At 59.7% G+C, this 57,671-nt stretch carries 50 protein-coding genes and 1 tRNA gene (2 of these 51 cut by a window edge); 23 read left to right on the top strand and 28 right to left on the bottom strand.

Features of this window, described 5'->3' with window-relative positions; all coding sequences use genetic code 11:
• From QNI81_RS02125 to QNI81_RS02085, 9 genes are all read right to left on the bottom strand, one after another.
• Positions 1-616, bottom strand: the 5' portion of a protein-coding gene (locus tag QNI81_RS02125; RefSeq protein WP_009176468.1) for an amino acid ABC transporter permease. 191 nt of this gene lie to the left of the window's left edge; the window shows 616 of its 807 coding nt (coding positions 1-616); its start codon is at positions 614-616; its stop codon lies beyond the left edge, outside the window.
• Positions 617-690: 74 nt separating this feature from the next.
• Positions 691-1,482 carry a transporter substrate-binding domain-containing protein gene (locus QNI81_RS02120; protein WP_283967207.1) on the bottom strand — a complete coding sequence of 264 codons (792 nt, stop codon included), beginning with the start codon at positions 1,480-1,482 and terminating at the stop codon, positions 691-693.
• 2 nt (positions 1,483-1,484) lie between these two features.
• Positions 1,485-2,561, bottom strand: coding sequence for a HesA/MoeB/ThiF family protein (locus QNI81_RS02115; protein WP_283967206.1), 1,077 nt, complete (start codon positions 2,559-2,561; stop codon positions 1,485-1,487).
• Positions 2,558-3,049 (bottom strand): dUTP diphosphatase, encoded by a 492-nt coding sequence (dut, locus tag QNI81_RS02110; RefSeq protein ID WP_065324781.1) that lies wholly within the window; start codon positions 3,047-3,049, stop codon positions 2,558-2,560. The genes QNI81_RS02115 and dut overlap by 4 nt, the downstream gene beginning before the upstream one ends.
• A gap of 144 nt (positions 3,050-3,193) precedes the next feature.
• Entirely contained in the window at positions 3,194-5,704 is a 2,511-nt protein-coding gene (locus tag QNI81_RS02105; RefSeq protein ID WP_283967205.1) for a CheR family methyltransferase, read from the bottom strand.
• A 195-nt stretch (positions 5,705-5,899) separates the two neighbouring features.
• Complete coding sequence (locus QNI81_RS02100; protein ID WP_009176474.1) at positions 5,900-6,274, bottom strand: hypothetical protein; 375 nt, start codon at positions 6,272-6,274, stop codon at positions 5,900-5,902.
• A 238-nt stretch (positions 6,275-6,512) separates the two neighbouring features.
• Entirely contained in the window at positions 6,513-7,724 is a 1,212-nt protein-coding gene (gene coaBC / locus QNI81_RS02095; RefSeq protein ID WP_283967204.1) for a bifunctional phosphopantothenoylcysteine decarboxylase/phosphopantothenate--cysteine ligase CoaBC, read from the bottom strand.
• Between the two features lie 104 nt (positions 7,725-7,828).
• Entirely contained in the window at positions 7,829-8,695 is an 867-nt protein-coding gene (locus QNI81_RS02090; protein ID WP_283967203.1) for a ChaN family lipoprotein, read from the bottom strand.
• The gene (locus tag QNI81_RS02085) at positions 8,692-9,570 is read right to left on the bottom strand and encodes an RNA polymerase factor sigma-32 (RefSeq protein ID WP_005623195.1); all 879 of its coding nucleotides are present in this window, start codon (positions 9,568-9,570) and stop codon (positions 8,692-8,694) included. The genes QNI81_RS02090 and QNI81_RS02085 overlap by 4 nt, the downstream gene beginning before the upstream one ends.
• Positions 9,571-9,757: 187 nt before the next feature.
• Between QNI81_RS02085 and cobU the strand changes: the two genes are divergently transcribed.
• From cobU to QNI81_RS02065, 4 genes are all read left to right on the top strand, one after another.
• Positions 9,758-10,276, top strand: coding sequence for a bifunctional adenosylcobinamide kinase/adenosylcobinamide-phosphate guanylyltransferase (gene cobU, locus QNI81_RS02080; protein ID WP_283967202.1), 519 nt, complete (start codon positions 9,758-9,760; stop codon positions 10,274-10,276).
• Entirely contained in the window at positions 10,273-10,854 is a 582-nt protein-coding gene (locus tag QNI81_RS02075; protein WP_283967201.1) for a histidine phosphatase family protein, read from the top strand. Before cobU ends, QNI81_RS02075 begins: the two co-directional genes overlap by 4 nt.
• A gap of 58 nt (positions 10,855-10,912) precedes the next feature.
• Positions 10,913-11,593 carry a glutathione S-transferase gene (locus QNI81_RS02070; protein ID WP_283967200.1) on the top strand — a complete coding sequence of 227 codons (681 nt, stop codon included), beginning with the start codon at positions 10,913-10,915 and terminating at the stop codon, positions 11,591-11,593.
• A gap of 113 nt (positions 11,594-11,706) precedes the next feature.
• On the top strand, positions 11,707-13,209 hold the full coding sequence (locus QNI81_RS02065) for a YifB family Mg chelatase-like AAA ATPase (RefSeq protein ID WP_283967199.1): 1,503 nt from the start codon (positions 11,707-11,709) through the stop codon (positions 13,207-13,209).
• Positions 13,210-13,218: 9 nt separating this feature from the next.
• On the opposite strand, the gene QNI81_RS02060 is transcribed toward QNI81_RS02065, so the two are convergent.
• The 4 genes from QNI81_RS02060 to rsmI are packed head-to-tail and all read right to left on the bottom strand — an operon-like array spanning position 13,219 to position 16,342.
• A complete protein-coding gene (locus QNI81_RS02060) occupies positions 13,219-14,106 on the bottom strand; it encodes an alpha/beta hydrolase fold domain-containing protein (protein ID WP_283967198.1) in 888 nt (295 codons plus the stop codon).
• On the bottom strand, positions 14,103-15,038 hold the full coding sequence (gene gshB / locus QNI81_RS02055; RefSeq protein WP_283967197.1) for a glutathione synthase: 936 nt from the start codon (positions 15,036-15,038) through the stop codon (positions 14,103-14,105). Before gshB ends, QNI81_RS02060 begins: the two co-directional genes overlap by 4 nt.
• Positions 15,039-15,098: 60 nt before the next feature.
• Entirely contained in the window at positions 15,099-15,473 is a 375-nt protein-coding gene (locus QNI81_RS02050) for a YraN family protein (RefSeq protein WP_065322319.1), read from the bottom strand.
• Between the two features lie 11 nt (positions 15,474-15,484).
• Positions 15,485-16,342, bottom strand: a complete 858-nt coding sequence (gene rsmI / locus QNI81_RS02045; RefSeq protein WP_283967196.1) for a 16S rRNA (cytidine(1402)-2'-O)-methyltransferase — start codon at positions 16,340-16,342, stop codon at positions 15,485-15,487.
• 88 nt (positions 16,343-16,430) lie between these two features.
• Between rsmI and QNI81_RS02040 the strand changes: the two genes are divergently transcribed.
• Genes QNI81_RS02040 through murJ form a run of 3 tightly spaced genes read left to right on the top strand, consistent with a single transcriptional unit; the run spans position 16,431 to position 21,947 of the window.
• A complete protein-coding gene (locus tag QNI81_RS02040; RefSeq protein ID WP_009176270.1) occupies positions 16,431-17,615 on the top strand; it encodes a penicillin-binding protein activator in 1,185 nt (394 codons plus the stop codon).
• A complete protein-coding gene (locus QNI81_RS02035) occupies positions 17,575-20,403 on the top strand; it encodes a [protein-PII] uridylyltransferase (protein WP_502999383.1) in 2,829 nt (942 codons plus the stop codon). The genes QNI81_RS02040 and QNI81_RS02035 overlap by 41 nt, the downstream gene beginning before the upstream one ends.
• Entirely contained in the window at positions 20,400-21,947 is a 1,548-nt protein-coding gene (murJ, locus tag QNI81_RS02030) for a murein biosynthesis integral membrane protein MurJ (RefSeq protein WP_283967195.1), read from the top strand. The genes QNI81_RS02035 and murJ overlap by 4 nt, the downstream gene beginning before the upstream one ends.
• Before the next feature lie 18 nt (positions 21,948-21,965).
• Here murJ and QNI81_RS02025 read toward each other — a convergent pair whose 3' ends face one another.
• Positions 21,966-22,652, bottom strand: a complete 687-nt coding sequence (locus tag QNI81_RS02025; RefSeq protein WP_283967194.1) for a rhomboid family intramembrane serine protease — start codon at positions 22,650-22,652, stop codon at positions 21,966-21,968.
• 114 nt (positions 22,653-22,766) lie between these two features.
• Here QNI81_RS02025 and trpS point away from each other — a divergent pair, with 114 nt between their 5' ends.
• Positions 22,767-23,795: a tryptophan--tRNA ligase gene (trpS, locus tag QNI81_RS02020; protein WP_009176926.1), complete on the top strand. Its 1,029-nt coding sequence runs from the start codon at positions 22,767-22,769 to the stop codon at positions 23,793-23,795.
• Positions 23,796-23,928: 133 nt separating this feature from the next.
• On the top strand, positions 23,929-25,833 hold the full coding sequence (locus tag QNI81_RS02015; protein ID WP_283967193.1) for an OmpA family protein: 1,905 nt from the start codon (positions 23,929-23,931) through the stop codon (positions 25,831-25,833).
• Between the two features lie 94 nt (positions 25,834-25,927).
• Here QNI81_RS02015 and QNI81_RS02010 read toward each other — a convergent pair whose 3' ends face one another.
• The 5 genes from QNI81_RS02010 to paaG form a co-directional block, all read right to left on the bottom strand.
• Positions 25,928-26,191, bottom strand: coding sequence for a YMGG-like glycine zipper-containing protein (locus QNI81_RS02010; RefSeq protein ID WP_005670053.1), 264 nt, complete (start codon positions 26,189-26,191; stop codon positions 25,928-25,930).
• A 280-nt stretch (positions 26,192-26,471) separates the two neighbouring features.
• Complete coding sequence (locus tag QNI81_RS02005) at positions 26,472-27,068, bottom strand: TetR/AcrR family transcriptional regulator (protein WP_114961687.1); 597 nt, start codon at positions 27,066-27,068, stop codon at positions 26,472-26,474.
• A 6-nt stretch (positions 27,069-27,074) separates the two neighbouring features.
• On the bottom strand, positions 27,075-28,385 hold the full coding sequence (paaK, locus tag QNI81_RS02000) for a phenylacetate--CoA ligase PaaK (protein WP_283967192.1): 1,311 nt from the start codon (positions 28,383-28,385) through the stop codon (positions 27,075-27,077).
• A gap of 35 nt (positions 28,386-28,420) precedes the next feature.
• Positions 28,421-28,870 (bottom strand): hydroxyphenylacetyl-CoA thioesterase PaaI, encoded by a 450-nt coding sequence (gene paaI, locus QNI81_RS01995; RefSeq protein ID WP_110364613.1) that lies wholly within the window; start codon positions 28,868-28,870, stop codon positions 28,421-28,423.
• A 9-nt stretch (positions 28,871-28,879) separates the two neighbouring features.
• Positions 28,880-29,665 (bottom strand): 2-(1,2-epoxy-1,2-dihydrophenyl)acetyl-CoA isomerase PaaG, encoded by a 786-nt coding sequence (gene paaG, locus QNI81_RS01990; RefSeq protein ID WP_283967191.1) that lies wholly within the window; start codon positions 29,663-29,665, stop codon positions 28,880-28,882.
• Between the two features lie 158 nt (positions 29,666-29,823).
• Here paaG and paaZ point away from each other — a divergent pair, with 158 nt between their 5' ends.
• From paaZ to QNI81_RS01935, 11 genes are all read left to right on the top strand, one after another.
• Positions 29,824-31,854 (top strand): phenylacetic acid degradation bifunctional protein PaaZ, encoded by a 2,031-nt coding sequence (gene paaZ / locus QNI81_RS01985; RefSeq protein ID WP_283967190.1) that lies wholly within the window; start codon positions 29,824-29,826, stop codon positions 31,852-31,854.
• 78 nt (positions 31,855-31,932) lie between these two features.
• Entirely contained in the window at positions 31,933-32,790 is an 858-nt protein-coding gene (locus tag QNI81_RS01980) for a PaaX family transcriptional regulator C-terminal domain-containing protein (RefSeq protein WP_283967189.1), read from the top strand.
• Between the two features lie 114 nt (positions 32,791-32,904).
• A tRNA-Met gene (locus QNI81_RS01975) sits at positions 32,905-32,981 on the top strand.
• A 139-nt stretch (positions 32,982-33,120) separates the two neighbouring features.
• Positions 33,121-35,895, top strand: coding sequence for a PAS domain-containing hybrid sensor histidine kinase/response regulator (locus QNI81_RS01970; RefSeq protein WP_283967188.1), 2,775 nt, complete (start codon positions 33,121-33,123; stop codon positions 35,893-35,895).
• Positions 35,896-36,005: 110 nt separating this feature from the next.
• A complete protein-coding gene (locus QNI81_RS01965; RefSeq protein WP_283967187.1) occupies positions 36,006-38,282 on the top strand; it encodes a methyl-accepting chemotaxis protein in 2,277 nt (758 codons plus the stop codon).
• 202 nt (positions 38,283-38,484) lie between these two features.
• Positions 38,485-39,516 carry a LacI family DNA-binding transcriptional regulator gene (locus QNI81_RS01960; RefSeq protein WP_126136320.1) on the top strand — a complete coding sequence of 344 codons (1,032 nt, stop codon included), beginning with the start codon at positions 38,485-38,487 and terminating at the stop codon, positions 39,514-39,516.
• A gap of 130 nt (positions 39,517-39,646) precedes the next feature.
• On the top strand, positions 39,647-40,957 hold the full coding sequence (locus tag QNI81_RS01955; protein WP_283967186.1) for an ABC transporter substrate-binding protein: 1,311 nt from the start codon (positions 39,647-39,649) through the stop codon (positions 40,955-40,957).
• 104 nt (positions 40,958-41,061) lie between these two features.
• Complete coding sequence (locus QNI81_RS01950; protein ID WP_110364526.1) at positions 41,062-41,928, top strand: carbohydrate ABC transporter permease; 867 nt, start codon at positions 41,062-41,064, stop codon at positions 41,926-41,928.
• Between the two features lie 15 nt (positions 41,929-41,943).
• Positions 41,944-42,774, top strand: a complete 831-nt coding sequence (locus QNI81_RS01945) for a carbohydrate ABC transporter permease (RefSeq protein ID WP_009176252.1) — start codon at positions 41,944-41,946, stop codon at positions 42,772-42,774.
• 12 nt (positions 42,775-42,786) lie between these two features.
• Complete coding sequence (locus tag QNI81_RS01940) at positions 42,787-43,794, top strand: ABC transporter ATP-binding protein (RefSeq protein WP_283967185.1); 1,008 nt, start codon at positions 42,787-42,789, stop codon at positions 43,792-43,794.
• 25 nt (positions 43,795-43,819) lie between these two features.
• On the top strand, positions 43,820-45,295 hold the full coding sequence (locus QNI81_RS01935) for a mannitol dehydrogenase family protein (RefSeq protein WP_283967184.1): 1,476 nt from the start codon (positions 43,820-43,822) through the stop codon (positions 45,293-45,295).
• A gap of 37 nt (positions 45,296-45,332) precedes the next feature.
• Here the strand turns inward: QNI81_RS01935 and QNI81_RS01930 are convergent, their stop codons facing one another.
• The 4 genes from QNI81_RS01930 to QNI81_RS01915 form a co-directional block, all read right to left on the bottom strand.
• Complete coding sequence (locus tag QNI81_RS01930; protein WP_283967183.1) at positions 45,333-45,728, bottom strand: hypothetical protein; 396 nt, start codon at positions 45,726-45,728, stop codon at positions 45,333-45,335.
• 212 nt (positions 45,729-45,940) lie between these two features.
• The gene (locus tag QNI81_RS01925; RefSeq protein WP_283967182.1) at positions 45,941-47,362 is read right to left on the bottom strand and encodes an alkaline phosphatase D family protein; all 1,422 of its coding nucleotides are present in this window, start codon (positions 47,360-47,362) and stop codon (positions 45,941-45,943) included.
• A gap of 312 nt (positions 47,363-47,674) precedes the next feature.
• Entirely contained in the window at positions 47,675-48,373 is a 699-nt protein-coding gene (locus QNI81_RS01920) for a fumarylacetoacetate hydrolase family protein (protein WP_283967181.1), read from the bottom strand.
• Positions 48,374-48,638: 265 nt separating this feature from the next.
• Positions 48,639-50,306, bottom strand: a complete 1,668-nt coding sequence (locus QNI81_RS01915) for a BCCT family transporter (RefSeq protein ID WP_283967180.1) — start codon at positions 50,304-50,306, stop codon at positions 48,639-48,641.
• Positions 50,307-50,725: 419 nt separating this feature from the next.
• Between QNI81_RS01915 and QNI81_RS01910 the strand changes: the two genes are divergently transcribed.
• Positions 50,726-51,505 (top strand): HAD-IIB family hydrolase, encoded by a 780-nt coding sequence (locus tag QNI81_RS01910; RefSeq protein WP_283967179.1) that lies wholly within the window; start codon positions 50,726-50,728, stop codon positions 51,503-51,505.
• Positions 51,498-52,724, top strand: a complete 1,227-nt coding sequence (locus QNI81_RS01905) for a glycosyltransferase family protein (RefSeq protein ID WP_283967178.1) — start codon at positions 51,498-51,500, stop codon at positions 52,722-52,724. Before QNI81_RS01910 ends, QNI81_RS01905 begins: the two co-directional genes overlap by 8 nt.
• Before the next feature lie 26 nt (positions 52,725-52,750).
• On the opposite strand, the gene QNI81_RS01900 is transcribed toward QNI81_RS01905, so the two are convergent.
• The 3 genes from QNI81_RS01900 to QNI81_RS01890 form a co-directional block, all read right to left on the bottom strand.
• Positions 52,751-53,242, bottom strand: coding sequence for a GNAT family N-acetyltransferase (locus tag QNI81_RS01900; RefSeq protein WP_283967177.1), 492 nt, complete (start codon positions 53,240-53,242; stop codon positions 52,751-52,753).
• Positions 53,243-53,350: 108 nt separating this feature from the next.
• On the bottom strand, positions 53,351-53,608 hold the full coding sequence (locus QNI81_RS01895) for a YjhX family toxin (protein ID WP_005614342.1): 258 nt from the start codon (positions 53,606-53,608) through the stop codon (positions 53,351-53,353).
• A gap of 184 nt (positions 53,609-53,792) precedes the next feature.
• Positions 53,793-55,526, bottom strand: a complete 1,734-nt coding sequence (locus QNI81_RS01890) for an alpha-amylase family glycosyl hydrolase (RefSeq protein ID WP_283967846.1) — start codon at positions 55,524-55,526, stop codon at positions 53,793-53,795.
• Positions 55,527-55,856: 330 nt separating this feature from the next.
• Between QNI81_RS01890 and gap the strand changes: the two genes are divergently transcribed.
• Positions 55,857-56,861 carry a type I glyceraldehyde-3-phosphate dehydrogenase gene (gene gap / locus QNI81_RS01885; protein ID WP_283967176.1) on the top strand — a complete coding sequence of 335 codons (1,005 nt, stop codon included), beginning with the start codon at positions 55,857-55,859 and terminating at the stop codon, positions 56,859-56,861.
• 136 nt (positions 56,862-56,997) lie between these two features.
• Here the strand turns inward: gap and QNI81_RS01880 are convergent, their stop codons facing one another.
• Together QNI81_RS01880 and QNI81_RS01875 are read right to left on the bottom strand one after the other, a co-directional pair.
• Positions 56,998-57,633, bottom strand: a complete 636-nt coding sequence (locus QNI81_RS01880; protein ID WP_126136308.1) for a ChrR family anti-sigma-E factor — start codon at positions 57,631-57,633, stop codon at positions 56,998-57,000.
• Positions 57,630-57,671, bottom strand: partial view of a sigma-70 family RNA polymerase sigma factor gene (locus QNI81_RS01875; protein WP_502999384.1) — the end only. It continues 516 nt past the right edge of the window; the window shows 42 of its 558 coding nt (coding positions 517-558); the start codon falls outside the window, past its right edge — the gene reads right to left on this strand; its stop codon occupies positions 57,630-57,632. The genes QNI81_RS01880 and QNI81_RS01875 overlap by 4 nt, the downstream gene beginning before the upstream one ends.

Here is a 57,671-nt window from a genome sequence, read left to right as displayed (position 1 = left end):
CCTTGACCAGCGCCACAAAATCATTGCCAAGCGGCGGCAGGATCGTGCGGATCGCCTGCGGAAATACAATGAACCGGAACCGCTGCCAGCAGTTGAGACCCAGCGCCTTTGCAGCCTCGACCTGACCTTCGGGTACCGATTGCAGGCCCGCGCGAAACACCTCAGCGATAAAGGCGGAATAGGCGATCATCAGCGCCACAATAGCGCGCCACAACAGCGGGAAGTTTCGCGTGCGGATCTCTTCCAGCCCGATGAAACTGCCCAGCCAGTTGCGCAGATCCACCAGGGCCGGTGCCAGCACAAAGGCCACATAAAGCAACAGCACGATGATCGGCACGCCGCGCACCACTTCGACGTAGAACCGGCAAATCTGACGCAGCACAAGCCAGCGTGAATCTGCGCCCAGCGCCAGCGCCATACCCAGAACTGAGGCCGAAAAGAAGCTCACAACCGTCACAAAGACGGTGATCCCCACACCACGCCAGAGCGTGTTCATGATCTGGGCGTAGACATCGCTGCGCGCAACCTCAATGCCCAGATAGAGCGCCGTCAGCCCGACGGCCACCAGCCACCACGGGAAATCTTCTTTGTCTTCGCGCTTGTGGCGATTGGTCATGTGCTTGCCCTGTCACGACAAACCCCGGCCTACTGTCTGGCCGGGGCGGTATTAAAATTCAAAAAGAGAGGCTCTTATTGGCCCATCTTGTAGTCGAGGAACCATTTCTTGTTGAGCGCATCAAGCGTGCCGTCCGCTTTCATTTCTGCCAGCGCCGCATTCACGGGTTCGACCAGATCGCTGCCTTTGGGGAAAATAAAACCGAAATCTTCGGTGCCGAGCGGTTCACCCACGATTTTGAACGCCCCATCAGAGGCGGCGACCACCCCGGCAGCAGCAGTGCTGTCCGAGAGCGCCAGATCAACATCACCAGCGCGCAAGGCCTGCAGCGAGGCGCCGAAAGTCTCAAACAACTTGATACGCGGATTGGCCTCATCGCCATCCAACACATCATAGACGGTCACATAAAAGGGCGTGGTGCCGGGCTGGGCCGCGGCCAGCAGGTCCTCGTCGGCTGCAAAACTCGCAGCATCGGCGAACCGATCCTCATCACCTGCCACGATCATACGCATCTGCGAGGTCAGGTAACTGTCGGAAAAATCCACCTTTTCCTTACGGTCGTCGCGAATGGTGATGCCATTCATGGCGATGTCGTATTGGCTCGCGGTGATCGCCGGGATCATCGCATCCCAGCTGGTGTTTTCATAGACCACGGTCATGTTCAGCCGCTGAGCGATCTCAGCGACGGCGTCATATTCCCAGCCGATGGCCTCACCGCTGTTTGGGTCAATGAACTGCAACGGCGGATAGGTGTTTTCGGTCGCGAATACGACCTCACGCCCCTCAAGATCCGGCAGATCAGCGGCAAAAGCGCCAGTGGCAAAGATCGCCGTCGCAAGGGCGCTCAGGGCAAGGGTGCGGGTCATAATCAGTTTTCTCCTGTCGGGGCCGGGTTGCCATTATGGGGTCCACAAATCGGACAATCGGCACGCGCTTTCAGCGCTATCCGGCGGGTTTCACCATAGAGACCATCATAGATCAACATCTGTGAGCGCAAGACCTCTCCGGCGCCAGTGATCTGTTTCACGGCCTCCACAGCCATCATTGCGCCCAATACGCCGGGCAAAGGTCCAATCACGCCTGCTTCGGCGCAGCTCGGTGCGAGACCTTCTGCGGGGCTTTCAGGGAAGACGCATTGATAGCAAGGGCCACCTATGACAGGATCAAAGACGGAAATCTGACCCTCCCATTGCGACAGCGCGCCCGAAATCAGCGGTTTTTTCTGAGCAACCGCCGTGCGGTTGGCGAGATATCTGGTGGCGAAATTGTCTGTCCCGTCGAGGATCAGATCATAGTCAGCAAAAAGTTCCGCCGCCAGTTCGTCGCTGAGGCGGCGATGATAGGGACGCACCTCAACAAAGGGGTTCTGCGCCTCCATCGCAGCCTGCGCGGAAAAGACCTTTGGCATACCGATGTCTTGGTCGCGATGAATAATCTGTCGCTGCAGATTGGCGTTTTCCACCACATCGTCGTCGATCACCCCGATGGTGCCGACACCCGCTGCCGCGAGATACTGAAGCGCCGGTGCGCCCAGCCCCCCGGCTCCGATCACCAGAACCTTTGCATCCTTCAGACGTTTTTGCCCCAGACCGCCCACTTCGCGCAGCACAATATGGCGCGCATAACGGTCCAGTTCTACATCACGAAAAGGAGCCTCGGATTTGTCCGTCTCCGGGGTGTTGTCATTGGCTTCGACACGTTGGCGCAGGCGCTTCAACACCGCAGTATAAAGCGCCACGATAACACCAACCCCACCCAAGATCAGCCACAGACTGGCAGAACCGCCGGTCGCTTCACGCAGCGGACTGCCCTCAGGCAAGGTGAGCTGAATAAGCAAGACCGCCACATAAAGCAGCGCCAGCAGCGCCATGCGCATTGGGCGGGAGAAACCGACCAGACGACCGCCCCACCAGATCAGCCCAGCAAGCCCGAGGACCAGAATCATACCGGCTTGGCTCCGGCACCGGTGGAACCAAAGCCCCCGGCCCCACGCTCGGTGCTGTCAGAGAAGTCTTCAACCTCATTCAAGGTTGCACGCAGAACTGGCACAAACATCAGCTGCGCGATGCGTTCGCCCGGCTCAATACGGATGGCATCGGTGCCCGGTGGGTTCCGGTTCCATGCGCTGATAAACACTTGTCCGGTGTAGTCGGCGTCAATCAACCCGACGTTATTGCCCATCACCAGACCCTTCTTGTGACCAAGACCCGAACGCGGCATCACAAGGGCTGCGCAGGCATTGTCGCCCATGTAAAACGCTAGCCCAGACGGGATCAGAACAGCGGGCGCTTGTGCGGCGATCTCCATTGGGGCGTCGATACAGGCAAAGAGATCAATCGCCGCAGAGCCTTCGGTCTGATAGCTGGGCATTCCCCAGTCCCGAATACGCGGGTCGATGATTTTCACTTCTACCGCAAAGGGCGCTGCAGTCATGGGGCTATCCTTCTTACGCTTGCGTCATATGGGCCTGTCTCGCCCACCTGTGCGCAGCGTTTATGCCCCGGAACGGCAGGCAATTGCCACATGGTTCTTAAAGCTGCCGCACATCCTCGCACGCGACAGCTTTCACGCGCGACCTCAGACGATAGTAACGGCGACACCAATCAGTTCTCGGCCGTCCTTTTGGCGGAACGGCGTAAAGGTCATCTCGTGGTTTTCCCCACCAAATTCAGCGTTTTCGACCAGCGGTGCGCTGGAGCGAAACACCTGCGAAATCCGGGATGTCAGATCTGGCAGCCCCTCCACCGGCGCACATTGGCTGATGTGAATGCCGGATTTTGGCAACGAATCCAGTTCAAACATGGTCATGGCCTGCCTTGATGCATGCCGAACCTGCAACGCCTGATCCACCACGATCATGACAAAGGGATTGGCGCGCAACACAGCGGTCAATTCCGCACTCACATGCTGGATTTCGGTTGAGTTGACCTGAATTTCCTCGTTGACGGTGATCAGTTCCTCGTTGGTGGACTGCAATTCCTCATTCGAGGTCTCAAGCTCCTCGTTGGTGGATTGCAATTCCTCATTCGCAGCCTGCATTTCCTCGTTGACGGACTGCAGTTCCTCATTTGCGGTCTGTAACTCTTCGATGGTTTGCTGCAACGCTTCGCGGGTCGAAATCACCTCATCCTCTATCTGACGGATGTAGCGGTCCTGCTCTTGCGGGTCGAGATGTTCGGGGCTTGCGGTTTGCTCTTCCTTGATCCGGGTCTCCACCGCGATCAGCACGACGCTGGCCCCATCGCCGTCACCATCACTGGGCGCGGCAATCGGATAGCAGGTCAGGCGCACCTGTTCATGATCGGACCGAGGCAACGGGTGCCATTGCCCACTGCGCACACCACGAGACCGCAGCGCGACGTTGATGAGGCTAGAGGCTTCGCTGCGCAGGGACGGAATCAGGATCTTCAGATCGACTTGCAGCCCCGAGCTTTCCGTAAGCGCCGTCACATAAGAAATATCGCCAATAATCCGCAGGATCGCCCCCGTCGAACTCGCAAGGAACCCGTTGGGTGCAAGCACCCGGATCAGGCTATCAAACTGGCGGGTCGAGCCGTGATGCCGGTTCTTATCCGACAAGAAACGAACCGAAGTCTGCTCTTGCGCAGGGCGCGGAGAAGTCTCTTCCAGAAAAGACTGCAACGCCGGTTTGCGCGTCATTGCACGCTTGCGGTAAATCCGGTCGGAGGGGGTGGTGGGCTCAAAGATGTTTTCCATCGACCCCACGGTCTCGGCGGCGCCCAAAAACAACAGACCATCTGGAACCAGAGCATATCCAACCCGCGCCAGCACCTTATCCTGAAGGGTGCCATTGAAATAGATCAACAGGTTGCGCAGGCTGATGCAGTCAAGATTGGTAAACGGCGGATCCTGAATGACATTGTGGCGTGAAAACAGAACAAATGCCCGCAGCGCCTTTTTGACCTCAATGGTTTCGGTACGCTCAACAAAGTAGCGATCCACCAGTTCGTCCGGGATGTCGCTGACCGCAGAGATCGGATACTCCCCCCGCCGCGCCACATCCAATGCCTGCTGGTCGATATCGGTGGCAAACACCTGCAGGCGGCGTTGCGCCACTTTTTCCAGCCCCCCCATCGCCTCCAAAAAGAGGATTGCAACCGAATAGGCCTCTTCACCGGTGGCGCAGCCCGACACCCAGACGCGCACGGTGCGCTGGTCAGAAGCGTCCATTTTCGAGACCATAGCCTCGATATTGGACTTGAGGGCCTCAAACTGCTGCGGGTCGCGAAAGAACCGCGTCACCGAAATCATCAGATCTTTGTAGAGCGCATCGACCTCCGCCAGATCACGGCGGCAGAAATCCACATAGGCGTTATATTCGGAAAAACCCAATGCAAGCATGCGCCGCGCGATACGGCGATTGATGGTGGAGGCCTTATACTCCCGAAAATCCACCCCGGTGCGCGCCGTCAGGATCTGAAACAAGTCAGAGAGTTTGTGCGGTTTGTGGTGCAATTCCTGCAGTTCGGTAAAATCACGCGGACGCGAGAGAATCTTGCCCAGATGTTCGCCAATTTCGCTCGGCAAGAGCGTGAGATCGACGCATCCGGTTTGCAGGGCCGACGACGGCATGCCGGAATATTTGGAACTGTCTGGATCCTGCGCAATGGTGATCCCACCCACCTCACGAATGGCACGCACCCCGTAGCTGCCATCGCTGCCAGTACCCGACAGGACAATGGCGGCACAGTTTTCGCCGTATTCCTCCGCCATGGTTTTAAACAGACGGTCGGCCAGCGGTTTGGGACGTCCACGCTGGGCATCTGGTTCCCGCAATCCCAGCTTGCCCCCTTTGGCGATCACCACATCCTGACCGGGCATCACCACATAGATGGTATTCACCTCCGGCCAGATGTCCTCTTCGGCGGTCAGTTCCTTCACTGGCAGCCGGGTTTCGCGCGCGATCAATGCGCTCAGCATGCTTTTATGTGTCGGGGACATGTGCTGGGCAATGACATAAGAGGCCGAATTCTGCTCTCCCAACTCCTGCACCAGCTCTGAAAGAGCCTCCAAACCGCCAGCCGAGGCGGCAATGCCGACCATAAAGGGAATAGTGTGATCGCTCATTTGCGGGTCCTCATGGACGAAACCTTGTTTTCTAGCCTGTCGTGCGCAAGCCTTGAAAAGGCCTCGGTATTTCTCGGGCGCTACAATAACAACTTTGGAAAAATTACGACTGCCACTTCTCAACCACGCTAGCACGCTGGGTGGCGAGTGAAAATCATTTGTGGTTCAAAAATCTACCTCAAAGAGCTCAATGCGTCAGCGCACTGCTTCTTGCATCAGGAGCGCCGCGGCCGCATCGCGGATCATCTCTTCGCTGGCGGGTTTTTGAACTACCAAGCCCCGTTGCGGTTGGATGGAGAGCGGCTCAAGACCTTCTGCATCCGCCATCAGCAAAGTGGGAATTCTCTTGGCGTTGGCCAGTGCCACAGCACGTTCGCACACGCCCGTCCGAAGCCGAAGCCCTAAGAAGCAAATGTGAAAATCACGCTCACGCATCATCTGGCAGGCATCAACCTCACTGAGCGACAGATGCGGCAGACCAATGCGGTACATGCGTATCATGTTACACAATAGCTGGCCGAGCAGTATGTCATCTTCCAACACTAGAATGTCACGATCTGCCAGTGCCATCAGTTTGCGCCCCAAATGGGGGTCAGCCCGCTTGGGTAGAGGGATTTAACTTTGCTGCTCATCACCTGCGAAACCTCCGATATGATCTTTTCTGATCATCTGGAGGTTGTTTTACCTCTTAATCGCTTAATTCCCTATCGCTCGAGCGTAAAAAGCGAAGGCACAAGTTTCACGCACAAACCATGCCTAAAGGGTATATCCGGCAATTCCGATTGAAGGCTTTGCAATTTTAATGTTGTCAATTCCCCGAGATTGGCGAGGACAGCGCATTGCAGATTTTTTCGGCCAGACGCGCTGCCACCTGCTCTTTTGGCATCCGCGGCCAATGCTGCGCCCCATCAGCAGTGATCAGAACCACTGCATTTTCCGCCCCCCCCATGATTCCCGTCGCAGGAGATACATCATTGGCGACGATCCAATCGCAGCCTTTACGAAGCCTTTTTGCCGTGGCGTGCTCCACCACATCGTTGGTTTCCGCTGCAAATCCAACCACCAGACCGGGCCGCCCTTCGGCACGGGTCGAGACATCGCGCAGGATGTCTGGGTTTTCGGCAAATTCCAGACGCGGCATCCCGTCCTTGGTTTTCTTGAGCTTGCGATCCGACGCAGATGCCACGCGCCAATCCGCTACCGCAGCGGCAAAAACGCCCGCATCCGCAGGCAATGCCGCATCCACAGCGGCCTGCATCTCACGCGCGGTTTCGACAGGCACCACCTGGACCCCCTCAGGAGGGCGCACCGTTGCCGGGCCCGTGATAAACACCACTTCCGCACCCAATGCCTGCAGAGCACGGGCCACCGCTGTCCCTTGCGCCCCAGAGGATCGGTTGGCGATGTAGCGCACTGGATCAATCGGCTCATGGGTCGGGCCGGATGTGACGATAATACGCTTCCCCTTAAGCGGCCCGGCCTGAAGCTGCGCAGCGATGGTGCGGACGATTTCATCCGGCTCCGCAAGCCTGCCGGGGCCGTATTCACCACAGGCCATGCCCCCGTCATTGGGGCCGACAACCTGAACCCCATCGGCCCGGAGCTGCGCCAGATTGCGTTGGGTTGCCGGATGCTCCCACATGCGCACATTCATTGCAGGCGCCAGCAGCACCGGCGTGTCGGTCGCCAGCAGCAGCGTCGAGGCCAGATCGTTCGCATGCCCCTGTGCCATCTTTGCCATCAGATCCGCAGTCGCCGGGGCCACCACCAATAGATCCGCGCTGCGCGACAGTTGGATGTGCCCCATCTCCGCTTCTGCAGTCAGGTCAAACAGATCCCGGTGCACCGCAGACCCCGCAAGCGCCGAGACCGACAAAGGTGTTACAAACTCCTCGCCAGCGCGGGTCAGAACAGGCGTCACACGCGCGCCCTGTTCTTGCAGCCGCCGGATCAACTCCAGCGATTTATAGGCCGCGATCCCGCCGCCAATAATCAGCAGAATGTGTTTTCCTGACAGCATGATACGCCCTCGGTGTTTGGATTTTCCGGGCAAAACAAACGCCCTCGCCCACCCTAGTTAATCGGATGTGCAAGGGCAAACACTGCCTCACATGCCTCTGTGCATCAGTTGAAGGCCGCGCAAGGGTCCGGGCGCGCCACCGGATCGGATGGGATCACCACATCAAAGGTTCCATCGACCTGTCCATCCTCCGCCTGGCCGAGGGAGAACACCGAAAGCTCCGGCACTGCATAGCGCAGATAGACCGCCGCGCCGCGATCCAGTCTTGCATGACCATTTCCCGTCACGATCACCACTGGCCCCGCTTTGGCATTGTCCGCACCCTCATGTGCCCGGAGCGCGGCCCGCGCCAGTGATGCATCCCGAAGCCGCTGAACCTCGACCATACCGGGCAAGAGATCATGCGGCAGCGCATTACAATGCGCGGCTTGTTGGTCGGCCTCACGTTCGGATTGCTCGTCTTCTGACAAGGCCATGTCTAGCCCAAAGCGGGCTGCGTCTTCTTGGCCAAAATAGGCCACACCGCCCTTTGCCACCGCAGCGCGCGCCTCTGATCGTGGCACCGCCGCCCCCCAATGTTGCGCTGCGGGAGAGGCGACAAAGATCGGCTGATACATAGAAAACTCTGGCCAGCCACTTTCAGCCCACCCCAGCACCTCGCCCAGTTGCGCCGGTTGAGCGAGCACCTCTGGGTTCAACAGCTCCGCCTGTTCCTGCGTCAGCATCTCCCAGACCACAGCAACCGGATTGATCGCGGCAATGACCTCAGCCTGCACCAGATGATGCGCCGGATTGTCATGAACTTCGCCAAGCAGGACGATATCGGCTTGCTTGGCCTTCTCTATAACGGCTGCCAAATCAGGGTTTTGCCCGGCGTTTGCAGCGAATGTATAGGGCAGAAGAGCAATTGCGACTGCTGCCAGACTAAATTGCAGACCCTGGGGTCCGCCCTTAAAATTCGGTATTCTCATGCGAGAAAGTTCTGCACCTCACGCGACTGACCTTCAAGGCTCTTTCTCATCTTGAGGAATGCCGCCGCCTCCAGTTGGCGGACGCGCTCTTTGGACAGGCCAAGCTCATTCCCGAGACTTTCGAGCGTGCGGGACTCCTCGCGCAGCTTACGCTCGCGCACGATGAAGCGTTCACGTTCATTCAGCCCGTTGAGCGCCGTCACCAGCCACTCACGCAGCTGTCTGCGATCATGATCTGCCGCGACGCGCTCGGCCGCCTGCTCGCTGTCATCTTCCAGCGCGTCGATCCATTCGCGCCCGTCCTCATCTGCTGATTGCACAGCGTTCAGCGAAAAATCCGCACCCGCAAGGCGACCATCCATCATCTCGACATCGCGCAGGGGCACGCCGATTTCTTCGGCAACCATCTGGTGCAGCTTGTGGCGATCCAATTCCACGCCATCACTCTCCGCTTCGCGTTCGAGCTGCGCTTGCACGCGGCGCATGTTGAAAAACAGTGACTTCTGCGATGATGTCGACCCTGTGCGCACCATCGACCAGTTCCGCATCACATAGTCCTGAATCGATGCTTTGATCCACCAGACCGCATATGTCGAGAAGCGCACCCCACGGTCGGGATCGAATTTCTCCGCAGCCTTCATCAGGCCCAGCCCCGCCTCTTGGATCAGATCGTTCATCGGCGCACCGTAACGACGGAACTTTGAGGCCATCGAGACCGCAAGCCGCATGTAAGCCGTGATCAGGCGATGCAGCGCCTGCACATCCTGATGATCCCGCCAGGCGTAGGCCAAGGCCAACTCTGTCTCTGCATCCAGAAGCTCGGCTTTCATCGCCCGCTTCGGGAGGGGGTTTTCGGTGGTCTCGTCCAGTGCCATTTTAAACTCCCTGTTCTAAGAACTACGTTGACAACGTGTGAGGGCGGGCTTTGGTTCAAAAATAAATGTGCCGGATCTTTGAAAGATGCCCATCGCATCCCGGTGAACAGTAGGAATGCAAATTACCTGAGCGGCCGCATCTGTCGGCGCGACGCGCAGTATGCTTACAACTTTGAGGATAACCAACTTGGCCAGCAAAGTCACAATTATTCTCGGTGGTGCCGCCTCGGGAAAGTCCGCATTCGCCGAGCAAGCCTGTGTTAAAACAGGCAAAAACAAAATTTACTGGGCGACTTCACAAATATTTGACCTTGAAATGAAAGAGAAAGTCGCGCGCCACCTTACTCAACGCGGCCCCGACTGGACCACAATCGAAGACCCTTATACCGCAGCGACAGCCTTTGAGAATACTCAACCAAAGGATGTAGTCCTTATGGACTGTGCGACGATGTGGCTGACTAATCATTTGATAGCTGAGCATAAATTGGAAGAGGAAACAGACCGCCTTCTGTCTGCAATTGAGACATGCCCGGCAGAGGTGATTGTGGTAACAAATGAAACCGGTCTTGGGATCGTTCCCGAAAATGCCTTGGCGCGTCGTTTCCGTGAGGCGCAAGGACGTTTGAACATCGCGCTTGCTGCAAAAGCCGACTGCGTGGTGATGGTAGCGGCAGGCTTACCCATGGTGTTGAAAGGCGCGTTGTGATCACCCGTTTCCACATGATACGCCACGGCCCGACCCATGCAAAATGCATGGTGGGATGGTCTGATGTGCCCGCAGATTTGTCGGATACCGAGGCGCTCAGACGGCTGTCAGACAGCTTGCCAAGTGAGGCTTTGGTGATCTCTTCTGACCTCGACCGTGCGGTTGCCACCGCTGATGCGATTCAGGGCAAGCGTCACCGCCTTCCCCATGCACCCGATCTGCGCGAAATGCACTTTGGCGATTGGGAATTGCGCCGCTGGAAAGACATCGACGCCGAAAGCCCTGATCACATTCGCGCCTTTTGGGAACAGCCGGGTGACATAGCCCCCCCTAATGGCGAGAGCTGGAACGCGCTGATGCGGCGTGTATCACATCAGTTTGATACGCTTGCCCAACATCACAGAGGACAAGACATCATCGTCGTCGGACATTTCGGTCAGATCCTCTGTCAGGTGCAACGGGCCTCCCGTTTGACCGCGACCGAGGCCTTTGCGCAGAAAATCGACAACCTCTCCCTGAGTCAGATTTATCATAGCGTTGAGGGCTGGCGTGCAGGCGATATAAATCAAATTTTGTGATATATTGCGCAACAAACATTAGTTATTCTGATGGCGAACACACGGCTATCCTAGCTCCATGACATATACACTCTACATCGGTGATCGCATGTATTCCAGCTGGTCTTTGCGCGGCTGGCTCATGCTCGAGAAGTTCTCGCTGCCCTATGACGCGCAGCTTGTGGGGCTTTATTCTGGAACCATGGCGCAGGATCTCGCGGACCTCGCCCCGGCGCGCCTCGTGCCCACCCTGAAGTTGCCTGATGGCATGGTGGTTGGCGAAACGATGGCGATGGCCGAAACCCTCGCGGAGCGCCACCCGGACGCGGGCTTGTGGCCGCAAGATGCCACGAGCCGCGCCACCGCGCGCTGGCTTTGTGCTGAGATGGCCGCAGGGTTCAGCGCCCTGCGCAGTGCCTGCCCCATGCAACTCAGCCATATATGGCAAGGTTTTCAGCCGTCTGAGGCGGTTTTGGCAGACCTGCGGCGGATCGAGGCGCTTTTCGCACATGCGCGCAAGATATCTGGTCACGCAACCGGGCCGCTCTTTGGCGCATATAGCCTGTCAGAGGTGTTCTACACCCCTGTTGCGGCACGGATCATTGGCTATGATCTGCCAGTCTCTGACGCGACCCGCGCCTATTGCATCAACCTCCTGAGCGATCCAGCCGTGCTGTCGTGGCAAGAGGCCGCACGCGAGGTGCGGTATGATCCGGAGCCCTATCTGCTGGATCTGGACCGCAAGCCATGGGCGCTCTGACATTCACCCTGCACGATTTCGCGGAGACTTCACGCCACCCTTAACCAATCAGTAACCACGATTTCCAATGCTGTCCCTTGAGGATCTCATCCGAGATTTCTCCGGGGGCAGCTATGATTTCACGCGCACAAACTGTTGCATTTCAGGGTGTTGAGGCCTGCCCGGTGGAGGTGCAATGCGCTGTGGCACCGGGGCTTCCGGCCTTTTCCATCGTGGGGCTTCCGGACAAGGCAGTAAGCGAGGCGCGTGATCGTGTGCGTTCAGCACTGGCGGTGATGTCGATTGCCTTGCCGTCGAAGCGGATCACCATCAACCTATCCCCTGCGGATCTGCCCAAAGAGGGCAGCCATTTCGACCTACCCATTGCGGTCGCCCTGCTCGCAGCCCTTGAAATACTGCCCCCCGAGGCGGCCAATGAGACCCTCTCGCTTGGAGAGCTGTCGCTGGACGGAACGCTGGTTGCAATCACCGGCGCACTGCCCGCAGCCCTCGCCGCCGCGGAGCAGGACCGCACGCTCCTGTGCCCGAAAGGGTCGAGCGCGGAGGCCGCTTGGGTCGAGGCCGCAACAGTCATCGGCGCGGCCTCCCTGTCGGAATTGATCCGCCATTTCACCGGACAGGGCGTGATTACACCTGCACAGCCGGGCGAGGTCATTGATGGCCCACCCGACAAGGATCTGTCGGACGTCAAAGGGCAAGAGGTTGCACGGCGCGCACTGGAAATCGCCGCTGCAGGGCGCCACCATCTGCTGATGAGTGGTCCACCGGGGGCTGGGAAATCCATGATGGCCGCGCGCCTGCCATCGATCCTGCCACCGCTCACCCCGCAAGAGGCGCTGGAAACATCGATGATCCACTCCATTTGCGGTCTGATCGAGGCCGGAGGAGTCAGCCGCGCTCGCCCCTATCGGGCGCCGCATCATACGGCCTCTATGGCGGCCATCGTTGGCGGGGGGCGGCGGGCACAACCGGGCGAAATCAGCCTTGCGCACAATGGCGTCTTGTTTCTGGATGAGTTACCCGAATTTGCCCGCGCCGTTCTGGAAACCCTGCGCCAGCCTCTGGAAACAGGAGATGTGATGGTCGCGCGGGCCAATGCGCATGTGCGCTATCCGAGCCGTTTCATGCTGGTGGCCGCCGCCAATCCCTGTCGGTGTGGCTACATGACCGACCCTTCCCGCGCCTGCCCCCGCGCACCAAGCTGCGGAGCGGATTACATGGGGCGCATCTCCGGCCCGCTGATGGATAGGTTCGATCTTCGCATAGAGGTAGAGCCCGTGGCCTTTGCCGATCTGGAACGCAGCCGCCCCGGCGAAAGCTCGGCAACTGTCGCACAGCGGGTGGCACAGGCCCGCGCCATACAGGCAGAGCGATATGCGGCTTGTGACGGGACGAGTGTGAATGCCGACGCCGAAGGACGCGTTCTGGAAGATGCCGCTCAACTCCAAGACGACAGTCGCGCACTCATGATGCAGGCCTCCGAACATTTCGGTCTCAGCGCGCGGGGGTATCACCGGGTGCTGCGGGTCGCCCGTACCATCGCCGATCTTGACGGCGCGCCCCAGATCGCGCGTGATCACGTCGCCGAGGCCCTCTCGTATCGCTTGCCGCGCTGAGATCAGAGCCTAGAGGTTCATGCGGGCGAAATAGGCAATATCGCAAAGCGACCTGCGCGCCTCAGGAATCCAACCATCAAACAGATGCCAGACATGGGGCGCTGTGGGGTGCAGATACTCTGAGACATCTGCACCAGATCCGCGCAGATGCTCCGCCATGCGGCGACAATCATCAAACAGGATTTCGGTTTCCCCATACTGTAGCAGAACCGGCGGACAGTCGGGAAACGCGGCAAATAGGGGCGACACTCGCGGATCAGCAGGCTGCATGCCCGCTGGAACCACATAATCCACCAGCTCTCTGATGCGCGCGACCGGCAGAAAAGGATCACGGTCTGCATTGCGGGTCAGGCTCTCGCCACTCAGGGTCAGATCACACCACGGCGACATGGCAAACAGGGCCGCTGGCGGCGTGCCCGCGCGGCACAGATGCGACAGCAGCGCCAGTGCCAGCCCGCCCCCTGCGGAATCCCCGCCAATCACCACATCAGAGGGTGCATACCCCGATGCGATCAAATGCGCCAACGCCGCAACGGCTGCGTCAAAGGCCGCCGGGGCGGGGTGCTCTGGCGCGAGCGGATAATCCGGGGCGCAGACCTCTAGCCCAGAAAGCCGCGAGAGCCGGCCCAGCATCGCCGCGTGGCTTTTAGGGCTTCCGGCAATATAGCCACCGCCATGAAAGTAAAGGATGATTTTACCCGGCGTGCAGGGACCACACCGGATACGATCCAGCCCCGCGCGATCCGCGATATGGCACAGGTATGGCGGCGTTTGAAACACCAGACGTGCGGTGCGCTCAAACGATGCGCGCGCCTCTTCTGGCCCTTTGACACGCTGCAACCGGGGCCGCACCAGATGGCGCAGCCCTGCCACCAACAGGTTAAGTGCGCGGCTCACGCAACACGTGCCTCAATGGCCTCCCAGACCTTTTCAGCGATATTGATGCCGTTGAACCGCTCCAACTCCTGAATGCCAGTGGGCGAAGTCACGTTGATTTCGGTCAGGTAATCGCCAATGACGTCGATGCCCACAAACACTTGCCCCCGTTCCTTCAGGAGCGGGCCAATCGTGGCACAGATTTCAAGATCACGGTCGGTCAGGCCAATTTTCTCAGGCCGTCCGCCCACATGCATGTTGGAGCGTGTTTCACCCGCAGCGGGCACGCGGTTGATCGCCCCCACCGGCTCGCCATCCACGAGGATCACCCGCTTGTCGCCATTGGACACATCGGGCAGGAATTTCTGCACAATCAGCGGCTCGCGGCTGAAACCAGTGAACAGTTCATGCAGCGACGACAGGTTGCGATCATTGGCATCCAGCCGGAACACACCCGCCCCGCCGTTGCCGTAAAGCGGCTTCAGAATCACATCGCCATGTTTGGCCTTGAACGCCTTGATGGTGTCGAGATCGCGCGCGATCGTGGTTGGCGGTGTCAGCTCAGGGAAGTCCAGAACCAGCAGTTTTTCCGGGTAGTTGCGCACCCAGAAGGGATCGTTGACCACAAGCACGTCGTCCTTCAGCCGATCCAACAGATGCGTCGAGGTGATGTAATGCATGTCAAACGGCGGGTCCTGACGCAGCCAGACAACATCGAACTCCGCCAGATCGACCTCGCGGAGTTCACCTAGCTTAGCCGGGGTGCCAGCCACACGTTGTACGACCATGTCATGACCGCGCGCGGTGATGCGCCCTTCCTGATAGGCCAGCTGATCGGGGCCATAGTAAAACAGCTCGTGACCACGCTTTTGCGCTTCTTCGGCAAGGCGAAAGCTGCTGTCGGCGTTAATGTCGACGCCCATGATCGGGTCCATCTGAAAGGCAATTTTCATAACATGTGTCCCTTGTTTCACCACCGATACATGGCGCAGGCTTTAGCCATGTTCAATGGCTCAGCCATGGCCATAGGCATTTTCGATAATTTCCACGTCACCCGCCCCCCAGACCAACACCACATCAAGGCGCGTCTCAGTGAGCTGGCCCTTGGGTTCGCCATCCAGAAAAGCGGCCGCGCTTGCCATCACCCGCTGCATTTGCGCAGGCAAAATGCGGGCAGCAGCGCGATCACGGGTGGAGCTGGATTTCACCTCGGCAAAGATGACCTCTTCACCATTTCTAAAGATCAGGTCGATCTCGCCATGAGGGCCACGCCAGCGCGTTTCGGCCAAAGCATATCCACGGGCGAGATAGGCACGGGTGGCAATCTCCTCGGCAGCGGCACCCGCGATATGAGACCTCTGCCCTCGCGCCTGCCCGCCCTGTCCCATGATCTCCGCCCTCAGCTCTCGCGTGCGATCTGCAACGCTTGTTGATAGATCTTGCGGCGTGGCTCGCCATGCGCCTCGGCCACAATCGCGGCTGCATCCTTGACCGAATTATCACGCAGGGCCGCGCGCAGATCGGCCTCCAGATCAGCAGCGCTGGTTGCAGCTTCTCGCTGCCGGTCCACAAGGATTACGATTTCACCTTTCACCGGGGCTTCGGCAAGCCCTGTCGCGAGATCCGAGAGCGTTCCCCGGCGCACCTCTTCGAATTTTTTGGTAAGCTCACGGCACAGCGCCGCCTCACGCCCGCCAAGGACCTCCGCCATATCCAAAAGCGAGGCCGCAACGCGTTTGGGTGATTCGTAAAACACCAAGGTGCCGGGAATATTCGCCACCTCTTCCAGGCGCTTACGCCGCGCGCCGCTGGCATTGGGCAAAAAACCTGCAAAGAAAAACGCATCTGTTGGCAGGCCTGCCAGCGTCAGTGCGCAAAGTGCTGCAGACGCACCCGGTGCGGCCGTCACCAGATGGCCCGCCTGCGCGGCCTCGCGACTGAGGTCATAGCCCGGATCGGCGATCATCGGCATGCCCGCTTCAGATGCATAGGCCACCGATTTGCCCGCGGCGAGGTCCGCCATCAGGCGTGCACGCGCGGCAGCGCCAGAGTGATCGTGATAGGCAACCACTGGACGATCCCCGAGAGGCACCCCGTGGATTTCAAGGAGTTTACGCATCGAACGCGTATCCTCTGCCGCGATGACGTCGGCAGAGGCCAGCACGTCAAGGGCGCGCAGAGTAATGTCGCGTGCGGTGCCGATGGGAGTTGCGACAAAGTATAACCCCGGCGGCAAACTGACGATTTTGTGATTCACGCTGGACCCGCTTTTCTGGTCGTCTATGATCGCTCCGAACCAAAACGGGTACGCGAAGCATATCGTCGCGGCCCGGAACAGGGAGTTTATGCGCTTTATGTTTGCTGTTTTCAATCGGGCCCGCAAGGTTGTCCTGACCGCCACCGCAGTTGTTGCCACTGCACTCGTTGCCGCCTGTGATCCCGGTGCGATTTCCGGCGGTGGGCCCACCATCAATACTTCGAAACCCGTGCCGGTTGCTTTGCTGGTGCCGCGCGGCTCTGCCCAGCGCGGTGACGACGTACTGGCTAAGAGTTTAGAGAATGCCGCGCGTCTGGCGATTGCCGACCTGAACGGGGTGCAGGTGGACTTGCGGGTCTATGACACCGCGGGCAATCCACAAACTGCCGCTGCCGTCGCAACCCAAGCGGTGCAAGACGGCGCGCGCATCATCCTCGGCCCGGTTTACGCTGAGGCCGCCAATGCCGCAGGCATCGCTGCGGCCAAGCGTGGCGTGAACGTGCTGGCGTTTTCCAACAACACCTCCATCGCGGGCGGTAACGTCTTTGTGCTGGGATCTACCTTTGAAAACTCCGCCCGCCGCCTGACCCAATACGCAAAGCGCCAAGGCAAGAGCAATATGGTCGTGGTCTCCGGCAATAACGCCGCAGGCCAGACCGGACGTGCCGCGATTCAGCAGGCTGCGGTGCAGAGCGGGATGACCGTTGCGGGCAGTGTGAGCTATGATCTGTCCCAGCAGGGCGTGATCAATGCGATCCCGACCATCACCCAGAGCGTTCGCCAAAAGAACGCAGACGTGATGTTCCTGACCGCCACCACCGCAGGTGCGCTGCCGCTGTTGACCCAACTGCTGCCCGAAGCGGGTGTTGCAACCACAGATGTGCAGTACATGGGCCTGACCCGTTGGGACATTCCGGCACAAACGCTGGAGTTGTCCGGCGTGCAAAATGGCTGGTTTGCGATGCCTGACCCGCAAAAGTCTGGCTCTTTCCGTGCCCGCTACCAGTCCGCCTATGGCGCAGCGCCTCACCCGATTGGCGGGTTGGCCTATGACGGCATCGCCGCCATTGGTGCACTTGTCAGCTCTGGCAATTCCGGTGCGCTGACCGGTGCGGCACTGACACAATCCGCAGGGTTCCAAGGCACAGGAGGTATCTTCCGCCTGCGTCCTGATGGCACCAACGAACGTGGCCTCGCCATCGCAACGATCAAGGACAAGAAAGTCGTCATCATTGACCCAGCGCCCCGAAGCTTCCCAGGAGCCGGTTCCTGAACCGGCGGACGCCAACGACAAAACCCATCCCGAACCTCTGGGGTCGCTGATCTGCGACCCCAGTATGATTTTTGATACCGATGCGATCCGCTTGCGGGTGCAGGACTTGGCTCAAGAGGTCCAGGGCGCAGAGTTTCGCGCCGCTGTGGTGGCGCTATTGCGCGACGCCAATAAGGCCGGACGCAGCGCCATTGCCGAAGCCTTTGAATTGCAGCCCTTCGCGGCGCGGGAATTGGCCCGGTCTTATACCTATCTGACCGATGGGCTGGTCACCACGGCGCTCATGGCCGCCGTGGACGTGCTGCACCCGATCGCCACCCCCACCACCGGCGAACGGATTTCTGTCTTTGCGGTGGGTGGCTATGGCCGGGGTGAGATGGCGCCGTTTTCCGACGTCGACCTGCTGTTCCTGACGCCCTATAAGATCACCGCCTGGGCGGAGAGCGTGATTGAATCCATGCTCTACATCCTGTGGGATCTGCGGCTGAAGGTCGGCCATTCCAGCCGCACCATCAAGGACTGCATCCGCCTCGGCTCTGAGGATTTCACCATCCGGACCGCCATGCTGGAGCACCGATTTCTGGCAGGTCACGGCCCCCTCGCGGCAGAGTTGGAAGAGCGTTTGGCAAAGGATCTCTTTGCCAAGGACGCCGCCGAGTTCATCGACGCCAAACTGGCCGAACGCGACGCCCGCCACCTCAAGCAGGGCGAACGCTACATGGTGGAGCCCAACGTCAAGGAGGGCAAAGGCGGCTTGCGCGATCTGCAATCGCTGTTCTGGATCGCCAAATATCTCTACAAGGTGCAGGACGTGGCCGAACTGGTGCCCCTTGGCCTGTTTCGCCCCGAAGAATTTGATTTCTTTGCGAAGGCCGAAAACTTCCTCTGGGCCGTGCGGGCGCATCTGCATCTGAGTGCGGGGCGTGCCACCGAACAACTGACCTTTGACATGCAGGTGCAGGTCGCCGAACGCATGGGCTATCAGGACACATCCGGCCGGCGCGCGGTCGAGGTCTTCATGCAGGATTATTTCCGTCACGCCACACAAGTGGGCGATGTGACCCGTATCCTGCTCTCCAAACTCGAAGACAGCCAGCTCAAGAGCGAACCGCTGCTGGAACGTATCTTCCGGCGCAAACCCCGCATCAAACCCGGCTATAAGATCAATCACAACCGTCTGGAAATTGCCGACCCCGAGAGTTTTTTGCAGGACAAGCTAAACCTGTTGCGCATGTTCGAAGAAGCCCTGCGCACCGGCCTGCTCTTGCATCCTGACAGCATGCGACTGGCGCGCGGCAACCTGCATCTGATTGATGACGAAATGCGTAACAACCCGGATGCGCGGCGGATCTTCATCGACCTGCTGCTGAAACACGGCAACCCGGAGCGCGTGCTGCGGCGCATGAATGAACTGGGGGTTCTGTCGACCTTCATCCCGGAGTTCGAGCCGATCGTGGCGATGATGCAGTTCAACATGTATCACTCCTACACGGTGGATGAGCACACGATCCAGGTGATCTCCAACTTCTCTGCCATTGAGCGGGGCGAGCTGGAGGATGAGTTGCCGCTGTCGTCCTCGCTGATCAAACAGGGCGTCAATCGCAAGGTGCTGATCATCGCCATGCTGCTGCATGACATCGGCAAGGGACGTCCGCAGGACCACTCTATTCTTGGCGCGCAGATCGCCCGCAAGGTCGCGCCTCGGCTGGGGCTCAACAAATCCGAATCCGAGACGGTGGAATGGCTGGTGCGCTACCATCTGCTGATGTCGGACACCGCACAGAAACGCGACATTGCCGACCCGCGCACGGTGCGCGATTTTGCCAAGGCGGTGCAGACGGTCAAACGGCTGGATCTCTTGTTGCTGCTGACGGTCTGCGACATTCGCGGCGTTGGCCCCGATACGTGGAACAACTGGAAAGCGGTGCTCTTGCGCGCGCTTTACAACCAGACCCGCGATGCGATGGAGAACGGGCTCGAGGCCTTCAACCGCGAGCACCGCGGCACCGAGGCCAAGAAACGCCTGCGCAAGGCCCTGCCCGACTGGGAAAAATCCGCCGTCAAACGCGAAACCGCCCGCCATTATCCGCCCTATTGGCAGGGGCTGCATGTCACCGCGCATGTGGATTTTGCCGAGATGCTGCGCGAGATCGACAGGCTGGATGACCCTTCGGCCATGCTGGTGCGCCTGCATCCGGACGAGGACCGCGACGCCACCCGCGCCTGTTTCGTAATGCCGGACCATCCGGGCATTTTTGCCCGTATCGCAGGCGCGCTGGCGCTGGTGGGGGCAAATGTGGTTGATGCGCGCAGCTACACCACCAAGGACGGGTTTGTGACCGATGCCTTCTGGATTCAGGATGCCGACGGTCACCCGTTCGAGGCCTCCCGCCTGCCCCGCCTGCGCAGCATGATCGAGAAAACCCTGCATGGTGAGGTCATCGCCCGCGACGCGCTGAAATCGCGCGACAAGATTAAGAAGCGCGAGCGTGCGTTCCGGGTGCCGACCCATATCACCTTTGATAACGATGGCTCTGATATCTACACCATCATCGAGGTCGACACCCGCGACCGCCCCGGCCTGCTCTATGATCTGGCGCGCACCTTGGCGGCGGCGAATGTCTATATCGCCAATGCGGTCATCGCGACCTATGGCGAACAGGTTGTGGATAGTTTCTACGTGAAGGACATGTTCGGTTTGAAATACCACTCCGCAGCCAAGCAGCAGTCGCTTGAGAAAAAACTGCGCGAAGCCATCATCGACGGTGCAAAGCGGGCCGATACATGAAGCCGATCAAATTGATGTCCGGCTTTATGACAGTCGGATTCTGGACACTGGCGAGCCGGGTTCTGGGCTTCATGCGTGAAATCCTGATCGCCGCCTATATCGGCCCCGGTGTTCTGGGGGATGCGTTTTATGCCGCCTTCCGCCTGCCCAATATGTTCCGCCGTTTCTTTGCCGAGGGCGCGTTCAACGCGGCCTTCGTGCCGATGTTTGCCAAACGCTGGGAGGCGGACGAGAACCCGCAGGGCTTTGCACAAGATGCGTTCAACCTCCTTGCCGCTTCGGTTCTGTTGCTGACGGCACTCGGCATGGTGTTCATGCCAGCGCTGGTGCTGCTGACCGCCGGTGGCTTTGACGGCGACGCACGGTTTGACCTGACCGTGGGCTATGGCCGCATTGTGTTTCCCTACATCCTTTGCATGTCGCTGGCCGCACTGTTTTCCGGCGTTCTGAATGCCACCGGGCGCTTTGCTGCTGCTGCGGCAGCGCCGGTGCTGTTGAACATCCTCGCCTGCGCCGCAATGATCGCGGGCGCCTTGCTGGGACAAGAGGTGATCGACTGGCTGGTATGGGTGATCCCCTTTGCAGGCATCGCGCAACTGGCGCTGGTCTGGAGCGCCGCCGCACGTGCGGGCATCTCCCTGCGCCCCGGATTGCCCCGCCTCACCCCCGAGATGAAGCAACTGGTGCGTGTCGCCCTGCCCGCCGCCCTCGCGATGGGGGTGACACAAGTCAATCTGGTGGTGGGTCAGGCCGTTGCCTCCAGCTACGCCGGTGCGGTCTCCTGGCTATCGCTGGCGGATCGGCTCTATCAATTGCCGCTTGGTGTGGTGGGCATCGCGGTGGGCATCGTCTTGCTGCCCGACCTGTCGCGCCGCCTGCGGGCCGGAGACGATCAGGGCGCGCAGGATGCGCTGTCGCGCGCGGGCGAATTTTCCCTGCTGCTGACGATCCCGTCCGCCGTGGCCTTTATCGCCATTCCGGTGCCGCTGGTCTCTGTCCTGTATGAGCGTGGCGCAACGGGGCCGCAGGATACGGCAGCGATTGCCATGGCCGTGGCCATCTACGGCGCAGGGCTGCCAGCGTTTGTCCTGCAAAAGGTGCTGCAACCGCTTTATTTTGCGCGCGAAGACACCCGCAGCCCGTTTCACTACGCGCTTGTGGCAATGGTGGTGAACGCGGTTCTTGCGGTCGGCTTGCAACCTGTCTTTGGCTGGCTGGCCCCGGCCATTGCCGCCCCGGTCGCGGGCTGGGTGATGGTGTTGCAACTCTGGCTCGGCGCGCGGCGCATGGGGGCGGCGGCGCAGTTTGACGCGCGCTTTCAACGCCGGTCCTTGCGCATAGTGCTGGCATCAATTGCCATGGGCGGCGTCTTGTTTGCCGCCGCCGCGCTGCTCGGCCCGGCATTGGCGACGGCCTATTGGCGCTACCTCGCACTGTTGGCGCTGATTGTAATCGGTGCGGTCGCCTATTTCGCCATCGGCCAGATCATCGGGGCCTTCAGACTGTCGGAGTTCAGATCGGCCCTGCGGCGCGGCAAAGCCTGACCGCAGGGGCTCCTCCAATCACCGTTCCTGACGCAGTTTCTGCAAAATCCGCGCCCACCCGCCGGGCACCAGAAAGAACGACATCACAAAACCGGTACCAAAGCCCGCGAGGTCGGCCACCCATTCGGGGCTGCCGCCAAAGATCAGGCCAAAGAGCAGTTGAATGCCCATCAAGAAGGCAATCAGGGAGAACGCCCGATATTGCTGCGCCCCCACGGTCGCAAGCGACAGCCATAATAGATGCGTAAACCCACCAATCAGCCCGTAGACCGCCGGAAAGCCCCCGGTCAACGCCACATTTCCGCCCACCAAGAGCGCATAGGCCAGCGCCCCGCCGATGGCAGAGCCGAGAAAGATCAGGACCACGGCAATCTCTCCCATCGCCTCGCCTACCATCTTGCCCATGGCCAGCAGGAACACACAGACAAAGATCGTCTGGGTGAAGGCCCCATGCACAAAAGCGTAGGTGACAAAGCGTTTGAGGATGTCAAAGGGCCATGTGCCGCTCTCCCACATCCACCAGAAATAATGCGCGCCAAAACCGTACTCCTGCAGCGCGCTCAATCGCCAGCCAACCGCCTCTGGCCCGCCAATGAAGCCGCGCGCGCCGAGCGAAAATACAATCTCGATCCCGAGGATCACGATCACCAGAGCCACCACCACCGGTGGCAACGCGTTAAAGGGGGATTGGTTTTGATCTTGCATTGGTCCTGCTCTCCGGCGCTCTCTCGCGCTCTCTGCGGGTCTAGGCCTGTTGACGATACTCTGCGCCATGGGTAAGCGACGATGGTGCATAATTCCAGACGGGAGTTTTCGACGATGAGCGAAACCAGCTTCACCCCGCGTGTCTTTTCAGGCATCCAGCCTTCGGGCAATCTGCATCTGGGGAATTACCTCGGTGCATTGAAGCGGTTCGTCGACTGGCAATCGCGGGATGTGGAATCCATCTACTGTATGGTGGACCTGCATGCGATCACCGTCTGGCAAGACCCGGCTGATCTGAAAAAGGCCACCCGCGAGCTATGTGCGGGTTTTATCGCCGCCGGGCTTGATCCGGAAAAATCCATTCTGATCAACCAGAGCCAGGTGCCAGAGCACGCGCAACTGGCATGGATCTTCAACTGCGTCGCCCGTATGGGCTGGATGCAGCGGATGACCCAGTGGAAGGATAAGGCAGGTAAAAACCAGCAAAACGCCTCGCTGGGTCTGTTGGCCTATCCGTCCCTGATGGCCGCCGACATCCTGATCTACCACGCCACCCATGTGCCGGTGGGCGAGGACCAGAAACAGCACCTTGAGCTCACGCGCGACATCGCGACCAAGTTCAACCACGACTACGGCGTTGATTTCTTCCCGCTGACCGAACCGGTGATTGAGGGTGCGGCGACGCGGGTCATGAGCTTGCGCGATGGCTCCAAGAAAATGTCGAAGTCCGATCCTTCTGATGCAAGCCGTATCAACCTCACCGATGATGCGGACACCATTGCCAAGAAGATCCGCAAGGCCAAAACCGACCCCGAGGCCCTGCCTTCGGAAGCAAAAGGGCTGGAAGAACGCCCCGAGGCGCGCAATCTCGTGAATATCTATGCCGCGCTCTCGGGTCAGACTGTGGATCAGGTGCTGGCGGATGTGGGCGGCAAGCAGTTCTCGGAGTTCAAGCCGATGCTGGCCGATCTGGCGGTAGATAAAATGTCGCCGATCACCACCGAAATGGCCCGGTTGATGGAAAATCAGGACGAGATTGACAAGATCCTCGCTCGGGGCTCGGAACGCGCACGTGAGATCACCGCACCGATCCTGCGCAAGACCTACGACATCGTTGGCATGGTTGCCCCGGTCGAAATCTGACCTGCACAACACTGCTGTCCAAACACGCGAAGGGCCGCCCAAAGGGTGGCCCTTACGTTTATGTGATGCAACTTTCGTCCGACTTCTGCGTTCATGGGGCACAGTCATGTGCTGACACAGGAAAGGACTCGCAATGAAACCGGGATTTTTCAAATCGGCCACCGCATTGGCCGTCATCGCCTCGTTGGCAGCGCCGATGCCGGGGGTGGCCCAAACTGAAGGCGATGCAACATTCGACCTCAGCAAAATGAGCGAGACCGAAATCGCTGCACTTGTGGAGCGTTGCCGCGAAGGCGCTGAGGCGAACGCAGAGGCCGACGGAGCTGACCCCATTGCCGAGTTCTGCGCACAATATGGTGAAGGCACCTATGATGAGGCGCTGCCGGTTGAGTTGCAGTCTGGCTCAATTCTGTCGGCCTTGGCACCGGCCGCTGAGGAAGTGAGCGACCTCGAACAGAAGCTGGAAGAGGCGGCAGACGCTGAACCAGAACCCGCGCCAGAAGCGGACGCCGGGGAAGAGGTGCAAGAAGCGCCCGTCGATGAGGCCTCTGCTGCAGAGGCTGAAGAAACCACTCCCCCCGCCGAGACGACTGACAGCACCGCTGAAACAGAGCCTGCAGAGGCAGAACAATCTGCCGAGGTCGATCAAGCAGAAGGCGCTGCGGCTGACGCGGCAGTTGAAGCAGAACCAACCACCGATGAGAGCGCTGAAGCGCTAGCGGAGGAACTGGCGGCGGAAAACGCCGATGCCACCACCGAGGCTGAGGCTGAGGCTGAGGCTGAGACTGAGGCTGAGGCTGAGGCTGAGGCTGAGGCTGAGGCTGAGGCTGAGGCTGAGGCTGAGGCTGAGGCTGAGGCTGAGGCTGAGGCTGAGGTGGCCGAGAGTGCTCCTGTTGACAACCCCGAAGTCACCGAACGCAACAGTCAGGAACAAGCCGACGCATTGGCGGACACCCAGACCGAAACCACCGCAGCAGCGGCCGCAGGGGATGACGCGGAGGCCGAGGCTGGGGTGATTGAAGAGACCGTGACTGAGGACACCGCGCGCAGCTCTGCCGAGGAATTCGACACCAAGGTAAACGAGACCGCCGCGACCGAAGACGCCGCCCCTGCCGCGCCAAGCGCAGAAGCCGATAAAGACGATGGCCTGTCCAAACTGGAAAAAGCGGCCCTCCTCGGGCTTGGCGCTTTGGCAGTTGGGCAATTGCTAAAATCTGGCGAGACCGTGGTCTCTAACAGCGGTGACCGCGCGGTGGTTGAACAGGACGGCCAGTATCGCGTCATCAAAAATGACGACGCCCTGCTGCGCCAACCCGGCTCCAACGTGAAGACCTACCAGTTTAAGGACGGCTCCACCCGCACCGTGGTCACACGCGAGGACGGCATCGAGGTGGAAACCATCCGCGCCGCCGATGGCCGCGTGTTGCGCCGCAGCAAGACCCTGACCGATGGCCGCACAGTGGTGTTGTTCGACGACACGCAAGAGGCTGAAAAGGTGGTGGTAACAGAGCTGCCCAAAGCATCGCCAAACCGCAGGGCTTTCTCGACGGATGGCAGCATCTCCGCCGAGGATCTGGCCGCGGCACTCGCAGCCCAGCAACCCGAAGGGATCGACCGTCGATTCTCGCTGGCACAGGTGCGCAACATTGATGCGGTGCGCCGTTTGGTGCCGGAAATCAACGTCGACAAGGTGACCTTTGAAACCGGCTCCTCGGTGATCCGCCCGGAACAGGCCGAAGAGCTGACGGACCTTGGCAATGCGCTGCGCCAGATGGTCGAGCGGAACCCGACCGAGGTGTTCCTGATCGAGGGTCACACTGATGCGGTGGGCGCGGCGACCTATAACCTTGCGCTCTCTGACCGCCGGGCGGAAACCGTGGCGCTGGCGCTGACCGAGTATTTTGACGTGCCGCCGGAAAACATGGTGATCCAAGGCTATGGCGAAAGCGATCTGGCGGTGCCGGTGCTGGACGCCGAACGCGCCAACCGGCGTGTCACCGTGCGCCGCATTACACCGCTGCTGGCATCGCGACAGTAAGCGCGGTCAACAAAAACAAAAATGCCCCGGCACATCGCCGGGGCATTTTTTATCTTGCGAGCAGGCCGGCAAAGCCGACCTGCCGATACCGGGATCAGGACGGGCACGCGGCCTTATAGGTCGACCCGTTGGCGTTGCGATACGTGCACTGACGTGGTGCGTTTGCACCAAGCTGCGCGCCAACGGCACCGCCCACAAGCGTCGCTGCAGTTTTACCGCTACCAGACCCAACCTGATTGCCAACCGCCGCGCCAACGAGCGCACCAGATACGGCGTTGATGTCCTGATTGTCGGTACAGCCCGCCACGGCGAGTGCGGAAGCAAACAGTGCTGCGATCACACCTGAAGTCTTTGACATTTTCCCATCTCCTGAATGGTTCACGTTTCTTTGGTGTCGTCATCCCGCAAAGAGCGCATCAGCCGCGCAATACCTTCAGACCCATCACGGGACGGACGATAAGCCTCTGTTATACCTAGACCGTTCAACAGCCTTTCCAAGCGAAGAGATTTTGACACAGCAATAGATTGCCGATGACACCCCCCTAAATCGGCGGGTGTCCGAGCGCATCTTGTGGAAACTGTTGTACGGCTATGGATACAGCCGATTTATCAGGCGCAGCGATCACCCAAGACGGTGCTCACAGCCCCTGAACACCCTCAAGCGTCAGGCGCGCGACAAGGTCGGCATAGCCTTTGCGATCTTCGGTGTCGGCCCCGGCATTCCACATGTAATGCCAGTTCAACATGCCAAAGACAGACATGGTGACCGCGCGCAGCTTGCCTTTGTCCGCACCAAGCGTCTCGGGTGCGGCGTCGCGGATGGCGGCGCTCATGAATTTCACCATTTCACGCTGGTAGGCGCGCAGGTGCTCCTGTTGTGGGTCCGGCAGGGCCGAGATCGCGTTGAGCTGCACCTTGTGCTCGTGATCCGCGCCCTCATAGGCCAAGAGCACCTCTGTCAGGATACGTCTTAGCCGCGCCACCGGGTCCAGATCGCTCAGATCCATCTGACAGACCCGATCCCGCAGCCTGCGCAGGTAGCTGTCCAACAGGTCAAACAGCAGCGCGTCCTTGCCCTCGTAATAGTGGTAGATATTGGCCTTGGAGATCCCGCAGGCGCGCGCGATCTGGGTCATCGAGGCCCGGTCATAGCCTTCTTCGGCAAACAGCCGCGCCGAGGCCGACAGGATCAGCGCGCGCTTCTGGTCGTGGTCTTTGGCAATGGTCCGGGCCAAGGGCGCCTATCCTTTCTCGCGATTGTCGACGACGCGGCGCGCCTTGCCCTGCGAGCGTTCGACACTGCCGGGCTCGCCTACCGAAATCTCTGCCGAGATACCAACGATATCCTTGATCCGCTTGGCCAGTTGCTTGGTGCAGGCCTCGCGCTGTTCGGGTGCGGTGGCCGCTGGCAAGACCTCGACATGGATGCGCATCGCGTCCATTCGGCCCTTGCTGTAAAGCTCGATCTGGTAATAGGGCGCGAGCGCCTCCACCGTCAGCATCTGCTCTTCGATCTGGCTTGGAAACACATTGACGCCGCGCAGGATGATCATGTCATCCGACCGCCCGGTGATCTTGGCCATCCGCCGCATCGAACGCGCAGTGCCCGGCAGCAGGCGTGTCAGGTCGCGGGTGCGGTAGCGCACCATCGGCAGGCCTTCCTTGGTCAGCGTGGTAAAGACCAGCTCGCCCAGCTCACCATCCGGCACCACCGCGCCGGTTTCGGGATCAATGATTTCCGGCAGGAAATGATCCTCCCAGATGACCGGCCCGTCCTTGGTCTCCACACATTCATTTGCAACTCCCGGCCCCATGATTTCCGAGAGGCCGTAGATATCGACCGCATGCATATCAAAGGCCGCCTCGACCTCGCGGCGCATCGCATCGGTCCAGGGTTCCGCGCCAAAGACGCCAACCTTCAGCGAAGAGCTGCGCGGATCGATCCCCATGCGGTGATATTGCTCAAGGATGTTGAGCATATAAGAGGGTGTCACCATGATGCCGTCGGGGCGGAAATCTTCGATCAGCGTCACTTGCTTTTCGGTCTGGCCGCCCGACATCGGCACCACCGTCGCGCCGAGGCGCTCAATGCCGTAATGCGCGCCAAGCCCGCCAGTAAACAGCCCATAGCCATAGGCGTTATGCACCATATCGCCGCGCCGCAGACCGGACGCACGCAAGGACCGCGCCAGAAGGTCCGCCCAGGTGTCGATGTCCTTTTGCGTGTAACCCACCACCGTCGGCTTGCCCGTGGTGCCGGAGGACGCATGCACCCGAAGGATCTGCTCGCGCGGGACGGCAAACATGCCGAAAGGATAGGCATCGCGCAGATCGCCCTTGGTGGTGAAGGGAAACTTCGCCAGATCCGACAGCTCTTGCAAATCGTCCGGGTGAACCCCGGCCGCATCGAACCGCGCCTTATACATTGCCACATTGTCATAGGCGTGGCGCAGCGACCATTTCAGGCGCTCCAATTGCAGGCTGCGGATCTCGTCGATGGACGCGATCTCGATCGGGTCAAGGTCTGACCGGTTGGGTGTCAAATCTATCATTGGCGTCCTCCGTCGCGGGATAGTCCTGGTGCCGCTTAATCGCGGGGCATAGGCGCATCGGTTTCCTCAAACAGATGCCCTTTGATGGCGCGCGAGCAGCCGCGCATTTCTGCAATCAGCTGTCCGTCCTGATTTTTGACGCTCACGTCATAGAGACCGCTGCGCCCGGTGAGCGAGACCTCGCGGGCCTCGGCCAGCAGCCGGTCGCCTTTGCGCCCCGGCGCGATAAAGCTGATCATATTGTGCTGCGCTACCGTCGCCTGATTGCGGCTGTTGCAAGCAAAGGCAAAGGCGCTGTCGGCGAGCATGAAGATCACACCGCCATGGCAGATCCCATGGCCGTTGCAGTGATGCGCCTCGACGGTCAGGGCCAGCGCGGCACTGCCCTCGTCGACACGTTCGATGCCCATACCGGCCCATTTGGACGCCTGATCGTCGGCCCACATGGCGGCGGCGGATTTCTCTGCGCGGGTCTTTGCGGTCATGGTCATGGCTTACTCCCCCCGAAAAACCGGCTGGCGCTTTTCAAGAAATGCCCGCACGCCCTCGGCGTAGTCTGCGCTCTCGCCACAGGTTTTCATTGCATCCGCCTCGCGCTCCAGCTGCTCGGCCAGCGTATAGGCCCCCGAGGTCTGGATCAGCGATTTGGTCAGGCTCAGCCCCAGCGTCGGCCCATCCGCGAGCTTGGCCGTCAGGGCGCGCGCCTCGGTCATTAGCACGTCATCGGCGACGCATTTCCAGATCAGCCCCCAGTCGGCGGCCTGTTCGGCGCTCAGCGGCTCTCCGGTCAGTGCCAGGGCTTTGGCGCGGGCCTCGCCCAGCAGGCGCGGCAGGTGATAGCTGCCAGCGGTGTCGGGGATCAGTCCGACCTTGGCAAAGGACTGGATGAACTTCGCGCTCTGCGCTGCCAACACGATGTCTGCGGCCAGCGACAGGTTTGCCCCCGCCCCTGCCGCCACGCCGTTCACCGCGCAGACCACCGGAAACTCCAACGCACGGATCAGGTTCACCAGCGGCGCATAAAACGTGCGCACCGTATAGCCCAGATCCACCGGGCCACTCGCCGCATCCGGGTTACGCGCCGAAAGATCTTGCCCCGCGCAAAATCCCCGCCCCGCACCCGTCAGCAAGAGCGCCCGCTTGCCACTATCGCGCGCCTCTTCCAGTGCGGCACGTAAGGCCAGATGCATCTCGTCGGTAAACGCATTGAGCCGATCCGGGCGGTTCAGCGTGATCTCGCACCACGGCCCGTGATCCTTCGTCAGAATACTCTGTTCCATGATGCCTCCCCTCTCGCCCACGGCGGGCGATCCAGCGCCCGATTGGGAAAAGACTTGCATAAACCGACCGGACGGTCAATATATCTGATCAGGAAAATGGGCCGCCCCGAAACCGGGCGCAGGCACGTTGCACAACAGACTTCAGGGAGACCCGAGACATGTGCCCGAAAGATGTGGCGAGCTTTGCCGCCGGAGAATGGATCGCACCGGACAAGAGCGCACGCGAGATTGCCTCAGCCATCACCGGAGAGGTGATCGCCCGCGCAGGCAATGCCACGCTCGATGTGCAAGCGATGCTCGATTATGCCCGCGATACGGGCGGCCCCGCCCTGCGCGCCATGACGTTCCATGACCGCGCCCGCATGCTCAAGGCGCTGGCACAGCATTTGGACGCCCACAAACACGACCTGTATGACCTCAGCTTTGACACTGGCGCGACCCAAAAGGACCACCTGATCGACGTGGACGGCGGCATCGGCACGGTGTTTGTCTTTGCCTCCAAGGGGCGGCGCGAGATGCCCGACAGCACGGTCTATGCAGACGGCGCGGTCGAGCAACTGTCGCGCCACGGCAGCTTTATGGGCCAGCACATCTGCACCTCGCTGCCCGGTGTTGCAGTGCATATCAACGCGTTCAACTTCCCGGTCTGGGGCATGCTGGAAAAGCTCGCCCCCACCCTGCTCGCCGGTGTTCCGGCCATTGTAAAACCAGCCACCGCCACCTGCTACGTCACCGAAGCTGCGGTGCGCCTGATGCTGGACAGCGGCCTTCTGCCCGAGGGCGCGCTACAGTTGGTAAGCGGCGGAATTGGCGACATGCTGGACCGGCTGACCTGTCAGGATGTGGTGAGCTTTACCGGCTCTGCCGCAACCGCGCTGAAGCTGCGCCAAACGCCTGCAGTCGTTGAAAACTCCGTGCGGTTCGTGGCGGAACAAGACAGCCTCAATGCGTCGATCCTCGGCCCCGACGCAGCACCCGGCAGCGTGGAATTCGACCTATTCCTCAAGGAAGTGCAGCGCGAAATGACCACCAAGGCGGGGCAGAAATGTACCGCGATCCGCCGCATCATAGTGCCAGACACACAAGTCGACGCGGTCATCGACGGGCTGAGCACCGCGCTGGCAAAAATCACTATTGGCGACCCGCGCGCCGACAGCACCCGCATGGGCGCGCTGGTCTCGGCCGCGCAGAAACGTGATGTGCTGGAGCAAACCGCCAAGATCGCAACCGAAGCCACCCGCGTCTTTGGCGACCCCGACGACTTCACCGTTGAGGGCGCCGACAAGGACAAGGGTGCTTTTGTGCCGCCGATGCTGTTCCATTGCGCTGACCCGGACGCCGCCCAACATGTCCACGACACCGAAGCCTTTGGCCCCGTTTCCACCGTGATGGGTTATCGCGACCTTGCGCATGCCGCCGAACTGGCCAATCGCGGCCAAGGCTCCCTCGTGGCCTCGCTCATCACTGCCGACCCTGCGGTGGCGCGTGAGGTGACACTGAATATCGCGGCCTTCCATGGGCGGGTCTATATCAACAACGCCACCTCCATGAAGGAATCCACCGGCCACGGCTCTCCCCTGCCCCATATGGTGCACGGCGGCCCCGGTCGCGCGGGCGGCGGCGAGGAACTGGGCGGTGTGCGTGCGGTGAAACACTACATGCAACGCACCGCGGTGCAGGGCTCGCCCGAGATCCTGTCGGCCATTATCGGCAAATGGGTGCCCGGCAGCCCGGAGACCACCGGCCCGGCGCATCCCTTCACCCGGCGCTTTGGCGACTTGGCCATTGGCGAGACGCTTCACACCGCACCGCGCACCGTGACCAGCGACGACATCGCGCATTTTGCGCAGTTCACGGGTGATACCTTCTATGCCCACATGGATGACGCCGCCGCCGAACGGAACCCGTTCTTCCCGGGCCGCGTCGCACATGGCTATCTGCTGTTGTCCTTTGCTGCGGGCATGTTCGTGCAGCCGGACGAGGGTCCGGTTCTGGCCAACACCGGTCTCGACAACCTGCGGTTCATGAAACCGGTGGTGCCGGGCGACAGCATCAAGGTGCGCCTCACCGTCAAGGCCAAGACCCCGCGCAACGAGGAATATGGCGAAATACGCTGGCACGTGACGCTCACCAATCAGGACGACGAACTGGTGGCGGAGTATGAACTGCTGACGATGGTTGCATTCTGAACGCACCCACCTGGGATGTGATATCAGCATATTTTGATGGGGCTGGCGCTCAATCGCACCAGCCCCTATCGTGTTTTTATGACACTGGACACACATGACTGGTTTGCCACCGCGCTATCAGCGCTTGCAGAGCCGCAGGGCCAGCGGGTCTGGTCCATCATCATCTCTTTTCTCGGCGACATGGCGCAGGATGAGGGCGCAGGTATCAGCAGCGCCGCTCTGACCCGTGTGATTACACCCCTTGGGATCAAGCCCGAAGCCATTCGTGTTGCGCTGCACCGCCTGCGCAAGGACGGTTGGACCGAGAGCGAGCGTCGCGGTCGTGGCTCGCGTCATTTCCTGACACCCTATGGTCGCGCACAATCTGCGCTGGTTACGCCGCGGATATATGCCCGCACCGCTTGCCAAACGCGGGCGTGGCATCTGCTCATCGCGGGCACGCCCGAGGGTCTGGAAGCACTGGACGCACTCGGTGAACACAGACCGCAACGGGCGATCCGCATCAACCGTCATACTGGCCTTGCCACAGGACACGCCGAGCCTACCGCGACAGCTGCGCCAGACATGCTGGTCGCCAATATTGAGATTGCTCATGTCCCACAGTGGCTCCAAGAAGAACTGTTCCCGGAGCCATTGCGCCAAAGCTGCGCCGAACTGGATCGCGCCCTTGCTCCCCTTGGCCCACCCCCTGAACTAAACCCGCTGCAACGCGCCTGCCTGCGCACGCTGCTGGTCCATCGCTGGCGTCGCATTGCTCTGCGCCACCCGGATCTGCCGAATGCCTTTCACCCTGGCGACTGGGCCGGGGAATCCTGCCGTTCACGGGTCTTCGCCCTTCTCGATCAGCTGCCGCTGCCGAAACTGATCGAGCTTGAAGATGCCTCTCCCCTGCCGTCGGCACAAATATCGCCCCTCGCAGCAGAGGTAACTGACTGAGTTCAAACAAGATGCGTTAGAGCGTGGAAAAAACTTCCTGAAAATTCCGCATCTTTTTGTTTTCGCACTTGACCCTATCGGTGGCATTCCGTAAATCGCCTCCACACAGCGAGCGGCGGAGTAGCTCAGTTGGTTAGAGCAGCGGAATCATAATCCGCGTGTCGGGGGTTCAAGTCCCTCCTCCGCTACCACTGTTTTCAATCCCAACATTGAAACAGTTTGTGACCTTATTCTTTTGGCATTTGCGACCTTAAACTCCGTGCGGGTTTGCTGCAATTTGCTGGGAAAATTGCACCGATCCTTAAGGATACCCGGTCTACTCTCTCCCATATGAGCATCCGACCGGCCCCTTTATCCAAGGACGACGCCTCTGATCGTCTGACAGCGCCCGCGCCCCCGCGCGAGGGCGCGCTGCACGAGTTGCATGTCACCAACGCCATGCTGGACGGGATTGAGGCGATGACGAGCGCCGAGACCCAAGAAACAGTCCTGCAGGCGCTGAGCGAGACGCTCCAGTCCACCACCGGCGCGCAAGAGGTGTTGGTCTTTGGGGATGTGAGCGAACGCCACTTCGGCAGCCCAGAGAGCCAACCGACCGTGCTGTTTCCGCCAAAATACGGACGCGCGCTGGAGGTTGAACAAATAGAGTGGTTCGCGCGCCGTCGCCAGATCCGTGATCTCAGCCGTTGTCGCACCCCCGCCGCTGCCAGCCTATGCGGCCATAGCGAGGGCAGCCTGATCGCCACGCCCTGCCGCCGCAAGAACGGCCGGCTCATGGTTGTGCTGTGCTGGCATCAGGAACCCGGCTTTTTTGACGAGAGCAAAGCGCAGGTTCTATCCCGTCTCACCGCCATCACAAGTCATGCACTGCGCGGCATCCGCATGGACGACCGCCAATCGCTGCTCGCCTCGGTTCTTGAGAATGCCGAGGTTCCCGTGATGCTGGTCAACCCCGCCGATCAAGGCGGCGATGTGGTCTATGTGAACGCCGCGTATGAGGTGATGTCCGGGCGCACACTCTCTGAAATGCTGGGCATGATGTTTATCACCGAGCGGTTTCGCCCCGGCGCGGATCTGGACAACCTGTGCAACGCCTTTGCCGATGGCCAGCGGGGACGGTTCCGCATCCTGAACACCAAAAAGGACGGCGCCCCATTCCTCGATGAGATCAGTCTGACCCCGATCCGCAGCGATTCTGGAACGCTACGCTACCTTCTGGCCACCCACACGGATGTCACCGAACACGCGCAAACGCAGCTGGTGGTGCATCAGCTCGAACAACGTATCGAATCCGCAATGGAGGCTGTCACCAGCGCTATTCTGGCAACCGGCGCCGACGGAGAGGTGCTTTATACCAACACCGCCATGCGCAGCCTCCTGCACGAATTATACGGCACCGAGATGCGCCCACATCAGGCCATCGCCACCTTTATCAAAAGCGTCGAAGACAGTGATCAGCGGGTCGAGGTCACCTGCAGCGACGGAACCATCTTCCTTGTGCGCAGCTTTGACAGCAGCGAAGGCGGTCGCGTCATCACCGGCACCGATATCACGGACATCAAGCGCACAAAACGTGTGCTGCAGCAGCGCGCCGCCGCCATGGACAGCACCGCTGAGGGCATCGCCATTGTCGAGCGCACCGCCCGCATCAATTATGCCAACCCGGCATTTGCCCGCATCTTTGGTACAGAAAACCCCGACGACATCATTGGGGAAAGCTGGTGCAAAGCCTTTCGTGACGAAGACGTCGCCCGCCTCTCCTCCGAGGTTCGCCCAAAGGTCGCAACCGAAGGCTGCGCGCAGATCGAAATGCGGGCCAACTTGGCGGATGGGGAGCGCACGTTTGAGGTCTGCGTCACCCGCATTGACGAAAAAATGCGCATCGTGGTGGCGCGCGACATCACCCGCCGAATTGAGTATGAAAGAGCCCGCACCAGCTTTGAACAAAAGCTGCATGACTTCGAGAAAAACGAAAGCATAGGCCGTCTGGCCGCTGGCGTTGCACATGATTTCAATAACTTGCTGGCGGTGATCAACGGGCACTCCGCTTTGCTGAATGATCGCACGCCGCCGGATAAGGTCCAACTTTATTCCAACCGCATCAGCGAGGCATCTTCGCGCGCGGCAAAGATGATCAACCGCTTCCTTGATCTTGGCATGTCCACCGATCAGCAAAGCATGATCGACCTGCGCAATCTGTTGACGGAATCTCAGGATCTGCTGCACAGCGCACTGTCTGCCGACACACGCTTTACGCTGGATCTGGACGAAGACGAGATGGAGATGCTCTGCTCGCCGTCCGATCTGCTGCGTGTGGCGCTGAACCTCGTGCAAAACGCTCAGGACGCATTGGGGAACACGCCTGGTCGCATCCACCAATGCCTCAAACGCCTGCCCGGCGTTGATCTGATGGATCTGCGACTTGATGTGGGACAGATCGACCCGGACCAGATCTATGCGCGCTACGCCGTCGAAGACAGCGGCAGCGGCATTCCCAGCGACGTGCGGGAGCGTCTGTTTAATGAACATTGCTCCACCAAAGGCCAGCGCGGCAGTGGCATTGGCATGATGGCAATCGCTGAAATCATACGGAACCACGACGGTGCCATTCGCCTTTTGACCGAAGAAGGCAAAGGCACGCGGGTGGAAATCTTCCTGCCGCTCTCAGATTACTCTCTCACCCGGATCAGCGAACAGGACATCGGTTCGGTGCGGCTCGACGGGCAGTTGGTGTTGCTGGTGGATGATGATGCGCAGGTCGCTGAATCGATTGCCGCCTTTCTGGAGCGCCTCGGGGCTGAGGTCAGCATCTGCCTGCACCCCGATGAGGCTCTCGAAGCCATTGAAGAAGATCCGGGCCTGTGGTCCTTCCTTGTGACCGACTACAATATGCCGGGGCAAAACGGCGGCCAACTGGCGCGGGCGGCAAAAACTGCGGATGGGGATTTGCCGATCGTCATCGTCACAGCACTCGCACGCAAGCTCTCTGATCCCAACCTGACCGAAGATGTGATCAGCGCCTTGCTTGGGAAACCCGTTGATCTCAACACGCTCGCCCATTTGATCGCGCAACACGGCCGCATCAACAGCGCCGAGTCCACATAGCAGCCCCTTCGCCGCCCGCAGAACGCCAGCGAAGACCGCAAAACAGAATATTAGGAAACATATGCGACCCTTTGGGGATGCGCACTGCCCTGCCGTAAGGAGAACTCCCTGTGTTGCTGAAACCTTCGAGTGTTTCACTCAAGCTCAAACTACCCGTTCTGATGGTCGCCCTGACGGTGGCATTTGTGGTGACGGTGTCGTTCCTGATCTATACGATGGCAGAACGCAGCATCCGGGAGAATGTCGCCTCCGCCAAAGCCTCCAAGGCACAAGCCGGGGCGCAGGCGCTCAGTTTCAGCATTGGCGCAGCACAGCGCGATGTGGCAAATCTCGCCGCCCTGCCCACCACGTTTCGCGCGATCAACAACTTTGAGCGCGTGATCGGCATGGTGGAGGCGGATGATAAGATCGGCTACCTCAAAAAACACTTCATCACCGACAATCCCAACGCCGAAGACCAGCGCGCAGAACTTGTGGACCCGGGTGATGGCTCTTATTACAGCCAATCCCATGTCACCTATCACCCGACATTCGTACAAACCGCCACGCTCAACCGCTATTCCGATATCTACCTGATCACCCCGGCAGGGCTTGTCGCCTACACGGTTCAAAAGAATGGAGATTTCGCCGAAGACATCACCGGCGACCTGCTCGCGGACAGCGCGCTAGCCCGCGTGGCGCAGGCGGCGCTGAATGCAGAACCCGGCAGCGTCGTGGTGGAGGATTTCTCCGCCTACAGCCCTGCTGACAGCGTCGGCGCCTTCCTTGCTTCCCCCATCCTGAACAAACGCGGCCAGCCTGTCGGCGCAATCGCGGTGCGTATTGGCACCGATTTTGTGCAATCCGCCCTCAGCGCCAATCTTGAGGCAGACGGGCATGAGAACATTTACTTGATTGGCCCCGATGGCGCCGCAAAAAGCCCCGGCATGATCCCCGGTGCCTTTGAAATGCTAAGCAAACTTCCAGACGCTCCGCATATCACCGCCGCCCGTCAGGGCGAGGCCGGTCAGTTCGCGCAAACGCAGACCGCATCTGGCGAACCCGCTGCCGCCGTCGTTATTCCATTGGCACTCAACGGGTTTAACTGGTCGGTTGTCATGGAAACCGATGATGCCGAAGCCTTTGCGATGATTTACCGTATTCGATGGATGGTCCTGTCGCTGATTGGCGCGTCCGTTGTGGTATCCATCGGCGTCTCCTGGGCCGCGGCAAACCGTGTGACCCGGCCGATCCACCACCTGCGCGACGCCACCAATGCCTTGGCGCAGGAGGACTACGACATCGCCATCTCCGGGCTGGACCGAGGCGACGAATTTGGCGACCTGGCCCGCAGCCTCGACACGTTTCGCGACAAACTGAAGCTCGCGGATGAGGCCGCGGCCAGAGAAGAAGAAGCCAAGCGCGAGACCGACTATGTGGTCGAGGAAATGAGCCACGCGCTGTCGCAGCTTCAGGATGGGAACCTGATCTGTGAGATCGACGGCCCCTTCTCGCCCGACTATGAGACCTTGCGGGAAAACTACAATCACAGCCTGCAAAACCTGCGCACCTCCCTGCGCGAGGTGGTCGAAGCCGCCCGGCATGTGGACCGCTTCTCGCAAGAGCAGCGCGCCTCTGCCAACGAAATGGCTGAACGCACCGAAAGCCAGGGCTCCACGTTGGAGAAGACCGCGACCGCGATGCAGGATCTGACCCAGCGTTTGCGCGACACCGCAGAAAAGGCGACCGAGGTCGACAGCACCATGCGCGGCACGCGCCGCGAAGCCGAACAAAGCAATGAAGTGGTGCGCTCTGCCGTTGCTGCGATGGATCAGATCCAGCAGGCGTCTTCTGAGATCTCAAAGATCATCAATATGATCGACGACATCGCGTTTCAGACCAACCTCCTCGCTCTCAATGCCGGGGTTGAGGCTGCCCGCGCAGGCGAGGCAGGCGCCGGATTTGCTGTTGTCGCCTCAGAAGTCCGCAACCTTGCGCGCCGCGCATCCGAAGCCGCAGGTGAGATCAAAACCCTCACCTCCACCAGCGAAGAGCATGTGGCAAACGGGGTTTCCATGGTGGACAAAGCCGGCAATGCACTCACCAGCATTATTGAACAAGTCACATCCGTGAGTGACCTGATTTCGGAAATCGCGGGTGGGGTGCAGCACCAATCGCAAGGGCTTGAGGATATCAATGCGGCCATTCGTGAATTGGATTCCGTAACCCAGCAGAACACCGCAATGGCCGAAGAAGCCTCCGCCTCCAGCCAGTTGTTGCAAAGCGAGGCCCGCACGCTTTCGCGCGTAACCGGGCGCTTTCAGATCGACACCCCGATGAGCGCAGATGCCCCTTCCTCGTGGGACAGTGACGCACATGATGCGCCCACAACTGCCCGTTCAGCCTGACTTCAGCGGAGACATCAGACAGGCAAACGCAAGGCTCCCGTGCATGTGATGTCGGGGCCTTGCGTTTTTTGTTAAAACAAGGGATCAGCCTTCAACGTGCCTTGCAAAAAGTTTGCGCCCGCAAAGATTTGAGCGCACTATTGGCGCGAAAGCGAAGAGAGCGCCGCACGCATTTCGGGTGGCGTCGTGATCAGGAGGGGCCATGTCAGAGTCAAAAATCCGCAATATGGAAGAGCTGGCCAGCGTCAGCGGCATCTCCCGACCCACGCTTTCGAAATACTTCAACGACCCCGAAAGTGTCCGCGCCTCGACCCGCAAAAAGGTTGAGGCAGCCCTAGAGACCTATGACTATCAGCCCAACATCTACGCGATGAACCAGAACCGGCGGCTGACCAAGAATATCGGCATCGTTGTCCCCTACCTCGCCGACCCGTTCTTTGCCGAGATCGCGCGCGTGATCGAAAATCTGGTCATTCAAGGCGGCTTTCGCCCGATCCTCCTCAGCTCTCATGGCGGCACCGGGCAAGAGATCGAAAACCTCGACTCACTGCGCTCGATCCGACCGGCCGGGGTTTTGCTGGCCCCGCTGGGTCGCAACTCTGACGTGGCCGCGATCGAACGCTTCTGTGCTGATGTGCCAACCGTTTTATTTGACAACAGCATTGGCGATCTCGGCGAAGCCTTCTTTGGTCTCGACAATCCTCAAAGCATTAAAATGATGGTGAATTACCTCTTTGAGACAGGCGAGCCGCCGATTTTCTTTGAGATGCGGACACCCACCAACCCCAATGCCTATAAACGCCGCAATGCCTATATTGAGTCGATGGAAGCCTTGGATCTAGAGCCCAAGCTGATCCAGATCGAAGGCGATACATGGGACTTTGAAGAAATCGGTTACCGGGGCGGATTGGAGGCCATACGCACGCGCCAACTGACCACTGACACTGTGTTATGTTCAAATGACCGTCTGGCGATTGGGTTCCTGGCCGCCGCCTACGAATGCGGGCTGCGGGTCGGGTCAGGGACGGGCTGCGCCCTGCGTGTCGCGGGCCACGACGACCACCCTTATGCGCGCTTCACCTGCCCGCCGCTCACCACCGTGGCACAGGATTATTCCGCCATCGCGACCCGCAGCGTTGAGGCGATTCTCAAGCTGATCGAATCGGGCGAGCGCGCCGAGCAACGCGACACCACCCTGTTTGAAGGCACATTGATCAAACGCGCCTCCGCCTGAGCGACACCCTAAGTGCTTGAGTTCACGTCACTCATCATCATAATTTTACGCGCGTAAATATTTTATTGACGATAACCCCTCCCGCGCCCTACCGTGATTGCATCACATCCAGACACTAGGGAGGAAACGGATGTACCTGAGAAACGCACTTTGTGCGGCATCTGCACTTGCAGTCATGGCGGCTGGCGCCGTTCAGGCCGAAACCACGGTGACCATTGCCACCGTCAACAACGGCGACATGATCCGCATGCAGGGTCTGGCTGACGATTTCACCGCACAACACCCCGACATTAAACTGGAATGGGTCACGCTTGAGGAAAACGTGCTCCGTCAACGTGTCACGCAGGACATCGCCTCTAAGGGCGGTCAGTTCGATGTGATGACCATTGGCACCTATGAGGTCCCGATCTGGGCCAAGAACAACTGGCTGGTCTCGCTCAACGACATGCCTGCGGAATGGGACGCCGACGACATCCTGCCCGCGATCCGTGGTGGTCTGACCGTTGACGGCGAGCTGTATGCCGCACCGTTCTACGGCGAAAGCTCCATGGTGATGTACCGCACCGACCTGATGGAAAAAGCGGGCCTCGAGATGCCCGACGCCCCCACATGGGAGTTCATCAAGGAAGCCGCCGCAGGCATGAGCGACAAGGACAACGAAGTCTACGGCATCTGCCTGCGCGGCAAGGCGGGCTGGGGCGAGAACATGGCCTTCCTGACCGCCATGTCCAACTCCTTTGGCGCCAAGTGGTTCGATGAGAACTGGACCGCGCAATTTGACTCCGAGGCATGGAAAACCACCCTCACCTTCTACATGGACCTGATGACGAACTACGGCCCTCCGGGTGCTTCTACCAACGGGTTCAATGAAAACCTGTCGCTGTTCCAGCAGGGCAAATGCGGCATGTGGATCGACGCCACCGTTGCGGCATCCTTTGTGACCAATCCTGACGACTCCACCGTGGCCGATAAGGTCGGCTTTGCACTGGCGCCGGACAATGGCCTCGGCAAACGCGGCAACTGGCTCTGGGCCTGGACACTGGCGGTTCCGGCTGGGTCCGACGCCACCGATGAGGCCAAGACCTTTATCGAATGGGCCACCTCCAAGGGTTACACCGAGCTGGTCGCCTCCAAGGAAGGCTGGGCCAATGTGCCTCCGGGCACCCGCACCTCGCTCTATGAGAACCAGAACTATCTCGACGCAGCACCGTTTGCGGAGATGACCCTGAACTCGATCAACGCCGCCGACCCGACCAACCCCTCTGTGGACCCGGTTCCCTATACCGGCGTGCAATTTGTGGCGATCCCGGAATTTGCGGGCATCGGCACGCAGGTCGGTCAGGAATTCTCGGCAGCACTGGCCGGTCAGCAATCCGTGGATGAGGCGCTTAAAAAAGCACAGGCCCTCACCACCGACGAAATGGAAGCCGCAGGCTACTAACGTCACTCCTCCTCGGCCAGGGCTTTCGCATCTCGCGAACCCTGGCCCTTTTTCTCTCTGTCGCAGTCTTGGATGGGCCTGACCCATCTGACGAGGAGTCCCCCATGGCAACCCAGCATTCCCGCTCTGCCGCGCGCATCATGATGGCCCCGGCTGTCATCCTGCTGCTCGGTTGGATGCTCGTTCCGCTGACAATGACCCTTCTTTTTTCGTTCAAGAAGTATCTCCCCCTGCGGGGCGGCGATCTGGGTTGGGTCGGCTTTGACAACTACCTTCGATTTGTTTCGTCCTCTGCCTTCTGGCCCAGCGTGCAGGCGACGCTTGTGATCGTCGGCGGTGTTCTGGCCATCACCGTCATCTTTGGCGTGTTGCTGGCGCTGCTTTTGGATCAGCCGATGTGGGGACAGGGGATCGTGCGGATCCTTGTAATTGCACCCTTTTTCGTGATGCCAACCGTGTCCGCGCTGGTCTGGAAGAACATGTTCATGGACCCCGTGAACGGGCTCTTTGCGCATCTTTGGAAAGCCTTCGGCGCGGAGCCGATCTCTTGGCTCTCTGAGGCGTCGATGCAGTCGATCATCCTGATCGTCAGCTGGCAGTGGCTGCCCTTTGCGACGCTGATCCTGCTGACCGCGATCCAGTCGCTCGACAGTGAGCAGCTTGAGGCGGCAGAGATGGATGGCGCAAGCCCCCTCGCCCGCTTTGGCTATATCATCCTGCCCCACCTTGGCCGGGCGATCACCGTTGTGGTTCTGATCCAGACGATCTTTCTGCTGTCGATCTTTGCCGAGATCTTTGTGACCACCCAAGGCTCCTTTGGCACCCGCACACTGACCTATCTGATCTTCCAGCGTGTCTTGGAAAGCCAGAACGTCGGCCTCGGCTCCGCTGGCGGTGTCTATGCCATCATCCTTGCCAATATCGTTGCCGCATTCCTGATGCGCATCGTCGGCAAGAACCTCGACGCGTAAGGGAGGACCACCGATATGGCACGTTCTGTGACCCAACAACGCAAGGCGATCAACACCGTCGCCGCATGGGCGGTTGGTCTTTTGATCTTCTTCCCGATCCTCTGGACCATCCTGACCTCCTTCAAGACCGAGGCGCAGGCGATCAACGATCCACCGCTGTTCTTCTTCTTTGACTGGACGCTGGAAAACTACGCCGTGGTGCAGGAGCGCTCTGACTACATGCGCTTTTTGTGGAATTCGATCGCAATCGCGGGCGGCTCCACCGTGCTTGGCATCATCATCGCAATCCCGGCGGCGTGGTCGATGGCCTTTGTGCCCTCCAAACGCACCAAGGATATCCTGCTGTGGATGCTCTCGACCAAGATGCTGCCTGCGGTGGGTGTGCTCTATCCGATTTATCTGATCTTCATCCGCCTTGGGATGCTCGACAGCCGCACCGGCCTCATCATCGTGCTGATGCTGTGCAACCTGCCGATCATCGTCTGGATGCTCTACACCTATTTCAAGGAAATCCCCGGCGAAATTCTCGAAGCGGCGCGGATGGATGGCGCTGGCCTCAAAGAAGAAATCCTCTATGTGCTGACGCCGATGGCGATCCCCGGCATCGCCTCCACGCTGTTGTTGAACATCATCCTCGCGTGGAACGAGGCCTTCTGGACGCTGAACCTGACAGCAGCCAAAGCCGCGCCTCTTACGGCCTTTATCGCCAGCTACTCCAGCCCCGAGGGCCTGTTTTACGCAAAACTCAGCGCGGCCTCCACCATGGCCATCGCGCCGATCCTGATCCTTGGCTGGTTCAGCCAGAAACAACTTGTGCGCGGCCTGACCTTTGGCGCTGTGAAATAAGGACGACGAATTATGGGACGTATTACACTCGACAAAGTCACCAAGAGCTTTGGTGCAACAGAGGTCATCCCGCCGCTGGACCTGACCATCGAAGACGGCGAATTCACAGTTTTCGTCGGCCCCTCAGGCTGCGGTAAATCCACGCTCCTGCGGCTGATTGCAGGGCTTGAGGATGTGACTTCCGGCCAGATCCGCATCGACGGTCAGGATGCCACCATGACGCCGCCCGCAAAACGCGGCCTTGCCATGGTGTTTCAATCCTATGCGCTCTATCCGCATATGTCGGTACGCAAAAACATCGCCTTTCCGATGAAAATGGCAGGCATCGACGAAGCAGAACAGAACCGCCGGATTGAGTCTGCGGCCAAGGCGCTCAATCTCACCGACTATCTGGAGCGCAAACCCGGCCAGCTTTCGGGTGGTCAGCGCCAGCGCGTCGCCATTGGCCGCGCCATTGTGCGCGAACCTGCGGCGTTCCTGTTTGACGAGCCGCTCTCAAACCTAGATGCGGCACTGCGTGTCGGCATGCGGATGGAGATTTCAGAACTCCATAAAAAGCTTGCCACAACAATGATCTACGTGACTCACGATCAGGTCGAAGCCATGACCATGGCCGATAAAATCGTGGTGCTGCGTGCCGGTCATATCGAACAGGTCGGCAGCCCGCTGGAATTGTATCACAGCCCCCGCAATCTGTTTGTTGCAGGCTTCATCGGCTCGCCAAAAATGAACTTCATTGAGGGATCTGAGGCCGCAAAATACGACGCCCACACCATTGGCATCCGCCCCGAACATATCGCTATCAGCGACAGCGGGGGCACTTGGTCCGGCGTGGTTGGCGTGTCTGAACATCTGGGATCTGACACCTTCTTTCACATCCATGACACCGGGCTGGCAGAGACGATCACCGTGCGCGCCGACGGCGAGGTGGGTTTTCGCCATGGCGACCGGGTGAGCCTCACCCCGCGCACCGATGTAATGCACCGCTTTGACGCGCAAGGCCTGAGGATCACCGCATGACACTACGCGGACACTGGATGATCTGATGACGACTCTGCCCCTTTCAAATGACACTCTCGCCGCCCTGCCCGAGACCATCGCCCGCCCCTCTTATGACCGCATGGCGCTGACTCCCGGTATCGTCCACATTGGGCTTGGTAATTTCCACCGCGCCCATCAGAGCTGGTATCTGCACCGGTTGATGCAACAGGGAGAAGCTCAAGACTGGGCGATCCTTGGTGCGGGCGTGCGCCCCTATGATACCGCGATGCGCACGCGTTTGCTGGCGCAAGATTGCCTTACCACCTTGATTGAATTGTCCCCCGACACAACCTCGGCCGAGGTTGTGGGGTCGATGATCGACTATCTGCCGATTGAGGATGGCAACGGCGCACTGATCGCCGCGATGGCCCGCCCCGAGATCCGCATCGTGGCGCTGACCGTTACCGAGGGCGGCTATTACCAAGACCCGGTTGCAGGCGGTTTTGACCTCGCGCATGCCGACATTCAGCACGATATCACCATCCCCAATGCGCCGCGCACGGCCTTTGGGGCGATCGTCGCGGCCCTTGGACAGCGCCGCGCCTCAGGCACTGGCCCTTTCACCGTGCAAAGCTGCGACAACCTGCAGGGAAATGGCGATATCACCCGCCAGACCGTGCTTGGCCTTGCGCGCGCCGTGGATGCAGAGCTTGCGGATTGGATCGCGGCGCACTGCACGTTTCCAAACTCCATGGTGGATTGCATCGTCCCCGCCACCGGCCCGGCGGAGATCGCAAAAGCCGCAGAGATGGGCGTCGCCGATCAGGCCCCCGTCACGCACGAGCCTTTCCGCCAATGGGTCATTGAGGACAGTTTTTGCGCCGGACGTCCCAATTGGGACAAGGTGGGGGCGACCTTCACCGATGCGGTACATGCCTATGAGACGATGAAAATCCGCATTCTCAACGCAGGCCATCAGGTGATCGCCAACGCGGGCGAGTTGTTGTCCTGTGCAACCATCGCCGACTGTATGGAAGACGCCGATATCCGGTCTTTGTTCGAAAAAGTCGAAACCGAAGAGATCGCGCCTTATGTGCATGCGGTGCCAGAGATCACACCCGAAGCTTATGTGGCGTTGATTGCATCGCGGTTTTCCAATCCTGCAATCCGTGACACCACCCGGCGCGTGGCCTTTGATGGCTCGTCACGGCACACGGGTTTTGTGCTACCGATTCTGCGCGATGCGCTGGTGGCGAATGCCAGCATTGATGGCCTCGCCTTGGTTGAAGCGCTTTGGGCTAGGATGTGCGCTGGCACGCGCGAGGACGGCAGCGAAATCGCACCCAATGACCCAAAGTGGCAGGAATTGCAGACAGCCGCGCACGCCGCAAAATCTGCCCCCTCCGCATGGCTTCAACAGGCGGAATACTACGGCGACATTGCAGAAGACGCCCGCTTTGCAGAGCGTTTTTGCCATTGGCTCTCTGTGATCTGGACCCACGGCACCCGCACGGCCTTGCTGGCCTATGCGCGCGGCTAGCACTCCGGTGATGCGCGCCCCAAAGTGGGCGCGCAGCTCAACACCCCGGCGCTTGTGAGAGATCCGTAAGACCAAGATCTCCCAGAGATTTCAGGCTCGGTTTGGATTTCGACAGATGATCCAACCTCTGCCCCAGACCGCTCAGGCGGGGATCAGACAACATCAGGCAGGATTGGCGCATATGGCCGCTTTCGTCGCAAACCGACTGACAACGCCAGTCGAGCGGTGACATTTGCACGTCGGGCGCGTTTACCGCGCGCCGGTCGCCCAATTCATCTTGTACGCCCAGACTATGGTGCGTTGCCTGCTCTGCGTCATCTGGCAGTCGCGCCTGCGCGGGACCAGCCAGTGCCATGATCGCTAAAGCGCCCACCATAAGGCAGTTCGCAAAGCCGCACCGGCCTCCCGCCCGTCTCTCAGAGATTTCAGTCATTCACAAATGTCCCCTGCCCTTGCAATACACCGGACCACTCCGGGTCCGATGCGTGCAAAGGTCACTCACCCAATGCGCCACCCCGACGCAGGAACAGGATGCAGGAGATTTATTAACCTCTGCCTTCCGCAGCGTGGAGCCCCCTGCAGAAAGTAAGGAAAAATTCAGAAAAATTTCGCAAAGGTGAAAGCACCTGTTACGCCACTGTGACGCTATTCCAGCGGCATTGGCTCGGTGTCGCCACTGTCTTCTAGGTGCCAGACCGCGTGCCAAGTGCCGCTAGTGCGCCGCAATTCCAGATAGTTGCGTTCTGCGGTGTAGCGGTGTTTTTGCCCCGGAAGCGGATGGATGCGGATCGGATGCCCCGATACCGGCGCATCGCCCAGACCGGCAAGCGTGCCAAGACTGCGCGCATAACCCTGTGGCGGCGCGCGATGCGCAATGCCCGAAGCCACAAGCTGATGCACGCGCATCTCATCGGGGCCCATCTCTGCGCGGGTGGCAAGGTGGATTTCTCCCGACAGAACCGTCACCGGGGCGGTCTCGCGCCACTTCAGAACCTGTTTCAGCATCCGCACCCACTCGTCGCGATGCGCACGGCTTTGCCATTGGTCGCGCAGGTCATCCTCGTATTTCTGCATCGTCGGGATCATCATCATGAGCCCCTCAACCAACGAGAGCCGCGGCCCCAGCAGAGGCACGCTGGAGATCAGGAATGTATGCTCCGTGCCCGGCTCCATGGCCTCGGTGGCGGACCAGCCATAGGCTCCCATCACCTGACGCCGCCCCCGCTCGGCGCGCAAATCCGGTGCCAGCAATGTCACCCCCGGCAAGGCCCGCTGCCACGAAAGCGAGGTGCCGGTCTTATCCAGAAACAGATCGGGGATATCGGCCTCGACGGCGGCGTGCTGAAACAAGAGGTACATTTCCCGTGCCACCCGGTAGAGACATTGGCCCACTTCTGAGTAGGTTTTGCTCCGATAGAGCGATCCCCAGCCGTCACAAATATCGTGATCGTCCCAGATCGCCAGCGTTGGCACCCGTGCCATAATCCATCTCGGTGCCTCACCAAACAGGGCCTGCACATAACGCTCGGCAAAGCGCTGGCGCAGGTGATCCGCCAGATCCTCCAGCTCTTCGGCGTTGCGGGGGCGATCCGCTTTGTCTGGCCAGTCCTCGCTAAGGGGATGGCCCTGCGTGGCCTCATCGGCGTAGATCTGATCGCCCCCTTGCAAAAGCAGCGCAAAAGGCGCGCGGCGATGCGCGTCACACATATGCGCCCACATCAGGTTGCGCTCTTCTTGATCGCGGTCCAGATCCCCTTCTTCCTCGCCATTGCAGGAGGCAAAGGCGATGCGCATGTCGCCCGTCAGATCGGTCTGCACGCTATAGCTCTGATCGCCAAGGTGATAAGTGCCGTTGCTTTGCGTGAGGGTGAAATCATAGCGCCAGATGGCGTTGCGGCCGATCTCTCGCAAGAGTTTTGGTGCGTGCTGTGCGTCACCCGCTTCTAACAGATCAGGCTCTTCGCCAATCGGGAGCAAGACCATTGCTGCAACCTGCAGCGCGTCTCCCTTGAGCCCCCGATAATACAGGATAGGCCCTAGCCGCGCCGCTTCGAATTCAACAGTCATATGTCCCTCTTCTCAGTTGAGCGCGGTGTCGTTTGCCCAGACATAGGGTCTGATCTGCAGCGTGGAAACCCTCAGACACATTTGCCCCGGATCACATGCGCGCCATCGGTCTATGAGGGAACGCGACCTGCGCTTTCGGGTTCCGAGAATTCCAAACTCGCGCCCAGCGCCGACCCAGACATCCCGACAGATACCTCAAGGGGTTTCGAATGCTGACGCATCCGACCGGAGCGCAGGCGCGCGGCCTGACGGCCGCGCGCCTGCGCTCTCCTCAATAGCCGATATGCTACTCTATCTGAGGCAATCGATGCTTCAGGTCACCTGCACCACAAGCGGTGTAAGCCCCTCATATGTCAGCTCTAACCTGTCGCCCGGCACCACCGGCCCCACCCCTGAGGGCGTACCGGTCAGGATCACGTCGCCTGCAGCCAATGTGTAATACTGCGACAGATGCGCAATCATTTCCGGGATTTTCCAGATCATCTGGTTGAGGTCGCCTTGCTGGCGTGGCTCTCCGTTGACCATAAGTGTCAGCTCACCCGCCTCAGGGTGGCCAAGCGTGCTGGCCGGGGTCAGAGGGGCCACGGGCGCGGCATGTTCGAAGGATTTGCCGATTTCCCATGGGCGGCCCGCCTTTTTGGCGATGCCTTGTAAATCACGCCTCGTCATGTCGAGCGCCAGCGCATAGCCCCAGACGTGATTGAGCGCGTCCTCCTGCGCGATGTTTTGGCCTCCCTTGCCCAGCGCCACCAGCAGTTCTGCCTCGTGGTGGACGTCATTGCTCATCACCGGATAGGGAAAACGGCCAGACGTATCGAGGCTGTCGGGGGTTTTCTGAAAGAAGAAAGGGGGGTCGCGGTCAGGATCATGGCCCATCTCAATCGCATGGGCGGCGTAATTGCGGCCAATGCAATAGACCCGGCGCACGGGAAAGACCGCCGCGCTGCCCGCAATGGGTAATGCGGCTTGTGGCGGTGGCGCGATGACATATTCGGGCTGCGAGGCAGGCATAAGCGATCCTTTTCTCTTTGTTGCAAAAAGAGATAGAGGCTTTGACTGCGCAGGCCAAGGCTTGACGCGTCAGACATCTGCCGATCAAGATCCGCCCGCCCGCCCGGCCCCCGGTGGCACGCAGCCACAACGCCCACTTAACACATTGATAATCATGCGGAATGCCTACTGACCTATTGTTTCGCATGCGAAACAATAGGTCAGCAACATTGCCTTTTCACCAAGCGCCGCCTGTGACGGCACGCGGGTTTCAAACCTGAAAGGTTTACTCGCCCGCAATCTGATCCGCAGTCACAGGCAACCCCGCGCGTCCCCGAATGCTGTCACGGATGATTGCCTTGATCAAAGCCACCCCCATCAGTGCCATCACAACGGAGAACGGCAATGCGCCGATGATCATTGCGGTTTGAATTGCACCAAGCCCGCCAATGATCAGCAAGGCCCCCACAACCAGCGCCAGTGCCGCCCCCCAAAAGATGATATGTGGCCGCGCCTTTGGCCCCTCATCCCCCGCAGCATTGATGGTGTTGATGATCAACACGGCAGAATCTGCGGAGGTGACCAGATAGGTCATCAACAGGATCGCCACCACGACCGAGAACGCCCAGGCGAGCCCGTCACTCAGCAAAACCGCAAGCGTTGCATAAAGCTGATCGGAGAGCCCCGTACCAAGAATCGCGCCCTCTGCCACACCAGAAAGCTCCAGATCAATGGCAGTGCCGCCGATCAGAGCGAACCAGACGAAACACATCACGGACGGCACCAACATCGCGCCAAAGACATATTCGCGGATGGTGCGTCCACGTGAAATCCGGGCAAGGAACAGGCCGACAAATGGCGCAAATGCGATCCACCATGCCCAGTAAAAGATGGTCCAGCTGCCTTGCCAGCTCTCTAGAGCGGCACCGGTGGCAGTGCCATCATCACTCCAGACCGTGACCAACATGCGAGGAAACGCAACGAGGTAGTCATAAATCCCGGTCGCCAGCGCAGAGAGACCAAACACGGTCGAGCCAAAAAACAGGAAAAAGGCGAGCAGAAAAAAGCTCAGCGCCATATTGATATTGGAGAGCCACTTGATCCCCTTGCCCACGCCGGAAAGAGCCGAAAGGGTCGAGGCGCCCATGATGATCACCAGCGACAGAACGATCGCCACCACAGAGGCCTTTTGCGTGCCGTCGGCCTCTGTCACCAAAAGCCAGTCCCCAAAACCGATACGGCTGAGGCCCGCGACAAATTGCTCGACGCCAAAGCCAAGCGTTTGCGCCACGCCAAGCACGGTTGCAATGACCGCAACCACATCCACCGCGTGACCCGCGTATCCCGATAGTCGATCCCCGAACAAAGGTGTCAGTGCCGACCGGATCGTGAGCGGCAACCCCCGGCGATATGCAAAAAATGCCAACGCCAGACCGGTCAACGCATAGGCCCCCCAAGGTGACAGCCCCCAATGCAAGAAAGCCCATTTATAGGCCGAACGCACCGTTTCCGCGCTGCCTCCTTCGACCAGCCCCTGGATGACATCGGGGTTGTTTTGGAAATGATAGATCGGCTCTCCGGTGGCATAGGTCAAAACACCAATCCCCATACCCGCACCAAACATCATCGAGAACCACGAAAACGCCGAGAATTCTGGCCTCTCATGCTCTGCACCAAGCCGCAAACGACCCGATGTGGGCCAGATCGCAAGCCCAAGGCTGACCACCACAAAAAAGGCCACAACATAAACGTACCAGTAATTGAAACTGGCAAGGATCACCCCGTTGAGATGCGACAGCACACCTGCCGCTTGATTGGGAAAGGCCACGGCCCACAAGATCAAGGCAGCCACAAGGATTTTGGCCGTGATGGTCACATCCTTGGTAAAGCCTTTATAAAACCCGCTATCGGCAATTTTGATCTCTAGCTCCGTCAAAGGAGGTTTAAGCGGCATGACGGTGAGTCCTCTCAGTTGAAAAAGCGGTACATTGGGGCACGCATGCGCCTGTACCTTTTGGTTGCCACCGCAGCATGAATGCGCGTGTGGATTGCATGAGCGTCCTGCTTTGCCAGCGCGCGCGCCCGTGATGATCCGACAAGAATTCGCGCCAATGCGTCATGACACTGGTCCGTGATTTCGGCAGATGTCGCGAAGCTGAAAGCCCTGTCGTAAAGCCGCATATGCATCTTTGCTGCGGCGCGGCGAATCTCAAACCTCCATTGATCTGCACAAAAAACATGCAGTTTTTGAGATTTGCTGCATTTGGGATCACGGCGCAGGCGGGGATCTTTGCGCTGGTCGGATCTGCTCCTTAGGCTTGAAGCAGCCCCTGAACGCGCCTTGCTGGTGCGGCCTTACACAGAGACCACCCTATGCCCCGGCTTCTTGTTTTCAGCGATCTCGACGGCACATTGCTGGATCACACAACATACAGCTATGCCCCTGCCCGTCCGGCCTTGGCGGCGCTGCGCGCGCGGGATGCTCTGCTGATCCTTGCAAGTTCAAAAACCGCAGCGGAAATGCTGCCATTGCATCAAGAGCTTGATCTGGGCGCGGCTCCTATGATCGTGGAGAACGGGGCCGCCTGCCTGACCCCGTCAGAGATTGACGGTCGTGATACGGTCTACCGTAAACTACGCGCTTTGCTGTCCTCTCTCGGCGCGCCGTTCACGGGATTTGGCGATATGTCAGTGGATGAGGTTGCCACGCTCACCGGGTTGCCACGCCCTGCCGCTGCGCGCGCCAAAGCCCGCCAGTTCAGCGAACCGGGCCTTTGGCAGGGGGACGCGGATCAAAAGGCACAGTTCATCGCCAAGCTGGCACAAGCGGGGATCACCGCCCGAGAGGGGGGCCGGTTTCTGACGCTGTCTTATGGCGCGTCGAAGGCCGATCAGATGCAGCACATCTGTCGTCAGAATGCGCCCTGTTTCACCATTGCTCTGGGAGACGCACCCAATGATGCCGAGATGATCTCTGCCGCAGATCGCGGCGTTCTCGTGCGCAACGACCATGGCCCGGACCTTGCCGATTTCCCGATTGGCGCGCGCATTTTACGCACCGATCTGACGGGCCCAGAGGGCTGGTGCGCCGCAATCCTGCACCTCCTCTGCGACTGGGACCAATACCAAAAAGGAGCCGCACCCCATGGCTGACTTTCATCAGAACGGCAATATCGCCCAATTCCATAACCTGCGCAGCCGTCCGGTTGAGGAATTGGAGTATGAACTCACAACCTTTGCCCAGACCCGCAAAATCTCTCTGATCCTGCCTTGTCTTTATTCGGAACTTGAAGGCCCTGCCCTGCGCCCCATCCTCGATGAACTGGCCCGCGTCCCCTATCTGCATCACATCGTGATCGGTCTGGACCGCGCCAATGAGGCTGAGTACCGCCACGCCCGCAGATATTTCTCCTCCCTGCCCCAAAACCATCGGGTGCTGTGGAACGACAGCCCAAGGATGCAGAACCTGGGCGCGCGTCTCGCCGAACAGGGGCTCGCCCCGCCAGAGCCGGGCAAAGGCAAAAACGTCTGGTCCTGCATCGGGTATCTTCTGGCGCAGGCCGAGAGTTCGGTTGTGGCGATCCATGATTGCGACATCACCACCTATTCCCAGGAAATGCTGGCGCGGCTGGTTTATCCCGTGGCGCATCCGGCATTCTCCTATCAACTCTCCAAGGGATTTTATGCCCGCGTCGGCGGCAGCAAACTGAATGGCCGCGTCTCACGCCTGTTGGTCTCTCCACTGCTGATCGCACTCAAACGCACGATTGGCGATCGCGACTACATCGACTACCTGCGCAGCTTTCGCTACCCACTCTCTGGTGAAATGGCTCTGCGCGCGCCCTTATTGCCAGATCTGCGCATCCCCTCGGACTGGGGGCTGGAAATCGGCGTCCTGTCGGAGGCTTGGCGAAACTTGGGCCGCAAGGCGGTCTGTCAGGTGGAGATTGCCGACAATTACGACCACAAACACCAGTCCCTCAGCCCCGAGGACGCCTCCGCAGGGCTCAACCGGATGTCGACGGATATCTGCAAGGCCATCTTTCGCAAACTCGCCGCCGATGGCACGGTATTTACCCCCAATGTGTTTCGCACGCTAAAGGCGACTTATTATCGCTCGGCGCTCGATCTGCTGGAGGCCTATTCTCACGACGCCATCATGAATGGCTTAGACATGGACCGCCACGGCGAAGAAAAAATGGTGGAGATGTTTGCCAATAATATCATGAGCGCAGGGCAGGTGTTTCTGGACAACCCCCATGAAACCCCCTTCATCCCGAATTGGAACCGTATCCATTCCGCCAATCCGAGCTTCCTTGCGGACCTCAAAGCCGCCGCCCTCGCGGATGAGGCGGACTACGCCCCGGAATAATCCGGGGCGCAGACCTGCCGATGTGATCACCCAAACGCTGGGTGATAGGCGACCTCTCCCTGTGGGATGTCACCGCGCAAAGCCCGAGCCATGAAATACGCCGCAGGCACGCCTGGCAAAACCAGCTCTGCTCGCGCGGCAAACCCGAAGCGTGCGTAATAGGCAGGCTCTCCCAGCAAAACCACACCAGCGGCGCCCGCTTGTTCAAGGTACTCAAGCCCCGCGCGGATCAGCGCAGATCCAATCCCCTGCCCTTGCCGCGCTGGCAATACAGACACCGGCCCGAGCCCCAGCCAGCCCAGATCCTCACCAGAGATGGTGACGGGTGAAAAGGCCACATGGCCAAGGATCTCCCCCGCCTCCTTGGCAACCAACGACAACTGCAAGGCCCCCGCGTCACGCAGACGTTGCACGATCATTGGCTCGCTGCCATCCCCATGTGGATGATCTGCAAAGGCCACAGCCGTCAGATCATGTATCGCGACCTCATCTCCGCGTCTTTCCTGTCGAATATGCATTCAAAACCCTTTCTTCTAACTCCAAATATCCCGGGGAGCGCGAGGGGCTGGCCCCTCGCATACCCACATGAGCGTGAGAGAGCCGCCCCCCAACGCTCCCCCCTCACGTCATCGATTGTCCAACTGTGATCGCACCGAACGCCGCCCCTTGTCTGATATCCGATAAGGGCTGGAGCACTTGCTCTCCACAAGCCGCTTGCGCCGGAGTTTCTGAAAGATCTCGAGCGTGCAATTGGTCAGGATCAGCCCGTCACGGGTATAACAGATCACCTCAGTGACCCGACCATTGGCGGCGCGTTCATAAAGGATGCGCCCACCCTGCGCCAACGCGTGCAACACGCGCTGTTCGTTCTTGGAAATATTCATCGAATGTTGCCTGTGATTGAACCACGTCAAACCGGCACGCGCACGCCAAAGCGCCGCGCCTGCGCGGGTGTGACAGGTCTCGGGTGAGCCGAACCTGTCAGCGGGTGGTTGCAATCTCCAACATCAACAATTCCCTAGTCTGGAGGGGCATTTGCCCTCTCGTATCACCGCAAAGGCCCCTGTCTCAACCCTGATTGGTGATCCAGCGACACTGATAGGGCGCCAGTGTGATCTCTGCATCGCTCGCAAAAGCCTCAGTCGACAACAGATCCCGCCAATGCTCGCCTTCAATCAGGTTCAGCGCACCGGGCGGCAAAATCACCGCCTCATCGCTCACGTTATGCAACGCAAAAATCGACTGCGCCCGGTCCAAAGACTGCCGCCACAGGGCAAACACCCGATCATCCAACTGCAATGTGAACTGCGTGGCGTTGGGATGAAATGCTGCCTGTTTTGCCCGGATCTTTAGCCGCTCGGACAGGGCCATCAACACCCGCGACTGATCGCTTTGTGCATCTGACAGGCGAGTTTTCAACTGAGGATAATCCCATCGATGCCGGTTGATCGCCCGGTTCATGCCACGCCGCTCCACCGCCTCATGATCATTCGCGGTTGCTAGCATCGCATGGATATAAAACGCCGGAATACCCTCAAGCCCCATCGGGATCGTCTGCGCGCAGATAAACCGCGCCACTTTCGACCCTTCACCTCCCTCAAACGTGCGGCTCAACGCATCAAAATAAGTGCAATTCACCTCATAAGGGGCCTCACCGCCACCGGGCAGACTGCGCATCGAGACCAGACCACCGCCGGCCCGCACACAGTCAATCATCCGGTCGATCTCGCCTTGTGGGAGCACGCCCTCCGCAGGGCGCATGCCGATCCCGTCGTGGCTTGCAGTGAAGTTCAGATAAGCACAGCCCAAAGGCGCTGGCGGCATCGCGCGTGCCCACTTCAGCAAATACCGGGCCGACCCTGCCATCAATGCATGCAGGATCAGCGGTGGCAGCGGAAAGTTATAAACCACATGCGCTTCATTACGATTGCCAAAATAGCTGAGGTTTTCTGCGCGCGGCACGTTGGTTTCGGTCAACAGAACCACCGTTTCCGTCGCGTAATCCGCCAATAGCCGCAGCAGTTGAACAATCGCGTGGGTTTCAGCCAAATGGATCGAGGATGTCCCCACCTGTTTCCAGATAAACGCCACCGCATCGAGCCGGACAATCCGCACCCCCTGATCGATATGCAGACGGATAATGCGCAGGATCTCCAGCAGCACCTCAGGGTTTTCAAAATTCAGATCGACCTGATCGTGACTGAAGGTACACCAGACATGTTTCGCACCACTGGAGGTGGCCACCTCCTGCAGCAATGGGGTTGTGCGCGGACGCACCACGGCGCTTAGATCGTCTTCTGGCGAGGCCTCGTAAAAGAACCGATCAAATGGTGCCTGCCCCTGCCGATAGGCATTGAACCACGGGCTCTGCGACGACACGTGATTAAGCACCATATCCGACATCAAATGAAACGTGCTGCCAATGCGGCGAATATCGGCCCAGTCACCAAGCTCCGGGTTCACCTTGCGGTAATCCGTCACCGCAAACCCATCATCAGAGGTAAATGGAAAAAACGGCAGGATATGTACCCCATTCACCACGCCCTTCATATGGGTCAGCAGAAAGTCGTGAAGCAAATCCAGCGGCTTATGCGCACCGTCCCGGATAGAGTTGCCATAGGTGATCAGCAGGGCATCGCCTTCAGACCAGAGCGAATTCCCGGGCGTGCGCGGGCGTTTGCGCCGATGGGTGCCCTCGGGCCAAAAGGCCTCTACCACTTTGGAGCCGAGGATTTCAGCGTCCAGATCCGGATAGATCCGCTGTAAGAGTTGCGACAGTCTCGCAGCAAAGGACGTGGCCATCATTCTCCCTCTCTGCACGCGCGCGCAGCATGTCCCCAACCTGCGCCAACCCATGCAGGCGCGCTTCAATCCTATGAGCCACAAATCGCTCGGGCAAATTCTGCGCCTCAGAAACCGGGCCTGCACAGCGCATCTGACCAATTTACGGGCATATTCCGCGCAACCCGGCCTATCTGCGCTATTCTCCGCATGAAGCCCCCCATTTCGACCAGCCCGACGCTCACGTCACGGGGCTTGATTGGCAGCTTCGTTAGCGTTAACGATAGCCGCGAGTGATAGCGGTACCAGTTTCGGTACCGTGCCCGGAAACCCAACCGGAGTTATTGGCAAATGACCCTTAAGATCGCGATCAATGGATTTGGCCGGATTGGCCGCAACGTGCTGCGCGCGCTATTGGAAAACGACACCACCGACGTCGAAGTGGTGGCAATCAACGACCTCGCGCCCCCCGCCACCCAAGTTCACCTGCTGAAATTCGACAGCGTGCATGGCCGCCTCAACGCCGATGTCACGGTCGAGGGCGACACGATGAAAGTGGGCCGTCATGAAATTCGCCTGACCGCGATCCGCAACCCCGAAGAGCTGCCGTGGTCTGATGTGGATATCGCCTATGAATGCACCGGCCTCTTCACCAGTCGTGAAAAAGCGGCCATGCATCTGAAGAACGGCTCCAAACGGGTGCTGATCTCGGCACCGGGCACCGAGGTCGACCGCACCGTGGTCTTTGGCGTCAACGACCAAGACCTCACCGCAGATGATATCGTGGTCTCCAACGCGTCCTGCACCACCAACTGCCTCGCACCGGTGGCAAAGGTGCTGGACGATGCCTTTGGCATCAAGACCGGCTATATGACCACAATCCACGCCTACACGGGCGACCAGCCGACCCATGACACAACCCACAAGGATCTCTACCGCGCCCGTGCGGCAGCATTGTCGATGATCCCGACCTCCACGGGCGCGGCGCGGGCCATTTCCCTCGTGCTGCCGCACCTGAAGGGTCGCCTTGAAGGTTCCGCCATCCGCGTGCCCACCCCGAATGTCTCGGTTGTGGACCTGACCTTCCAACCCGAGCGCGCCGCCTCTGTTGAGGGGATCAATGCCGCCATTGAGGCCGCCTCAACAGAGGGTCCGCTCAAAGGCGTTCTCGGCTACGAGGAGGCGCCACTGGTCTCCATCGACTTCAACCACGACAAACGCTCCTCGATCTTTGCCGCACCACAAACGGCCGTCACCTCCGAGGGTCTGGTGCGCGTGGTCAGCTGGTATGACAACGAATGGGGCTTCTCCAACCGGATGATCGACACCGGTCGCGCCATGGGCAAATTTCTCTGACCCAAACCGGGCGGGACATTCATAAAAAAGGGCCACAGCAGATGCGGTGGCCCTTTTTTTCGAGTTCTTCTAACCAAAAACATCCCGGAGCGCGAGGCAGAGCTTCGCATCCCAAAGCTGACATCAGCGCAAGGCGTCAGATCCGGAAAATCGGCTGCAACAGGCGCGGCACAAAAGAGCGGAACCGCAGCGATGCATCGGTCGCCGCAAGACAGATACAGGCAGGACCGTCCTCGGCGATCGGCTCATGCTCCAGATCACCATCGGCCACCTCCACATCTCCAACACCAAAGCGGCCCGTCTCATCCCGAAACGCCCCCTGTAGAACCATGGTCAGTTCCAGCCCGTTGTGACCGTGATCCGGCACCCCTTGCCCACCAGGAATATAAAGCAGGCGCACGCTGCCGCTGCGGTCGTGATCCAAGATCATCTGCCGCACCCCCAGCCCCAACGGCTTCCATTTAGGGGGCAAACCGCCCAGCGCTTCCATCACCGGGGCCGGGAAAATACCTGCGCGATCGTAGCGTTGTTCAATGGCGACCGGGTCGTCCAACGCATCAAACAACCGTCCCTTGAGATCAGAAGACACCTCCGTCACTGGCATGTCATCCAAAAGTGCGCCGCCCAATGCCTCATGCGCGCCAAGCCGAGCGCGACACTCGTCGCACATGGACACATGCGCTGCCACCACCAGCGAAAAAGCCTTCGTCAGGTTTCCCGCCGCATAGGCGATCAGCAACTCATCAGGGATGTGGTGCGTAATGCCCGTCATTTGCGTTCCGTTCCCTTCAACTCGTGACGCAGTTTTTC

The organism is Tritonibacter sp. AK171 (assembly GCF_030127025.1).
GTDB lineage: Bacteria > Pseudomonadota > Alphaproteobacteria > Rhodobacterales > Rhodobacteraceae > Epibacterium > Epibacterium mobile.
This window is presented reverse-complemented; position numbering and strand designations above follow the sequence as displayed.

What these genes read in the sequence shown, in the direction of transcription:
- QNI81_RS02085 (WP_005623195.1), bottom strand. Translation starts at nt 9,570, where the DNA reads ATGGCACTGGACGAGACCACCGAAAACCCCCTCCCGAAGCGGGCGATG.
- gshB (WP_283967197.1), bottom strand. Translation starts at nt 15,038, where the DNA reads ATGAAAATTGCCTTTCAGATGGACCCGATCATGGGCGTCGACATTAAC.
- trpS (WP_009176926.1), top strand. Translation starts at nt 22,767, where the DNA reads ATGAGCGAAACCAGCTTCACCCCGCGTGTCTTTTCAGGCATCCAGCCT.
- QNI81_RS01900 (WP_283967177.1), bottom strand. Translation starts at nt 53,242, where the DNA reads ATGCATATTCGACAGGAAAGACGCGGAGATGAGGTCGCGATACATGAT.
- coaBC (WP_283967204.1), bottom strand. Translation starts at nt 7,724, where the DNA reads ATGCTGTCAGGAAAACACATTCTGCTGATTATTGGCGGCGGGATCGCG.
- QNI81_RS01980 (WP_283967189.1), top strand. Translation starts at nt 31,933, where the DNA reads ATGACACTGGACACACATGACTGGTTTGCCACCGCGCTATCAGCGCTT.
- QNI81_RS01960 (WP_126136320.1), top strand. Translation starts at nt 38,485, where the DNA reads ATGTCAGAGTCAAAAATCCGCAATATGGAAGAGCTGGCCAGCGTCAGC.
- QNI81_RS02010 (WP_005670053.1), bottom strand. Translation starts at nt 26,191, where the DNA reads ATGTCAAAGACTTCAGGTGTGATCGCAGCACTGTTTGCTTCCGCACTC.
- QNI81_RS01880 (WP_126136308.1), bottom strand. Translation starts at nt 57,633, where the DNA reads ATGACGGGCATTACGCACCACATCCCTGATGAGTTGCTGATCGCCTAT.
- QNI81_RS01890 (WP_283967846.1), bottom strand. Translation starts at nt 55,526, where the DNA reads ATGGCCACGTCCTTTGCTGCGAGACTGTCGCAACTCTTACAGCGGATC.
- QNI81_RS01905 (WP_283967178.1), top strand. Translation starts at nt 51,498, where the DNA reads ATGGCTGACTTTCATCAGAACGGCAATATCGCCCAATTCCATAACCTG.
- QNI81_RS02065 (WP_283967199.1), top strand. Translation starts at nt 11,707, where the DNA reads ATGATTTCACGCGCACAAACTGTTGCATTTCAGGGTGTTGAGGCCTGC.
- QNI81_RS01945 (WP_009176252.1), top strand. Translation starts at nt 41,944, where the DNA reads ATGGCACGTTCTGTGACCCAACAACGCAAGGCGATCAACACCGTCGCC.
- paaI (WP_110364613.1), bottom strand. Translation starts at nt 28,870, where the DNA reads ATGACCGCAAAGACCCGCGCAGAGAAATCCGCCGCCGCCATGTGGGCC.
- QNI81_RS02105 (WP_283967205.1), bottom strand. Translation starts at nt 5,704, where the DNA reads ATGAGCGATCACACTATTCCCTTTATGGTCGGCATTGCCGCCTCGGCT.
- paaG (WP_283967191.1), bottom strand. Translation starts at nt 29,665, where the DNA reads ATGGAACAGAGTATTCTGACGAAGGATCACGGGCCGTGGTGCGAGATC.
- paaK (WP_283967192.1), bottom strand. Translation starts at nt 28,385, where the DNA reads ATGATAGATTTGACACCCAACCGGTCAGACCTTGACCCGATCGAGATC.
- QNI81_RS02115 (WP_283967206.1), bottom strand. Translation starts at nt 2,561, where the DNA reads ATGATTCTGGTCCTCGGGCTTGCTGGGCTGATCTGGTGGGGCGGTCGT.
- murJ (WP_283967195.1), top strand. Translation starts at nt 20,400, where the DNA reads ATGAAGCCGATCAAATTGATGTCCGGCTTTATGACAGTCGGATTCTGG.
- QNI81_RS01935 (WP_283967184.1), top strand. Translation starts at nt 43,820, where the DNA reads ATGACGACTCTGCCCCTTTCAAATGACACTCTCGCCGCCCTGCCCGAG.
- QNI81_RS02090 (WP_283967203.1), bottom strand. Translation starts at nt 8,695, where the DNA reads ATGAGAATACCGAATTTTAAGGGCGGACCCCAGGGTCTGCAATTTAGT.
- QNI81_RS01925 (WP_283967182.1), bottom strand. Translation starts at nt 47,362, where the DNA reads ATGACTGTTGAATTCGAAGCGGCGCGGCTAGGGCCTATCCTGTATTAT.
- QNI81_RS02120 (WP_283967207.1), bottom strand. Translation starts at nt 1,482, where the DNA reads ATGACCCGCACCCTTGCCCTGAGCGCCCTTGCGACGGCGATCTTTGCC.
- QNI81_RS01950 (WP_110364526.1), top strand. Translation starts at nt 41,062, where the DNA reads ATGGCAACCCAGCATTCCCGCTCTGCCGCGCGCATCATGATGGCCCCG.
- QNI81_RS02050 (WP_065322319.1), bottom strand. Translation starts at nt 15,473, where the DNA reads ATGGGACAGGGCGGGCAGGCGCGAGGGCAGAGGTCTCATATCGCGGGT.
- QNI81_RS01895 (WP_005614342.1), bottom strand. Translation starts at nt 53,608, where the DNA reads ATGAATATTTCCAAGAACGAACAGCGCGTGTTGCACGCGTTGGCGCAG.
- QNI81_RS01920 (WP_283967181.1), bottom strand. Translation starts at nt 48,373, where the DNA reads ATGCCTGCCTCGCAGCCCGAATATGTCATCGCGCCACCGCCACAAGCC.
- QNI81_RS01955 (WP_283967186.1), top strand. Translation starts at nt 39,647, where the DNA reads ATGTACCTGAGAAACGCACTTTGTGCGGCATCTGCACTTGCAGTCATG.
- QNI81_RS02015 (WP_283967193.1), top strand. Translation starts at nt 23,929, where the DNA reads ATGAAACCGGGATTTTTCAAATCGGCCACCGCATTGGCCGTCATCGCC.
- QNI81_RS01970 (WP_283967188.1), top strand. Translation starts at nt 33,121, where the DNA reads ATGAGCATCCGACCGGCCCCTTTATCCAAGGACGACGCCTCTGATCGT.
- QNI81_RS02025 (WP_283967194.1), bottom strand. Translation starts at nt 22,652, where the DNA reads ATGCAAGATCAAAACCAATCCCCCTTTAACGCGTTGCCACCGGTGGTG.
- dut (WP_065324781.1), bottom strand. Translation starts at nt 3,049, where the DNA reads ATGACTGCAGCGCCCTTTGCGGTAGAAGTGAAAATCATCGACCCGCGT.
- QNI81_RS02040 (WP_009176270.1), top strand. Translation starts at nt 16,431, where the DNA reads ATGCGCTTTATGTTTGCTGTTTTCAATCGGGCCCGCAAGGTTGTCCTG.
- paaZ (WP_283967190.1), top strand. Translation starts at nt 29,824, where the DNA reads ATGTGCCCGAAAGATGTGGCGAGCTTTGCCGCCGGAGAATGGATCGCA.
- QNI81_RS01915 (WP_283967180.1), bottom strand. Translation starts at nt 50,306, where the DNA reads ATGCCGCTTAAACCTCCTTTGACGGAGCTAGAGATCAAAATTGCCGAT.
- QNI81_RS01930 (WP_283967183.1), bottom strand. Translation starts at nt 45,728, where the DNA reads ATGACTGAAATCTCTGAGAGACGGGCGGGAGGCCGGTGCGGCTTTGCG.
- QNI81_RS02070 (WP_283967200.1), top strand. Translation starts at nt 10,913, where the DNA reads ATGACATATACACTCTACATCGGTGATCGCATGTATTCCAGCTGGTCT.
- QNI81_RS02100 (WP_009176474.1), bottom strand. Translation starts at nt 6,274, where the DNA reads ATGGCACTGGCAGATCGTGACATTCTAGTGTTGGAAGATGACATACTG.
- QNI81_RS01940 (WP_283967185.1), top strand. Translation starts at nt 42,787, where the DNA reads ATGGGACGTATTACACTCGACAAAGTCACCAAGAGCTTTGGTGCAACA.
- gap (WP_283967176.1), top strand. Translation starts at nt 55,857, where the DNA reads ATGACCCTTAAGATCGCGATCAATGGATTTGGCCGGATTGGCCGCAAC.
- QNI81_RS01910 (WP_283967179.1), top strand. Translation starts at nt 50,726, where the DNA reads ATGCCCCGGCTTCTTGTTTTCAGCGATCTCGACGGCACATTGCTGGAT.